57 protein-coding genes and 3 tRNA genes (1 of these 60 running past the window's edge) are annotated in these 57,671 nt (G+C 38.1%); 39 read left to right on the top strand and 21 right to left on the bottom strand.

The window, feature by feature from the left end; translation table 11 throughout:
- Both N9Y32_04945 and N9Y32_04940 read left to right on the top strand, forming a co-directional pair.
- Positions 1-785, top strand: partial view of an aminotransferase class I/II-fold pyridoxal phosphate-dependent enzyme gene (locus N9Y32_04945; protein MDB2590359.1) — the 3' portion only. 487 nt of this gene lie to the left of the window's left edge; 785 of the gene's 1,272 nt are visible here — the last part of the coding sequence; its start codon lies off the left edge, out of view; its stop codon occupies positions 783-785.
- A gap of 13 nt (positions 786-798) precedes the next feature.
- Positions 799-1,092, top strand: a complete 294-nt coding sequence (locus N9Y32_04940) for a DUF1330 domain-containing protein (protein ID MDB2590358.1) — start codon at positions 799-801, stop codon at positions 1,090-1,092.
- A gap of 40 nt (positions 1,093-1,132) precedes the next feature.
- Here N9Y32_04940 and purL read toward each other — a convergent pair whose 3' ends face one another.
- From purL to N9Y32_04900, 8 genes are all read right to left on the bottom strand, one after another.
- Positions 1,133-4,963 (bottom strand): phosphoribosylformylglycinamidine synthase, encoded by a 3,831-nt coding sequence (purL, locus tag N9Y32_04935; GenBank protein ID MDB2590357.1) that lies wholly within the window; start codon positions 4,961-4,963, stop codon positions 1,133-1,135.
- Positions 4,960-5,703 (bottom strand): YebC/PmpR family DNA-binding transcriptional regulator, encoded by a 744-nt coding sequence (locus N9Y32_04930; protein MDB2590356.1) that lies wholly within the window; start codon positions 5,701-5,703, stop codon positions 4,960-4,962. The genes purL and N9Y32_04930 overlap by 4 nt, the downstream gene beginning before the upstream one ends.
- A gap of 53 nt (positions 5,704-5,756) precedes the next feature.
- Positions 5,757-6,707, bottom strand: coding sequence for a quinolinate synthase NadA (gene nadA, locus N9Y32_04925; protein ID MDB2590355.1), 951 nt, complete (start codon positions 6,705-6,707; stop codon positions 5,757-5,759).
- A gap of 4 nt (positions 6,708-6,711) precedes the next feature.
- Positions 6,712-8,463, bottom strand: coding sequence for an aspartate--tRNA ligase (gene aspS, locus N9Y32_04920; protein MDB2590354.1), 1,752 nt, complete (start codon positions 8,461-8,463; stop codon positions 6,712-6,714).
- Between the two features lie 18 nt (positions 8,464-8,481).
- On the bottom strand, positions 8,482-9,087 hold the full coding sequence (locus tag N9Y32_04915; protein MDB2590353.1) for a DUF502 domain-containing protein: 606 nt from the start codon (positions 9,085-9,087) through the stop codon (positions 8,482-8,484).
- Between the two features lie 55 nt (positions 9,088-9,142).
- A complete protein-coding gene (gene map, locus N9Y32_04910; protein MDB2590352.1) occupies positions 9,143-9,919 on the bottom strand; it encodes a type I methionyl aminopeptidase in 777 nt (258 codons plus the stop codon).
- A 2-nt stretch (positions 9,920-9,921) separates the two neighbouring features.
- On the bottom strand, positions 9,922-10,809 hold the full coding sequence (gene htpX / locus N9Y32_04905; GenBank protein ID MDB2590351.1) for a protease HtpX: 888 nt from the start codon (positions 10,807-10,809) through the stop codon (positions 9,922-9,924).
- Positions 10,810-10,894: 85 nt separating this feature from the next.
- Entirely contained in the window at positions 10,895-11,710 is an 816-nt protein-coding gene (locus N9Y32_04900) for an RluA family pseudouridine synthase (protein ID MDB2590350.1), read from the bottom strand.
- A 41-nt stretch (positions 11,711-11,751) separates the two neighbouring features.
- Here N9Y32_04900 and N9Y32_04895 point away from each other — a divergent pair, with 41 nt between their 5' ends.
- Both N9Y32_04895 and N9Y32_04890 read left to right on the top strand, forming a co-directional pair.
- Positions 11,752-12,594: an Hsp33 family molecular chaperone HslO gene (locus tag N9Y32_04895; protein ID MDB2590349.1), complete on the top strand. Its 843-nt coding sequence runs from the start codon at positions 11,752-11,754 to the stop codon at positions 12,592-12,594.
- Positions 12,595-12,604: 10 nt separating this feature from the next.
- The gene (locus N9Y32_04890) at positions 12,605-12,853 is read left to right on the top strand and encodes a glutaredoxin 3 (protein ID MDB2590348.1); all 249 of its coding nucleotides are present in this window, start codon (positions 12,605-12,607) and stop codon (positions 12,851-12,853) included.
- Between the two features lie 24 nt (positions 12,854-12,877).
- Here N9Y32_04890 and N9Y32_04885 read toward each other — a convergent pair whose 3' ends face one another.
- From N9Y32_04885 to N9Y32_04875, 3 genes are all read right to left on the bottom strand, one after another.
- Entirely contained in the window at positions 12,878-13,036 is a 159-nt protein-coding gene (locus N9Y32_04885; GenBank protein ID MDB2590347.1) for a hypothetical protein, read from the bottom strand.
- A 173-nt stretch (positions 13,037-13,209) separates the two neighbouring features.
- A complete protein-coding gene (locus tag N9Y32_04880) occupies positions 13,210-13,587 on the bottom strand; it encodes a DoxX family protein (GenBank protein MDB2590346.1) in 378 nt (125 codons plus the stop codon).
- Positions 13,588-13,621: 34 nt separating this feature from the next.
- A complete protein-coding gene (locus N9Y32_04875) occupies positions 13,622-13,861 on the bottom strand; it encodes a CDGSH iron-sulfur domain-containing protein (protein ID MDB2590345.1) in 240 nt (79 codons plus the stop codon).
- 108 nt (positions 13,862-13,969) lie between these two features.
- On the opposite strand from N9Y32_04875, the gene N9Y32_04870 reads away from it, so the two are divergent.
- Positions 13,970-14,866, top strand: coding sequence for a LysR family transcriptional regulator (locus N9Y32_04870; GenBank protein ID MDB2590344.1), 897 nt, complete (start codon positions 13,970-13,972; stop codon positions 14,864-14,866).
- 82 nt (positions 14,867-14,948) lie between these two features.
- Here N9Y32_04870 and N9Y32_04865 read toward each other — a convergent pair whose 3' ends face one another.
- The 6 genes from N9Y32_04865 to dnaQ all read right to left on the bottom strand — a co-directional run bounded on the left by N9Y32_04865 (position 14,949) and on the right by dnaQ (position 18,143).
- Positions 14,949-15,263, bottom strand: a complete 315-nt coding sequence (locus N9Y32_04865) for a sel1 repeat family protein (GenBank protein MDB2590343.1) — start codon at positions 15,261-15,263, stop codon at positions 14,949-14,951.
- A gap of 390 nt (positions 15,264-15,653) precedes the next feature.
- A tRNA-His gene (locus N9Y32_04860) sits at positions 15,654-15,729 on the bottom strand.
- Positions 15,730-15,736: 7 nt separating this feature from the next.
- Positions 15,737-15,813: transfer RNA gene (locus N9Y32_04855), tRNA-Arg, on the bottom strand.
- Positions 15,814-15,848: 35 nt separating this feature from the next.
- A tRNA-Pro gene (locus tag N9Y32_04850) sits at positions 15,849-15,925 on the bottom strand.
- Between the two features lie 63 nt (positions 15,926-15,988).
- Positions 15,989-17,455 carry a 4-hydroxy-3-polyprenylbenzoate decarboxylase gene (gene ubiD, locus N9Y32_04845; protein ID MDB2590342.1) on the bottom strand — a complete coding sequence of 489 codons (1,467 nt, stop codon included), beginning with the start codon at positions 17,453-17,455 and terminating at the stop codon, positions 15,989-15,991.
- Between the two features lie 16 nt (positions 17,456-17,471).
- Entirely contained in the window at positions 17,472-18,143 is a 672-nt protein-coding gene (gene dnaQ, locus N9Y32_04840) for a DNA polymerase III subunit epsilon (GenBank protein ID MDB2590341.1), read from the bottom strand.
- Positions 18,144-18,213: 70 nt separating this feature from the next.
- On the opposite strand from dnaQ, the gene rpoZ reads away from it, so the two are divergent.
- The 19 genes from rpoZ to acs all read left to right on the top strand — a co-directional run bounded on the left by rpoZ (position 18,214) and on the right by acs (position 40,704).
- On the top strand, positions 18,214-18,546 hold the full coding sequence (rpoZ, locus tag N9Y32_04835; GenBank protein ID MDB2590340.1) for a DNA-directed RNA polymerase subunit omega: 333 nt from the start codon (positions 18,214-18,216) through the stop codon (positions 18,544-18,546).
- A gap of 164 nt (positions 18,547-18,710) precedes the next feature.
- On the top strand, positions 18,711-19,385 hold the full coding sequence (locus N9Y32_04830; protein MDB2590339.1) for a GntR family transcriptional regulator: 675 nt from the start codon (positions 18,711-18,713) through the stop codon (positions 19,383-19,385).
- A 16-nt stretch (positions 19,386-19,401) separates the two neighbouring features.
- On the top strand, positions 19,402-20,286 hold the full coding sequence (prpB, locus tag N9Y32_04825) for a methylisocitrate lyase (GenBank protein MDB2590338.1): 885 nt from the start codon (positions 19,402-19,404) through the stop codon (positions 20,284-20,286).
- Positions 20,286-21,446: a 2-methylcitrate synthase gene (gene prpC, locus N9Y32_04820; protein MDB2590337.1), complete on the top strand. Its 1,161-nt coding sequence runs from the start codon at positions 20,286-20,288 to the stop codon at positions 21,444-21,446. The genes prpB and prpC overlap by 1 nt, the downstream gene beginning before the upstream one ends.
- A gap of 31 nt (positions 21,447-21,477) precedes the next feature.
- The gene (acnD, locus tag N9Y32_04815; protein MDB2590336.1) at positions 21,478-24,093 is read left to right on the top strand and encodes a Fe/S-dependent 2-methylisocitrate dehydratase AcnD; all 2,616 of its coding nucleotides are present in this window, start codon (positions 21,478-21,480) and stop codon (positions 24,091-24,093) included.
- On the top strand, positions 24,093-25,280 hold the full coding sequence (gene prpF / locus N9Y32_04810; GenBank protein ID MDB2590335.1) for a 2-methylaconitate cis-trans isomerase PrpF: 1,188 nt from the start codon (positions 24,093-24,095) through the stop codon (positions 25,278-25,280). Before acnD ends, prpF begins: the two co-directional genes overlap by 1 nt.
- Positions 25,281-25,336: 56 nt before the next feature.
- On the top strand, positions 25,337-27,208 hold the full coding sequence (locus N9Y32_04805) for a propionyl-CoA synthetase (protein MDB2590334.1): 1,872 nt from the start codon (positions 25,337-25,339) through the stop codon (positions 27,206-27,208).
- A gap of 38 nt (positions 27,209-27,246) precedes the next feature.
- On the top strand, positions 27,247-27,909 hold the full coding sequence (locus N9Y32_04800) for a nitroreductase family protein (protein MDB2590333.1): 663 nt from the start codon (positions 27,247-27,249) through the stop codon (positions 27,907-27,909).
- A 294-nt stretch (positions 27,910-28,203) separates the two neighbouring features.
- Positions 28,204-29,559 carry an ABC transporter substrate-binding protein gene (locus N9Y32_04795; GenBank protein ID MDB2590332.1) on the top strand — a complete coding sequence of 452 codons (1,356 nt, stop codon included), beginning with the start codon at positions 28,204-28,206 and terminating at the stop codon, positions 29,557-29,559.
- Positions 29,560-29,648: 89 nt separating this feature from the next.
- Positions 29,649-30,665 carry a branched-chain amino acid ABC transporter permease gene (locus N9Y32_04790; GenBank protein MDB2590331.1) on the top strand — a complete coding sequence of 339 codons (1,017 nt, stop codon included), beginning with the start codon at positions 29,649-29,651 and terminating at the stop codon, positions 30,663-30,665.
- Positions 30,666-30,668: 3 nt separating this feature from the next.
- Positions 30,669-31,805, top strand: coding sequence for a branched-chain amino acid ABC transporter permease (locus tag N9Y32_04785; protein MDB2590330.1), 1,137 nt, complete (start codon positions 30,669-30,671; stop codon positions 31,803-31,805).
- 1 nt (position 31,806) lies between these two features.
- On the top strand, positions 31,807-32,571 hold the full coding sequence (locus N9Y32_04780) for an ABC transporter ATP-binding protein (protein MDB2590329.1): 765 nt from the start codon (positions 31,807-31,809) through the stop codon (positions 32,569-32,571).
- Positions 32,564-33,313: an ABC transporter ATP-binding protein gene (locus tag N9Y32_04775; GenBank protein ID MDB2590328.1), complete on the top strand. Its 750-nt coding sequence runs from the start codon at positions 32,564-32,566 to the stop codon at positions 33,311-33,313. The genes N9Y32_04780 and N9Y32_04775 overlap by 8 nt, the downstream gene beginning before the upstream one ends.
- Positions 33,314-33,666: 353 nt before the next feature.
- A complete protein-coding gene (locus tag N9Y32_04770) occupies positions 33,667-33,921 on the top strand; it encodes a DUF4212 domain-containing protein (protein MDB2590327.1) in 255 nt (84 codons plus the stop codon).
- Between the two features lie 12 nt (positions 33,922-33,933).
- Positions 33,934-35,646, top strand: a complete 1,713-nt coding sequence (locus N9Y32_04765) for a cation acetate symporter (protein ID MDB2590326.1) — start codon at positions 33,934-33,936, stop codon at positions 35,644-35,646.
- 71 nt (positions 35,647-35,717) lie between these two features.
- A complete protein-coding gene (locus N9Y32_04760; GenBank protein ID MDB2590325.1) occupies positions 35,718-36,194 on the top strand; it encodes a hypothetical protein in 477 nt (158 codons plus the stop codon).
- A 3-nt stretch (positions 36,195-36,197) separates the two neighbouring features.
- Positions 36,198-38,030: a DUF294 nucleotidyltransferase-like domain-containing protein gene (locus N9Y32_04755; GenBank protein ID MDB2590324.1), complete on the top strand. Its 1,833-nt coding sequence runs from the start codon at positions 36,198-36,200 to the stop codon at positions 38,028-38,030.
- The gene (locus N9Y32_04750) at positions 38,027-38,722 is read left to right on the top strand and encodes an exonuclease domain-containing protein (protein MDB2590323.1); all 696 of its coding nucleotides are present in this window, start codon (positions 38,027-38,029) and stop codon (positions 38,720-38,722) included. Before N9Y32_04755 ends, N9Y32_04750 begins: the two co-directional genes overlap by 4 nt.
- 68 nt (positions 38,723-38,790) lie before the next feature.
- On the top strand, positions 38,791-40,704 hold the full coding sequence (gene acs, locus N9Y32_04745) for an acetate--CoA ligase (protein MDB2590322.1): 1,914 nt from the start codon (positions 38,791-38,793) through the stop codon (positions 40,702-40,704).
- 8 nt (positions 40,705-40,712) lie between these two features.
- Here the strand turns inward: acs and N9Y32_04740 are convergent, their stop codons facing one another.
- Both N9Y32_04740 and hemB read right to left on the bottom strand, forming a co-directional pair.
- Positions 40,713-41,429: a hypothetical protein gene (locus N9Y32_04740; GenBank protein MDB2590321.1), complete on the bottom strand. Its 717-nt coding sequence runs from the start codon at positions 41,427-41,429 to the stop codon at positions 40,713-40,715.
- A 101-nt stretch (positions 41,430-41,530) separates the two neighbouring features.
- Positions 41,531-42,517 carry a porphobilinogen synthase gene (gene hemB / locus N9Y32_04735; GenBank protein MDB2590320.1) on the bottom strand — a complete coding sequence of 329 codons (987 nt, stop codon included), beginning with the start codon at positions 42,515-42,517 and terminating at the stop codon, positions 41,531-41,533.
- 41 nt (positions 42,518-42,558) lie between these two features.
- Here hemB and thiC point away from each other — a divergent pair, with 41 nt between their 5' ends.
- The 3 genes from thiC to N9Y32_04720 all read left to right on the top strand — a co-directional run bounded on the left by thiC (position 42,559) and on the right by N9Y32_04720 (position 46,045).
- A complete protein-coding gene (gene thiC / locus N9Y32_04730) occupies positions 42,559-44,427 on the top strand; it encodes a phosphomethylpyrimidine synthase ThiC (protein ID MDB2590319.1) in 1,869 nt (622 codons plus the stop codon).
- A gap of 294 nt (positions 44,428-44,721) precedes the next feature.
- A complete protein-coding gene (locus tag N9Y32_04725; GenBank protein ID MDB2590318.1) occupies positions 44,722-45,153 on the top strand; it encodes a potassium channel family protein in 432 nt (143 codons plus the stop codon).
- Positions 45,146-46,045: a dienelactone hydrolase family protein gene (locus tag N9Y32_04720; GenBank protein ID MDB2590317.1), complete on the top strand. Its 900-nt coding sequence runs from the start codon at positions 45,146-45,148 to the stop codon at positions 46,043-46,045. The genes N9Y32_04725 and N9Y32_04720 overlap by 8 nt, the downstream gene beginning before the upstream one ends.
- Before the next feature lie 3 nt (positions 46,046-46,048).
- On the opposite strand, the gene waaA is transcribed toward N9Y32_04720, so the two are convergent.
- Complete coding sequence (waaA, locus tag N9Y32_04715; protein MDB2590316.1) at positions 46,049-47,311, bottom strand: lipid IV(A) 3-deoxy-D-manno-octulosonic acid transferase; 1,263 nt, start codon at positions 47,309-47,311, stop codon at positions 46,049-46,051.
- A 43-nt stretch (positions 47,312-47,354) separates the two neighbouring features.
- Between waaA and cgtA the strand changes: the two genes are divergently transcribed.
- From cgtA to thiL, 8 genes are read left to right on the top strand one after another with little or no spacing between them, the layout of a single operon-like run.
- Entirely contained in the window at positions 47,355-48,368 is a 1,014-nt protein-coding gene (gene cgtA / locus N9Y32_04710) for an Obg family GTPase CgtA (GenBank protein MDB2590315.1), read from the top strand.
- Positions 48,361-49,131, top strand: coding sequence for a glutamate 5-kinase (gene proB / locus N9Y32_04705; protein MDB2590314.1), 771 nt, complete (start codon positions 48,361-48,363; stop codon positions 49,129-49,131). Before cgtA ends, proB begins: the two co-directional genes overlap by 8 nt.
- Complete coding sequence (folK, locus tag N9Y32_04700) at positions 49,125-49,598, top strand: 2-amino-4-hydroxy-6-hydroxymethyldihydropteridine diphosphokinase (GenBank protein ID MDB2590313.1); 474 nt, start codon at positions 49,125-49,127, stop codon at positions 49,596-49,598. Before proB ends, folK begins: the two co-directional genes overlap by 7 nt.
- Entirely contained in the window at positions 49,595-50,377 is a 783-nt protein-coding gene (panB, locus tag N9Y32_04695) for a 3-methyl-2-oxobutanoate hydroxymethyltransferase (GenBank protein MDB2590312.1), read from the top strand. The genes folK and panB overlap by 4 nt, the downstream gene beginning before the upstream one ends.
- A complete protein-coding gene (panC, locus tag N9Y32_04690; protein MDB2590311.1) occupies positions 50,377-51,216 on the top strand; it encodes a pantoate--beta-alanine ligase in 840 nt (279 codons plus the stop codon). The genes panB and panC overlap by 1 nt, the downstream gene beginning before the upstream one ends.
- 2 nt (positions 51,217-51,218) lie before the next feature.
- Positions 51,219-51,797, top strand: a complete 579-nt coding sequence (locus N9Y32_04685; GenBank protein ID MDB2590310.1) for an NfuA family Fe-S biogenesis protein — start codon at positions 51,219-51,221, stop codon at positions 51,795-51,797.
- Positions 51,798-51,847: 50 nt separating this feature from the next.
- A complete protein-coding gene (locus tag N9Y32_04680) occupies positions 51,848-52,354 on the top strand; it encodes a hypothetical protein (protein ID MDB2590309.1) in 507 nt (168 codons plus the stop codon).
- The gene (gene thiL, locus N9Y32_04675) at positions 52,351-53,280 is read left to right on the top strand and encodes a thiamine-phosphate kinase (protein MDB2590308.1); all 930 of its coding nucleotides are present in this window, start codon (positions 52,351-52,353) and stop codon (positions 53,278-53,280) included. The genes N9Y32_04680 and thiL overlap by 4 nt, the downstream gene beginning before the upstream one ends.
- 11 nt (positions 53,281-53,291) lie before the next feature.
- On the opposite strand, the gene dksA is transcribed toward thiL, so the two are convergent.
- On the bottom strand, positions 53,292-53,702 hold the full coding sequence (dksA, locus tag N9Y32_04670) for an RNA polymerase-binding protein DksA (GenBank protein ID MDB2590307.1): 411 nt from the start codon (positions 53,700-53,702) through the stop codon (positions 53,292-53,294).
- A gap of 91 nt (positions 53,703-53,793) precedes the next feature.
- On the opposite strand from dksA, the gene N9Y32_04665 reads away from it, so the two are divergent.
- The 4 genes from N9Y32_04665 to icd form a co-directional block, all read left to right on the top strand.
- Positions 53,794-54,555 carry an HAD-IA family hydrolase gene (locus N9Y32_04665; protein MDB2590306.1) on the top strand — a complete coding sequence of 254 codons (762 nt, stop codon included), beginning with the start codon at positions 53,794-53,796 and terminating at the stop codon, positions 54,553-54,555.
- Entirely contained in the window at positions 54,539-56,032 is a 1,494-nt protein-coding gene (gene ilvA, locus N9Y32_04660) for a threonine ammonia-lyase, biosynthetic (protein MDB2590305.1), read from the top strand. Before N9Y32_04665 ends, ilvA begins: the two co-directional genes overlap by 17 nt.
- 28 nt (positions 56,033-56,060) lie before the next feature.
- Positions 56,061-56,453, top strand: a complete 393-nt coding sequence (gene rimI / locus N9Y32_04655) for a ribosomal protein S18-alanine N-acetyltransferase (GenBank protein MDB2590304.1) — start codon at positions 56,061-56,063, stop codon at positions 56,451-56,453.
- Between the two features lie 20 nt (positions 56,454-56,473).
- Positions 56,474-57,671 (top strand): NADP-dependent isocitrate dehydrogenase (icd, locus tag N9Y32_04650; GenBank protein ID MDB2590303.1); only part of this gene is annotated, 1,198 nt, incomplete at its 3' end.

Genomic DNA, 57,671 nt, shown 5'->3' with positions numbered 1-57,671 from the left:
CTCGCTTAGCGGATATTGCACATAAGCATGGTATTCCTTTAATTGTTGATAACACTGTTGCCACACCTTATTTATGTCGTCCTTTTGAGCTAGGTGCAGATATCGTGGTGCATTCATTGACTAAGTATATTGGCGGCCATGGCACATCGATTGGTGGTGCTATAGTTGACTCTGGTAAGTTTGATTGGGCAGCCAATAAGGAACGTTTCCCTATATTAAATGAGCCAGATCCTGCGTATCATGGTGTTGTATATACAGAAGCTTTAGGTGCGGCGGCTTACATAGGTCGTTGTCGTGTTGGACCCCTAAGGAATACTGGCGCAGCAATATCACCCATGAATTCTTTTCAAATTTTACAAGGCCTTGAAACACTTGGATTGCGTATGGATCGTCATTGCGAAAATGCACAAAAACTTGCCGAATATCTTCAGCAGCATAAGAAAGTTGAATGGGTTAATTACGCGACATTGGCTGACAGTCCTTATAAAGAAAACTGCGAAAAAATTACCTCTGGTAAAGCTTCCGGTATTTTAAGCTTTGGAATTACTGGTGGAGTTGAATCCGCAACTAAATTTATTGATTCTCTTGAAATGATTTTGCGTTTAGTTAATATAGGTGATGCAAAATCGCTTGCTTGTCACCCAGCCTCTACCACTCACAGACAGCTTAACGATGAAGAGCTCGCAGCAGCAGGAGTCGGTGCTGATTTGATCAGAATTTCTGTTGGTATTGAGCACATTGATGACATTATTGCTGATGTTAGTCAGGCACTAGATAAAGCATAAAAAAGGATGAAATATGCAAGAGGCTTATGTCATTGGCAATATCACTGTTAAAGATAAAGTTAAATGGGCTGAATATCGTAGTAAAGTACTTGAGACTATCAGTCCTTGGGGTGGTGAGATTACTTTTCGAGGTCAAAAATTAAAAACCTTATCTGGAGAGTGTAATCATTCAGATAATGTAATTATTCGATTTCCCAATCATCAAGCTTTAGATAATTGGTTTTTATCTGATGCTTATCAAGCATTAATACCGATTCGAGAACTCGCAGCAGATATAGACTTAACGAGTTATCAATCAAGTGTTTAGCATTTAGCTACAACCTCTATGATATATTTCTTTTTAGTGTTTAATCAACCCAAGCTCTAGCATTTTCAAACATTCTCATCCACGGGCTTCGCTCGTTCCAATCTTTTGGATGATGTGAATGTTGTACAGTCCTAAATACACGCTCAGGATGCGGCATCATAATAGTGACTCGTCCAGAATCATTAGTGACACCTGCTGTTGCAAAGTCTGAACCATTTGGATTATGAGGATAAGACTGAGTAATATCACCTTGATGATCAACATATTGCAAAGCAATGTTGTTTGAATTGCCAGTAAAGATTGCTTTTCCTTCGCCATGTGCAATAGCGATCGGCATGATAGAATCTTGCATGTCATTTAGAAAAATTGAGTTGGTTTTGCCAATCTTAATACTGGAGAAGCGCGCTTCAAACTGCTCAGAAACATTGCGATTAAAGCTTGGCCAGTTTTGCGCGCCAGGGATAATTTCGCTTAAATTAGAAATCATCTGGCAACCATTACAAACGCCTAAAGCAAAGCTATCTTCACGATTAAAGAAGGCTTCAAACTCATCTTTTGCACGAGCATTATAAAGAATCGAGCTAGCCCAACCTCTACCAGCACCAAGTACATCACCATATGAGAATCCGCCACATGCGACTAAACCTTTAAAGTCTGTCAATGAGATGCGACCCGACAATACATCACTCATATGGACGTCAATTGCTTCAAACTCTGCTTGGTTAAATGCAGCACCCATTTCCACTTGTCCGTTAACTCCTTGCTCACGCAAAATAGCAATTTTAGGTTTAACGTTGGTTTTAATATAAGGGCTAATGATAGACTGATTAAGGTCAAAACTCAGGTCTGTTTTAATGCCGTCTGTTGATTTGCTAATAGCGTCAAATTCTTGCTGGGCACACTCAGGATTGTCTCTAAGTTTGGCGACCTGATAAGAAGTAGATGACCAAAGTGTGTGTAGCTCAGCTCTAGGTTTTTGATAAATATTTTTACCATTTGAGCTAATTTGGATGCTATCTGAAGAATTAATAGTGGCAATCATGCGAACGTAATCAGATAATCCTGCTGCATTAAGTGCACTCATCACAGCGGGTTTTTTATTAGCCATAACTTGAATGACACAACCCAGTTCTTCGTTAAATAAATCACTAATTTCATTATCAGTAGTTTCAATATCTAAACCACAATGTGAAGTGAATGCCATTTCTAGTAAAGTAGTGATTACACCACCATCAGAGCGATCATGATAAGCGCTAATTAAATCATCTTTGTTAAGCTGGTTAATGACGGTAAAGAAGCGCTTAAATAAAGCTGAATCGTCAAGATTTGGTGCAATATTACCAATCTGGTTGAATACCTGTGCCAGACACGAGCCACCCATGCGATTTTGACCAAAACCAAGGTCAATGAGTAATAATTCAGAATCTGAATCCGTTTCTAGTAACGGGGTTTTTTGTAATCTAACATCGCTGGTTTTTGAAAAAGCGGTAATAATTAGTGATAAAGGAGAGGTAACGGATTTATCTTCGCCATTTTCACTCCAAGAACTTTTCATACTCATTGAGTCTTTGCCTACTGGCACGGTAAGACCAAGTTCAGGGCATAAGTCCATGCCTACCGCTTTAACAGCTTCAAACAGTTTGGCATCTTCACCTTTGTGGCCAGAAGCGCTCATCCAGTTGGCACTTAGACTGATGTCATGAATATCAGCAACATAGCCACCCAGCATATTGGTAAGCGCCTCTCCAATGGTCATGCGTGCTGCAGCGTTAGCATCACACAAAGCTAAAGGTGTGCGCTCACCGAGCGACATGATTTCACCCTTGTAACCAACATAATCAGCAACACTAATCGCACAATCTGAGACAGGTACTTGCCATGGACCAACAAATTGGTCACGTGCTACCATACCAGTGACGCTTCGATCGCCAATGGTGATTAGGAAATTTTTACTAGCAACAGTAGGAAGTTGTAAGACTCTATTGATTGCTTCATCTAGATGAATATTGCTGGTATCTAGCGGATTAAGATTGATGTCTTGAGTAATGGCTTCAATGCTGGTTTTTGGGGGATTTCCAAGCAAAACTGACATCGGCATATCGATAGGGGTATCGCTAAAAAGCTCATCGCTTAGTACTAATTCTTGCTCTTTAGTTGACTCACCTAAAACAGCAAAAGGTGCTCGCTCACGCAGACAAATATCACTAAAAATATCCAAACTAGAAGGTGCGATGGCTAGTACATAGCGCTCTTGAGATTCATTGCACCAAATTTCAAGGGGTGACATTTGATTGTCATCATTAGGAATATTGCGTAATTCAAAACGACCACCACGACCTGAATCATTGACCAGTTCAGGCAGACCATTTGATAAACCACCTGCACCGATATCGTGAATAGAGATAATAGGGTTTTCATTGCCAAGATTTGTACAGCGATCAATGACTTCTTGAGCGCGTCTTTCCATCTCAGGATTAGCACGTTGAACTGAGGCAAAGTCTAAGTCCTCACTTTGATCGCCACTCTTGATGCTCGAAGCAGCGCCACCACCAAGGCCGATCAGCATAGCAGGGCCACCTAAAACAATAATTTTACTACCAACAGGAATTTCACCTTTTTTAATATGTTGTTCTTGAATATGACCTAAGCCACCAGCTAGCATAATAGGCTTGTGATAGCCGCGAATGTCACCTTCTGGTGTGGCTTGCTCGTAGGTTCTAAAATAGCCTAAAGTATTAGGGCGACCAAATTCGTTGTTAAAAGCGGCAGCGCCAATTGGGCCTTCAAGCATAATATCAAGAGCTGAAACGATTTGCGAGGGTTTGCCGTTGTCTTCTTCCCAGGGTTGGGTGGCATCATCAATTTTTAAATTAGAAACACTAAAGCCACATAGGCCAACTTTAGGCTTAGAGCCTTGTCCTGTTGCGCCTTCGTCACGAATTTCACCACCAGAACCAGTCGCTGCACCTGGGTGTGGAGCAATAGCGGTAGGGTGGTTATGAGTTTCAACTTTCATTAAGATGGCTCTATGCTCTTTAGTGGCGACGTACTTTCCATTTTTATTCGCATAAAAACGCTCACCTTCAGAGCCTGCCATTACTGCAGAGTTGTCTGAATAGACGCTAAGCAAGCCTTCTGGATGCTTATGATAAGTATTACGAATCATACTAAACAAACTTTTTGCTTGTTCGACACCGTCAACTTTCCAATCTGCATTGAAAATTTTATGACGACAATGCTCTGAATTTGCTTGGGCAAACATCATGAGTTCAATATCTGTAGGATTGCGTTCTAGCTTAATGAAGCTTTGAGTCAAATAATCAATCTCACCGCTAGATAGTGCCAAACCAAGTTCAATATTAGTCTTCTCTAGCGCTGTTTTTCCTTGATTAAGGATGTCAACATTAGAAAAAAGTCGAGGCTCAAAATTATCAAAAATTGTATGTGCTTCATCCATTGAGCTTAATTCTGATTCAGTCATTTTGTCCATGACACAAGCTAAAACAGCTGATTGATTTTGAATTTTAGCGTCAAAGTGATAAACAATTGCACGCTCTATACGCTTGATTTGTGTCATATCACACAAATGCATAATGTCGGTTGCTTTTGAAGACCAAGGAGAGATGGTACCTAATCTTGGGATCACAACAATACTAGATACTGCGTTCTTAACGTTTAGAGATTCGCTGTAGCTTAATAGTTGTGTTAATTGCTTTTTTTTGTTGTCATCAAGGTTGTCATTAAGATCTGCAAAGTGAACAAACTCTGCGCCAAGAAGTTTTAATCCTACTTGGGCTTGAGTAATTTTTAACTGTAAAGATTGAGTTTTAAAAGCGCCTAATGCGCTAATACCTTGATGAATGTGAATCATAATTGTGCCATAACCTCGTCTGAAATATCAGCGTTGTGATAAACCTCTTGTGTATCATCTAAATCTTCTAGGCGCTCAATGAGTTTCATAAATTTTTCTGCATCTTGAAGATTTAACTCTACACGTAGAGAGGGCTCCATAGTTACTTGTGAATGGGCAGATTCTAAACCGGCATCCGCCAATGCATCTTTAATGATAAAAAACTCTTCAGGAGAAGTTATAACGTCAATAGATCCATCATCATTGGTAATCACGTCTTGTGCACCTGTGTCGAGTGCGATCTCCATAATTTGATCTTCATCATCACCAGTGGCGAAGCTTATAAATCCTTGTTTGGTAAACAGATAAGAGACCGAACCATCAGTGCCAAGATTGCCTCCATGTTTGGTAAACGCATGACGCACATCAGCAACAGTACGATTTCGATTATCCGTTAAGGTATCCACCATAATTGCAGTGCCCGCAAGGCCATAACCTTCATAACGCACCTCATCATAGTTTTCGCCTTCTAAGTCGCCACTACCTCGTTTAACTGCGTTTTCAATAGTATCGCGCTTCATATTTGAAGCCAATGCTTTATCGATTACCATTCTAAGGCCTGGATTATTTTCAATTACACCACCACCCGCTTTAGCAGCGATGACAATTTCTTTAATTAATTTAGTAAATACTTTACCACGCTTGGCATCTTGTGCGCCTTTACGATGTTGAATATTGTGCCATTTACTATGTCCTGCCATGGTGTTCTCTCCAATGAATATGAGTGTTAAATTTTACTTTTTAAAGGTCAACTTTATGCAGTAAAGTCGAGTAATTTTTGTATGGAATTTTTTGCTTTTTGGTTCACAGATGGATCGATTAGTATTTCGTTGTTACCGGTATTGAGCGAACTTAAGCAATTATCTAATGTATTCATCGCCATCCACTCACAATGTGCACAAGACTCGCAATGTGCTCCTTGGCCAGCAGTTGGGGCTTCAATGAGTATTTTATGAGGCGCTACTTCACGCATCTTATGGAAAATTCCATTATCTGTTGCGACAATAAATGTTTGCTCATCTCGATCTCGCACCGCATTAATAAGAGCTGTTGTTGAGCCAACCACATCAGCTAAGTCAACTACTGATTGTGGCGATTCTGGGTGCACTAAAACGCAAGCTCGAGGGTGGTGTTTTTTTAAATTAGCCAATGCGTCTGCTTTAAAGCGCTCATGCACCACACAAGATCCATTCCATAATAGCATGTCTGCACCAGTTTCACTCTGAACATAGTTACCAAGGTGTTTATCTGGCGCCCAAAGAATTTTTTTACCTTGTTCTTTGAGGTGTTTAACTACTTTTAAGGCGCTACCAGAGGTAACTACCCAGTCAGCTCTGGCTTTAACTTCGGCAGAAGTATTAGCGTAAACTACGACAGTTCTGTCAGGGTGCTGATCACAAAATTTTGAAAATTCTTCAATCGGGCAATCAAGATCTAAAGAGCAAGTGGCATTTTCATCAAGCATTAATACAGTTTTTTCTGGAGAAAGGATTTTAGCCGTTTCCCCCATGAATTTAACACCTGCAACCACAATAATATCCGCATCGCAGTTTTTACCAAAACGTGCCATCTCTAAAGAATCAGAAACAATACCACCGGTTTCTTCAGCTAAAGTTTGCAATTCAGCACTGACATAATAATGCGCAACTAAGACGGCATTATTAGCCGTTAGTGCTGACTTGATTTGTTCGGTAATACTATGCACAGGATTAATCTTTTTTAGCTAAACTCACTTGTACGCTTAATTCTCTAAGCACTTTTCTTGAAACACTGGCAGGTGCATTTGTTAACAAACAAGCAGCTGTTTGTGTCTTAGGGAATGCGATTACATCGCGAATTGAATTGCAACCAGTCATGATCATTACCAAACGATCTAAACCAAATGCCATACCACCATGAGGAGGGCAGCCATACTCGAGCGCATCTAACAAGAAACCAAATTTATCTTGCGCTTCTTCATCAGAAATACCTAAAAGTTTTAACACAGTATGTTGCATTTCAACCTGATGGATTCGAATAGATCCGCCACCCACTTCAGAGCCGTTAATAACTAAATCATAAGCTCTAGATAGTGCAGTTGTCGCTGTTTTTTCTAAAGTATTTGCATCAACAGTTGGCGCTGTAAATGGGTGATGAATAGCACTAAGTGAGCCGTCATCATTTTGATCAAACATTGGAAAGTCAACCACCCAAATTGGTGCCCATTTTTTATCATATAGATCTAAATCTTTAGCTAACTGTTCACGCAAGTTGCCGAGTGCTTCATTTACAACTTTAGTTTTATCAGCGCCAAAGAAAATAATATCGCCCGTCTTAGCGCCTGTCAATTCAATAATTTTAGCGGTAACTTCATCACCTAAGAATTTTAAAATAGGGGAGGCAGGACCATCTTCATTAAGTTTGATATAAGCCAAACCTTTAGCGCCATAAATACTCACATATTTAGTGTATTTGTCAATTTGTTTACGACTGATAGAAGATCCACCTGGTACACGCAAAGCTGCAACACGAGAGCTTTCACTAGCAGCAGGTCCAGAGAATACTTTAAAGTCTACACCTTGCATTAGTTCGTCCATATCCGTCATTTGCATTGGAATACGCATATCAGGACGATCAACACCATAAGTATGCATTGCATCAGCATAAGTAATGCTTGGGAAATTGTCACCCAAGTCAACATCAATCACATTTTTAAACATTCCACGAGTCATTTCTTCCATCATCGCCATGATCTCATTTTCATTCATAAATGAAACTTCAATATCAAGCTGAGTAAATTCAGGCTGGCGGTCTGCGCGTAAATCTTCATCTCTAAAACATTTAACGATTTGATAGTAACGCTCAAAGCCAGACATCATTAATAACTGTTTAAATAATTGTGGTGATTGAGGTAGGGCAAAAAACTCACCTGGATGGGTACGTGAAGGCACCAAGTAATCACGCGCACCTTCTGGTGTCGCTTTAGTTAGAAAAGGGGTTTCAATATCTAAAAAATCATTGTTATCCATAAACTCACGCATGAAATGCGTTACTTTAGAGCGAAGACGCATACGTTTTTGCATGGCATCGTTACGAAGATCTAAATAGCGATACTTTAAGCGCACTTCTTCAGAAGTATCAGTTGCATCAATCTGAAAAGGAACGGGTTTAGAGGTGTTAAGGATTTCAATATGATCAGCAACAATTTCAATATCGCCTGATGTAAGTTTTGGATTAGCCAAGCCAACAGCACGAGCAATAACCTTACCGGTAATTTTAAGTACAAACTCATTACGAATACTTTCAGCGATAGAAAAATCAGCATTATCTGGATTGATAACAACTTGAGCGATACCTCGCTTGTCACGCATATCCAAGAAGATAACACCACCATGGTCACGACGACGATTGACCCAGCCGCAAATTTCGACAGTTTGATCAATATTTTCTTTATTTAATTCGCCGCAATAGTTCGTTCTCATAGTTTTATCCTTTGTAAATCAGTTTGATGGTTTGCTAGGTTCTACCACGCCGGTAGAAATAATCAATTTAAATGCTTCATCCACACTCATGTCTAGTTCAATAATATCGCTTTTAGGTAACATGATGAAAAATCCAGAGGTTGGATTGGGAGTAGTTGGTACGTAAATGTTGACCAACTCCTGACCAATTTTCTTTGCAATTTCACCTTGATAATCACCTGTTTGAAAAGCAATAGTCCACATGCCTTTGCGTGGATATTCAACTAATAATGCTTTTTTAAAGCTATTGCCAGAAGGGCTAAGTACTGTGTCAGAGAGCTGTTTTAAGGCTTTATATATACCCCTAAAACCAGGAATTTTATTAAGTATTTTTTCCCAAATTTCAACTAGCTTGCGACCAATAAAATTACTAACTAGAGCGCCAGTAATAATGATAATTAAGACAACCCAAACTATACCAGAGCCAGGAATAACACTATCAAGATGAAATAAAGCTTCAGGTAAGTATTCGGGCGGAACAATATCGTTTACAAGCTCTAAAAAGAATTTAATAACAACGACACTAAGGCCTAATGGAATCCAAAAAAGTAGGCCGGAAATAAAATAGTTTCTTAGGTTTTTCAATGCTTAGATTGAGATGACAATAAAAACACTTATTTTAGCATAATCAACTACGAGATTAGATGTCCTCTTCGACTCTAAGTGTAAGGATTTCATAGCCATCTTTAGTGACTAGAATTGTATGCTCCCATTGGGCCGATAATGAACGATCTTTGGTGGTAACTGTCCAGCCGTCAACATTGGAAGTGGCTACCTCAAAATTACCAATATTAACCATAGGCTCAATGGTGAATGTCATACCCTCTTCTAGAATAGGACTATCCTCGACATGACCATCGTCATAATGCATAACCTGAGGCTCTGTATGAAACTTAAGGCCAATTCCATGGCCACAGTAATCGCGCACAATTGAATAGTTATTACTTTGAGCATGTGCGTCGATAGCTTTACCAATCTCACCCAGCTTAAGACCTGGCTTAACCAGTTTAATACCAATATACAAGCACTCTTGAGCAACACGACAAATACGTTGAGCTTTAACGCTGGCTTTGCCAATGACAAACATCTTGGATGTATCACCATGATATTCGTCTTTAATAACGGTGATATCAATATTAACAATATCACCTTTTTTAAGTAACTTATCTGATGGAATACCGTGACAAACTACGTTGTTAATGCTGGTACAGATAGACTTTGGAAACCCATGATAGTCAAGTGGAGCGGGGATAGCATCTTGTTCGTTAATGATGTAATCATGGCAAATTTTATCAAGCTCGTCAGTACTTATTCCAGCTTTTACATGGGGAGCAATCATATCTAAAACATCGGCAGCTAAACGTCCAGCGACACGCATTTTTGCAATTTCATCAACAGATTTAATATCAATAGCCATAATTATGCTTGTGCCTTTGAGCGCGCTTCAAGCGCTGCAATACGATCTTCAATAGGCGGGTGAGATGAAAACCATGAGGCAAAACCTTTTTTATCATTAATACCAAAGGCCGCCATTTGCTCAGGAAGTGCTTCTGGTTCAACCTGCCCAAGGCGTTTTAATGCACCAATCATGTTTTGATGGCCAGCCAAGTCTGCACCACCAGTATCAGCGACAAATTCACGTTTTCTAGAAACGTACATAACAATAGTCGAAGCTAAAATCGAAAGTATAATTTGAGCAAAAAGTGTGGTTATAAAATAACCAATACCATGTCCGCGTTGGTTTTTTAAAATAACACGATCAACAAAGTGTCCAATGACTCTTGAGAAGAAAATAACAAAAGTATTTACTACTCCTTGAATGAGCGTTAACGTTACCATATCGCCATTGGCAACGTGACTCATTTCATGACCAACAACAGCCTCTATCTCACCCTTACTCATAGTATCAAGCAAACCTTGAGAAACAGCTACTAAAGCTTTATTTCTACTTGCGCCGGTAGCAAAAGCGTTCAACGAAGCAGTAGGGAAAATAGCCACTTCAGGCATACGAATACCTACTATTTTTGCTTGTTTTTCAACAGTTTCAATGAGCCATTTTTCAAGGTTATTGGCAGGTGATTTAATAACAACTGCACCTGTCATGCGTTTAGCCATCCACTTGGAAATTAATAACGAAATAAAAGCACCACCAAAGCCAAATACTGCAGAGAAAATAAGTAGAGCTTGTAAGTCAAGATCTGAACCATTCTCCTTTAGAATTCCCTCAACACCAAGTAAGCTTAAAGTGATGCTTAGCAAGACAAGAATGGCAATGTTAGTCATTAAAAATAAAAAGATTCTTTTCATAGGTACTCCTAGTTCGATGATAATTGAATATTAGATATGGGTATTATCTAATAGATTCAAGTCTGTTGGCTTGCAATGCTCTTTGCTAGAGTTTTAACTGCTCTTTTTCAGATACCTTAATGTTAATTGATTGTTGATCGATTGGACAGTTAAAAACCAAATTAACCGCCTGTAATTGTAAGTCTTCTAGGTGATCTTTTTTTGTATCACTATAAAGTCGATCGCCAATAATTGGGAAATTAAAATCACTAAGATGTTTTCTAATTTGATGTTTTCTACCTGTTTCAATGTGAACACTAAGCAGTGTTTTTTTTTGGTTTTCTGCCAGTTTGGTGATATGACTTAATGCATGTTTGTCATCGATATCATCATTCAGGCTAATTTTATCAACTGGAAAGCTACCCGAAACTATCGCCAGATAGGTTTTTTTAATTAGCCTATCAGCAAATAGTTTTGAAAAATCTCGAGCCATAGCCTTTGAATGAGCAACTATCATCAGCCCGCTAGTTGCACGATCAAGTCTATGCACTAAAAAGCTAGGGCGATCTAGTTTCTTTTCAACCAATCGAGTTATTGAACAATGATCTCCCCACTTTGATCCCTGAGAAAAAACACCAGCAGGCTTAAACCAAATGCTATAACTTTTCTTATCTAGTATTAATGTTGGCTGAGTAGGGACTGAGGATAAAATTTCTTCATTCCAATAAATAAAGACTTCATCACCTTTGTTCAATAATTTCTTAATACGCCTGATTCGACTAATTTGTTTGTCTGTTTTTAGCCAAATACAGCCTTTATCCAGCGCACTTTTAAGAGTTTTCTTAGATAATTCAGTTGCCTCGACCAAGGCATCAATTAAGAGCTGATTATCGGCTTTAATGGTCATTTTTCTTTCTATCACTTTTTTACTTGCATCCCTAGGTATAAATTAAAATCATACCTATGAATACAATTAACAGATTTTTATTTAAAGACTTAGATATCCGCGGCCAACATTTATCACTCATTGATACATGGCAAGATATGATCCAAAATCGTCGCTATAGCCTACCTATAAGGCAATTATTTGGAGAACTTAGCGCTTTGGCTATCTTTTTGGCTAATGGCATTAAACACGAGGGTAAGCTTACTTTGCAAGTTCAAGGTAGTGGTATTGTCAGTTTATTATTAGTTGAGGTAACCAGTGATCTTAAAATCCGCGGTATGGTTAGATCAGATGGTGCTATTGAAGAGGAAGACGCTTTGGATAAAATTTTAGGCAAAGGCCAGATTGTTGCCACTTTGTACAATTCTCAAACCGACCATAGCTTTCAATCGTTAGTACCTATAAACCAAAAAGGTTTAATAGCAACTTTTGAAGATTACTTTTTTCAATCAGAGCAATTAGAGTCTAGATTGTGGGTTAGTTCAACCCAGGAAAATCTTTGCGCTATGTTGTTACAAAAAATGCCAGAGGCAGATCAGCATGATTCTGAGGGCTGGCATAGGGTTGGAGCTTTATCTGACACCATTACAGAAAACGAATTAAATAATTTAGATGCAGAGTCCTTGCTACATCGTTTATTTCATGAAGAGACTTTACAGTTATTTAATGCTGATTGGGTTGACTATGAATGTGAGCAAAACAAAGAGCGGTTTGAAAAAATCATCTATGATTTAGGTGAACAAGATGCGCGTGACTTACTCAAAGAACGCGGAGAAATAGCCATACATAATGAGATTTGCAACGAGCATTTATTTTTTGATGAGCAAGATGTTAATCGAATTTTTGCGACTAATTCTTAAAGGATTAACAATGAAAAATATTATCTGGACTAAACCTAATTGCTCATATTGTAGCCGAGCAAAAAAGATGCTAGATGAGCAGGGTATTAAATATGAGGTTCGTTTAGTTGATGAAATCAAATGGAAAAATGACGATATGCTTAGTATGGCACCTGACGAACTTACTTACCCACAAGTATTCATAGCGGATAGGCATGTGGGTGGATGTGATGATCTTGAAGCGTATTTAATGTTGCGCGAGATGGGTATAGAAACTTAAAAATTGCTAAGCTTAAGGTGTTTGTTAATAACGAGAAAAGCCACCCATTAAACCACCAAACAACATAAACAAAAACCACAAGATTATAATCGCCGGAATTGATGCTACCGCCCATTTAACCATGAACCATACCATTGAGAAAAATGGCATTTTAATATCTGTTACTTCTACTCTTGAATCCATAGCTTACTCCCGCTTGCGTTAGTTTATTTTTCCAATCATTATATTCACAAATCAACTTATTATGGGCGTTAAAAAAGGCGCCTAAGCACCTTTTTTAATATTCTTAATAAAGATTAAAAAGTCGATAGTTGCTATATTATTAACAATATCATGACCACTTACTCTTTTAAATATTAGTCAGCTTTTAGTGCAAACTTTCCACTACCTAGCAAAGCAATTACTACAGCTGCTGATAGATACAAAACTTGTAATTCAATAGCCCAAGCGCCTTGTTCTGTTAATGTGAATATTTGTTGAGAGTGCATCAAGCCAATTGCAAAAAGCATATTGATAGCCATCAACCATCCACCAATTCGAGTATAAAATCCAACAATAACCATTAATGGTGCGAGCACTTCACCAATATACACGCCATTTGCGATAATCTCTGGCAGTCCAATTCCAGCTAGTGTTCCACTAATAAAACCAATACCATTAAATTTAGCGATACCATGAAATAACATGGTAAATCCAACAGTTATTCTTAGTAATAATTTTGCCTGGTCATCCATATAATTCTCCTTTTTTTATTTTTTATAAAATATTTTAAATCGTCTGATGAGAGCCATCACAAAAAGGCTTTCCAGCAGACTTTCCACAGCCACAAATATATAGCTGCTCATCTACATTAGCTGTATATGCTAATGGCTCAATATCACTGCCTTGATGAGTGCCATCGCAGTATGGTGGGGTGCTAGTCTTACCGCACTGACAAATATATTTCGTTTCGTTTGCAGATATATCAACAACATAAGGCTGATCATTAGAATTCATTACATTTTTCATTATATTTCCTTTTTAAGTAAGAGCAAACATTATATATTGTATAAAATTGACTATTAATACTATATTTATCATTTACTATTTCCATATGACTTTTAATAAAACCATCTTATGAACGCCAAAATATTAGATGGAATGGTGATATTTACAATGGTTGTTGATAGCAACGGATTTTCTAGCGCTGCAAGACTCTCAGGACATAGTACTTCTCACTTAAGTAAAGTAATTAACAGGCTTGAATCCAGGCTCGGTGTATTGTTATTAAATAGAACGACTCGAACAATAAGTCTCACCCCAGAAGGTGAATTATATTACCGCCAATGTGTAAATATTATTAATGAGGCGAAAACAGTAGAGCAACAACTTGAAGGGCAACGGCTGGAGCCGCAAGGTAATTTAAAAATAAGCTGTCCAGTAAGTTTTGGGATATATAAGCTACAGCCATTAATATTAGAATACATGGATAAATACCCTAAAGTAAATATAGAGTTAGATTTAGAAGGTAGATATGTTGATGTCGTTGGCGAAGGCTTTAATTTGGTATTTCGAGGTGCAATTAAACTAGAAGACTCAAATCTTATCAGTCGAAAAATTTATTCTTCCAAACTAGCAACACTTGCCTCTCCAAAATATTTAGAAAAATACGGCTCCCCAGTTCACCCAAAAGATCTTAGTAAGCATAAAACAATTGGCCTTAACCATATTCCACAATACAATATTTGGCGCTATATAAGTTCCAAAACAAAGATAGAGACCAGGGCGACAATTAAAAGCCATACATTGACTAACAATGAGCAAATGGCATTAGAATTATGCATAGCAGGCCAAGGTATCACTAGATTACCACTGTTCAACCTAAGAGAAGAAATTAAAAAAGGTGAATTGATAGAATTATTTGGTGATTATCAGCCTATTGTAATCGACGTATTTATCGTGTATCCAAGTAGACAATATATGCCTGCTAAAGTGAAAAGTTTTATTGACTTTGTTTCAGATAGACTTAAGTAGATCGCAAGTAAATTCTAATCAATCTACACACAAATATATATCTAGTATAGATATTCGTAACAAAATACTTAAAGATTATCTATCATGATGCACTACATACTACAATTTCATAAATTGCATCTAAATTATTTTGCGCATCAATATCACCTTGGTCGGCAGCTTTACGATACCATTTAATTGCTTGTTGATTATCTTTAGTTACACCTTTTCCATCGTCATACATAACACCTAAAATATATTGTGCATCAATATCACCACGATTAGCTAAAGGTTTAAATTCTTTAAGTGCGACCTTATATTCACCTTTATCAAAAGCATTCATTCCATTTTGAAAGTCAGCATAAGAAACCCCAATAGAACTAAATGATAGAAATAGAGTTAGTAATAATATCTTCATAATTATTCCTCTTCTTTGGCTTGCTTCTTGGCATTCCTAGCTGCCAAAATCATTGGATAAGAAATCACTGCAAATGCCACCATTAAAATTAAAAATATTCCCGCTAGAATTTCCATTATTTATTATGCGCTAAGTGATATGTTAAAGGGTAGTAGTATTTGCTATACATTTTTTTAGCCCAGTCGATCTTATTTTTATAACTATAAATATACCTATACCAAGTAAATCTTTCTTGCCATTACTTTACTCGTAAATCAATTCAATATCAAGACCTATATTTGCACAGTTAAGCTTTTGTGTAAACGGCAAAATTCTCTCCCATGTGGTTATACATAGGTTACTTAAATAGTAATCAGAAAATTGAAAAAGGGTGAAAACCCTTAAGAGTAGTGGGGCGAGAAACGGGGCTCGAACCCGCGACCACCGGAATCACAATCCAGGGCTCTACCAACTGAGCTATTCCCGCCATAATATGGTGCGCCCTTCAGGATTCGAACCTGAGGCCTACGGCTTAGAAGGCCGTTGCTCTATCCAGCTGAGCTAAGGGCGCAAAAAATAGTACTAACATAGTGCTATTTATAATTTTGGTCGGAGTAGAGGGATTTGAACCCCCGACCACCTGGTCCCAAACCAGGTACGCTACCAAACTGCGCTATACTCCGAAAAAAAAGAATTATACTTTGTTAAACTGAATTGTAAATGGCTAAATTTAGGATTTTTTGTAATTAGTCAATTTCCAACGCTTGCCAAATGTCATCAACTCTTTGAATGACATCATTATTCATCACAATAGGTGTACCCCATTCTCGATCAGTCTCACCAGGAAGTTTGTTGGTGGCATCAATGCCCATTTTGGAACCTAGGCCAGAAACAGGGGAGGCGAAATCAAGATAATCGATTGGTGTGTTGTCAATGAGCGTGGTATCGCGTATTGGATCAACGCGTGTTGTCATTGCCCAGATGACTTCTTTCCAATCTTTTACATCAATATCATCATCTACAATAATAACAAACTTGGTATACATAAATTGGCGTAAGAATGACCAAACTCCCATCATTACTCGCTTAGCATGACCAGGATATTGCTTCTTGATACTAACAACAGCCATACGATATGAACAAGCCTCTGGTGGTAGATAAAAATCTGTAATTTCTGGATATTGCTGTTGCAATAGTGGCACAAAAACTTCATTAAGTGCCACACCTAAAATGGCAGGCTCATCTATCGGCTTACCAGTGTAAGTCGAATGATAAATTGGATTTTTGCGATGAGTGATACGCTCAACAGTAAAAACCGGGAATCTTTCAACCTCATTGTAATATCCAGTGTGATCACCATAAGGGCCTTCATCAGCCATTTCATCTGGATAAATTACGCCTTCAAGAATAATTTCAGCGTTTTCTGGTACTTGTAAATCATTACCAATACAGGTGCATACTTTGGTTTTTTTGCCACGCAATAAGCCGGCAAAGCCATATTCACTTAGACTGTCAGGAATGGGTGTCACTGCTGCCAATGTGGTGGCAGGATCAGCGCCAATGGCCACAGCAACTGGATATGGCTGACCTGGATTTTTATCACACCAATCTTTAAAATCTAGTGCGCCACCACGATGCGATAGCCAGCGCATAATTAGCTTGTTTTTGCCAATCACTTGCTGGCGATATATGCCTAAATTTTGGCGTTTTTTTAAGGGGCCTCTGGTAATGGTTAATCCCCAGGTTATAAGAGGGGCAACATCCCCTGGCCAACATGTTTGAATTGGTAAGGTGGATAAATCTACATCATTCCCTTCAATAATAACCTCTTGACACTGTCCTTTTTTAACCAGCTTAACCGGCATATTTAAAACTTTTTTGAGAGTGGGTAGCTTCTCAAAAGCATCTTTTAAACCTTTAGGTGGCTCAGGTTGTTTTAGCTCGGCTAATAATTTACCCAACTCTCTAAGGGCTGCTAAATCTTCTTGACCCATTGCTGAGGCAACCCGACCTGTGGTGCCAAATAAGTTAGCCAAGACAGGAATATTTGAACCTTTGACATTTTCAAATAATAAGGCAGGGCCTTTTTTGTCAAGCGTACGTCGACAAATCTCAGTAATTTCTAAATTCGCATCTACTTGGGTAGTGATGCGTTTTAGTTCACCTCGCTTTTCAAGCTCAGTAATAAACTCTCTTAAATCTTGATATATCATGAATAACCCTTAATGACTAAGCTTGTGAAAAGTAATTAATATGTGCTTGGAGCTCTTGTTCATTAGCTTGTACAACTTTAATTTTACCAATGTCAGTATTTACTCGAATAATTTTTTGATTTTTCTGAACTTTTTCATTAGATGAGCCATCATTGCTAAACAAAGTAGATTGGCCACCTGTCATGGCTAGGTAAACCTGTGCAAGAATTTGAGCATCCAATAATGCACCATGAACAGTTCGTGCGCTGGCATCAATTTCAAAACGACGACATAAGGAATCTAGGTTGTGAAGCGTGCCTGGGCGTTGTTGCCTAGAAAGCTCTAGTGTGTCGATTATTGAGCAGTGGTCTTCAATACGATCTTCAGATCCAAATATTTTTAACTCATGATTTAGAAAGCCTAAGTCAAATGGTGCATTATGGATAATCAATGTGGCACCTTTAATGTATTCCATAAATTCGTTAACAACTTTTTCAAACTTAGGCTTTCCAGTTAGAAATTTATCTGTGATACCATGAATTCGTACCGAATCCCCCACATTACGATCTGGTTGGATGTATTGATGGTATTCATTATTCTCAGTAATTTCTCTGTCAATGATCTCGGTACAGCCAATTTCAATAATGCGATGCCCTTCAGAGGGTTCGATGCCAGTGGTTTCAGTATCTAAAACAATTAGTCTTTCCATAAAATATTGTGCCTGTTATTTTTCGTGTAAAATTGATTGATTTTATCATAACTAAAAGTTAGAGAGTATTATGGCAAGAGTAACTGTTGAAGAGTGTTTGGATTTTGTAGATAATCGTTTTGAATTGGTATTAGTTGCTGCAAAACGTGCCCACCAATTGAGCTCAGGCGGCTATAGATCAACTTTAGATGTCGGTAAAGATAAGCCAAGTGTAGTTGCACTTAGAGAAATTGAAGCGGGCCTTGTTAACGCTTCAATCTTAACTGAAGAATATGCTATGGAACAAGAGTTAACTGCGCAGCAAAAAGTTCATGATGCTGAAACTGAAGAAGAGGTTAAGGCAGAATTATCAGTATCGTCTGTTGACGAAGGTGTTGACGAAGTGAGTGAAGTTCAAGAATAATACTTAACTAAAATTATTTTTAATAAAAATGACGCTTAGGGCGTCATTTTTTTTTCCTGAATTATTCAAGTAGTGATTTTTTATTTTATTATTGTTGACAATATTTAATTAATTTAGTAGAATTTGGCTTAATTTGATTTATTATTTTAATTATTGTTGACAATATGAGTATTAATGCTTTACATGCTATAAAACAAGACACTCTATCTGAGCATGTATTCCAGCAGATTAAAGAAGATATCATTACGGGTGTTATTCCACAAGGACAAAAAATAGGTGAAGCAGAGCTTGCTAAAGCGTATGACATTAGTCGTGGCCCATTACGCGAAGCCTTGCACAAATTAGAATCTATTAATTTGGTAGATCGTCGTCCACACTCTGGCTCTCGAGTGATCACTCTGGACTTTACTATGATGCAAAATGTGTATCAAATGCGTGAAGCAATGGAAGGGTTTGCAACAAGATTGGCTTGTGTTGCTATGTCGCAGTCTGACATCGATAATTTGTATCGTTTATTGGAAAAACATGAATCATCTATTAAGCAATCAGAAGGTAAGCGCTATTTACAAGAAGAAGGTAGTTTAGATTTTCATTATTATATTTTTTCCAAATGTCAAAATCAATGGTTAATTGATTATTTAAACAACAAGTTGTATCAAGTATTAAGAATGTGTCGTCATCGTAGTAGTCAAATGCCATTTCGAGTAGAACCGGCATTGCATGATCATTATGCTATTGTTAATGCTATTAATAATAGAGACCCTGAGTTAGCAGAAATATTAATGCGTAGACATATTAGTGGCGCATGGAAAATTGTAAAAAATTTATTAGACAAATAAAAAATCGAGGAATAATATGAGTATAAGTGCAGGTAAAGCGTTTCGTAAAGCTGTAGAGGATAATAACCCGTTACAAGTCGTAGGTGCAGTAAACGCCTACTCAGCCATCATGGCAGAAAAAGTTGGCCATAAGGCTATATACCTTTCAGGTGGTGGTGTGGCTGCTTGCTCAATGGGCATTCCTGATCTTGGTATTACAACCATGAAAGATGTATTGGAAGATACTTACCGTATTACTGATGCAACTGAGTTGCCATTATTGGTTGATATTGATACAGGTTGGGGTGGCGCTTTTAATATCGCCAGATGTGTTCGTGAGTTTACTCGTGCGGGTGCTGGCGCTGTCCATATTGAAGATCAAGTTATGCAAAAACGATGTGGTCATCGTCCTAATAAAGCAATCATCAGTCAACAAGAAATGGTGGATCGTGTTAAATCGGCTGTCGATGCGAAGACTGATTCAGATTTTGTGATTATGGCGCGAACAGACGCACTAGCAGTTGAAGGTATTGATGCTGCTATTGAGCGTGCAATAGCCTGTGTAGAAGCTGGCGCTGATATGATATTTCCAGAAGCTATTATTACATTAGAACAGTATGATCAATTTGTTAAAGCGGTCGATGTGCCTGTATTAGCCAACATCACAGAATTTGGAGAAACACCTTTATTTACATCTGAAGAGCTTTCTTCTGTTGGCGTTCAATTACAACTTTATGCATTGAGCGCATTTCGTGCGATGAGTAAAGCAGCACTTAATGTTTATGAACATATTAAAGCAGATGGTCATCAGAAAAATGTTGTAGATGCTATGCAGACTCGTATGGAGTTATATGATTTTCTCGAATACCATGAGTATGAAAAAAAATTAGACCAACTATTTGCAAATGAGGATAAATCATAATGAGTGATATAAAACAAACAACGCCAGGTTTTAAGCCAAAAAAATCAGTAGCTCTTTCAGGGACAGCAGCAGGAAATACTGCCGTATGTACAGTTGGACGCACAGGTAATGACTTACATTATCGTGGTTATGATATTCTTGATTTTGCAGAAAATGCTGAATTTGAAGAGATTGCATATCTTATTATTCATGGCGCCTTACCAACAATTTCACAGCTGAAATCTTATAAAGCTAAATTAAAAGGTATGCGTGGATTACCATCTGCTGTGAAAACGATTTTAGAAAATATTCCAAAATCAGCACACCCGATGGATGTGATGCGTACAGGTTGTTCCGCTATGGGTACTTGTATGACAGAAAAAGATGATCATCCTGAGGAAGAAACCCGCGCTGCTTTAGATCGTATTATGGCAAGCTTTGGTTCAATGCTAGTCTATTGGTACCACTTTAGCCATAATAATAAACGCATTGAAACAGAAACAGATGACGATTCAATTGGTGGCCATTTCTTACACATGCTTCATGGTGAGTCACCTTCTGAGGAATGGGTAAAAGCCATGCATGTTTCTTTGATACTTTATGCAGAGCATGAGTTTAATGCTTCTACATTTGCAGGTCGTGTCATCGCAGGCACTGGATCAGATATTCACTCTTGTATTACAGGTGCTATTGGTGCATTACGTGGGCCAAAGCATGGTGGAGCAAACGAAGTTGCCTCTGAAATCCAAAAGCGCTATAAAGATGCTGATCAAGCTGAGGCTGATATTCGTGAACGCATGGCTCGTAAGGAGATTATCATTGGTTTCGGACATCCTGTTTACACGGTTTCTGACCCACGCAATGAAGTGATCAAGCGTGTTGCAAAACAACTTTCTGAGTCTAATAAAAATATGACCATGTTTGATGTTGCTGAGCGTATTGAAACAGTCATGATGGATGAAAAGAAAATGTTTCCAAATCTAGATTGGTTCTCGGCAGTTTCTTATGAGCAAATGGGTGTTCCAACAGCGATGTTTACGCCGCTATTTGTTATTGCACGAACCACAGGTTGGGGTGCTCACGTAATTGAACAACGTCAAGATGGAAAGATCATTCGTCCATCGGCCAACTATATTGGTCCTGAGAATCTTGAATTTGTCGCTTTAGCTGATCGTGGCTAGTTATTAATTAGGAATACTAAAGAAAATAATCATGAATACCAATTACCGAAAAAAACTTGAAGGCACAGATTTAGATTACTTCGACACATGTCAAGCAATTGAAGATATAGCACCTGGCGCTTATGTCAAACTCCCTTACACTGCTCGTATTCTAGCTGAACAGCTTGTTCGTCGCTGTCAACCAGAAAATCTTACAGAGTCACTTAAACAACTGATCGAGAATAAGCAAGATTCAGATTTTCCTTGGTATCCAGCTCGTGTGGTTTGTCATGATATTTTAGGTCAAACAGCTTTAGTTGATTTAGCTGGCCTGCGCGATGCAATTGCAGATCAAGGTGGCGACCCCTCTAAGGTTAACCCGGTAGTTCCAACTCAGTTAATTGTTGATCATTCACTGGCAGTAGAGGCACCTGGTTTTGACCCAGATGCATTTGAGAAAAACCGCGCTATTGAAGATCGCCGAAATAAAGACCGTTTTGATTTTATTGAATGGTGTAAAACTTCTTTTCAAAATGTTGACGTAATTCCTGCGGGTAACGGCATTATGCACCAGATTAATTTGGAAAAAATGTCGCCAGTTATTCAAGCTCGTGAAGGTATTGCATTTCCTGATACTTGCGTCGGTACTGATTCACACACACCACACATTGATGCATTAGGCGTTATGGCAATAGGTGTGGGCGGATTAGAAGCTGAAACTGTTATGCTGGGTCTGCCATCGATGATGCGTGTACCCGATATCATTGGTGTTGAGCTTACTGGTAGACGCCAGGAAGGTATTACTGCAACAGACGTAGTTCTAGCGATCACTGAGTTCTTGCGTAACCAAAAAGTAGTCTCAGCTTACCTTGAGTTTTTTGGTGAGGGAACTAAGGGTTTAACCATTGGAGATCGCGCAACAATCTCTAATATGACACCTGAATATGGTGCTTCAGCAGGTTTGTTCTATATTGATGAACAAACCATTGACTACTTAAAGCTCACAGGTCGTGAGCCTAAACAAGTGGCTTTAGTTGAGCACTATGCTAAAGAAACAGGTCTTTGGGCGGATGATCTAATTGATGCGAACTATGAGCGAGTTCTTAGCTTTAATTTGTCATTAGTTGAGCGTAATATGGCTGGTCCGTCAAACCCTCATCGCCGTCTAGCAACTGCTGATCTTGTATCAAGCGGCATCGCAAAGGACTTGGATAAAGCAAAAGCTGAAGAAGCTGAAGGCAAAATGCCTGATGGTGCGGTTATTATCGCCGCAATTACATCCTGTACAAATACTTCCAATCCACGCAATGTTGTTGCTGCTGGATTAGTGGCACGTAAAGCAAATGAGCTTGGCTTGATTCGTAAGCCTTGGGTTAAGACATCTTTTGCACCGGGCTCAAAGGTTGCAGAACTTTACTTAAAAGAAGCTGGTCTACTGAGTGAACTTGAAACGCTTGGTTTTGGTATTGTAGGTTTTGCATGTACTACTTGTAATGGTATGTCTGGAGCACTTGATCCTGTTATTCGAGATGAAATTATTGAGCGTGATTTATATGCGACAGCAGTTCTATCTGGGAATCGAAACTTCGATGGTCGAATTCACCCTTATGCAAAACAGGCATTCCTAGCATCGCCGCCATTAGTGGTTGCTTATGCTATTGCAGGAACCATTCGTTTTGATATTGAGCAAGATAGCTTAGGTAATGATAAAGACGGTAATCCTATTACCTTAAAAGACATTTGGCCTACGGATGAAGAAATTGATGTCATTGTAAAAGCAAGTGTTAAACCTGAAATGTTTCATCAAATTTACAATCCAATGTTTGATCTTGGAGTTATACAAGGAGCAAAGAGTCCTTTATATGATTGGGATGATAAAAGTACTTATATTACACGACCTCCCTATTGGGAAGGTGCACTAGCTGGTGAGCGAACCATGAAAGGTATGCGTCCTCTTGCAGTGCTTGGTGACAATATCACAACAGACCATTTATCTCCTTCAAATGCAATTATGTTAGAAAGTGCTGCTGGTGCTTATTTGCATAAAATGGGCTTACCAGAAGAAGACTTTAATTCCTATGCAACTCACCGTGGTGATCACTTAACAGCACAACGCGCAACTTTTGCAAATCCTAAGTTGTTAAATGAAATGTGTCGTGATGGTGCTGATGGAAAAACCGGAGAGATTAGACAAGGCTCTCTTGCGCGTGTTGAGCCAGAAGGTGAACAAATGCGCATGTGGGAAGCAATCGAAACTTACATGGATCGTGCACAGCCATTAATTATTATTGCAGGTGCTGACTATGGGCAGGGATCATCACGTGACTGGGCCGCTAAAGGCGTTCGTCTAGCAGGTGTTGAAACGATTATCGCGGAAGGGTTTGAACGCATTCACCGTACAAACTTAGTCGGCATGGGTGTTCTTCCACTTGAATTTATTAATGGTGAAACACGATCCACTTACAGCATCGATGGCACTGAAACATTTGATGTTGAAGGTGATATAGCGCCAGGATCTTCATTAATAGTGAAGATGACACGCACTAATGGCGAGACGAAAAACATCCCTGTTAAATGTCGCTTAGATACAGCGCAAGAAGCACATGTTTATTCTGCTGGTGGCGTACTACAAAGATTTGCTCAAGACTTTTTAGAGGAAAATGCATAATGTCTTTTGCACCTCAAATCAAGATTCCTGCAACCTATATGCGCGGTGGCACCAGCAAAGGGGTTTTCTTTAATCTTGAAGATCTGCCTGAAATATGTAAAGTTGCTGGCCCTGCTCGCGATGCAATGTTACTTCGTGTGATTGGTAGTCCTGATCCATATGCTAAGCAAACTGATGGCATGGGTGGTGCAACTTCAAGTACCAGTAAAACTGTTATTTTATCGAAAAGTCTAAAAAGCGATCATGATGTTGATTATCTCTTTGGCCAAGTTTCAATTGATAAGCCGTTTGTTGATTGGAGTGGTAATTGTGGTAATTTGACAGCTGCAGTTGGCTCTTTTGCAATCAGCAATGGATTGGTTGATGCTGATCGTGTTATACAAAATGGCATTGCGACTGTTCGTATTTGGCAGGCAAATATTAATAAAACCATCATTGCTAAAGTCCCAATGACTAATGGCATGGTTCAAGAAACTGGTGATTTTGAATTAGATGGAGTGACGTTTCCAGCCGCAGAGGTTCAAGTTGAGTTTATAAGCCCTGTGGATGCTAGCGACGCTATGTTCCCGACTGGAAATTTGGTAGATGATTTAGAAGTCCCAGGTGTTGGCACATTTAAGGCAACTATGATTAATGCAGGTATTCCAACAATCTTCTTGAATGCTGATTCAATTAATTACACAGGCACAGAATTACAGGTTGATATTAATAGTAACGAAAAAGCACTCACAATGTTTGAAAGTATTCGCGCCTATGGCGCTATAAAAATGGGCTTGATAAATAGCATTGAACAAGCTGCGGGTCGCCAACATACGCCTAAAGTTGCTTTTGTCAGTAAAGCCAAAAGTTACATTTGCTCAAGTGGCAAAGAGATCAGTGCAAGTGATATTGATCTTAATGTTCGAGCTTTATCAATGGGATTATTGCATCATGCTATGATGGGCACTGCTGCAGTAGCTATTGGAACTGCAGCAACCATTCCTGGAACGTTAGTTAACCTTGCTGCAGGTGGTGGCGAACGTGAAAATGTTACTTTTGGGCATCCATCTGGATCGCTAAAAGTGGGCGCAGAGGCAATGCAAGAAAATGGTGACTGGACTGTAAATAAGGTGGTTATGAGCCGTAGTGCAAGAGTTTTAATGGAAGGAACAGTTCATGTTCCTGGAAATATTTTTGATCATATATAACTAACAATTAATAGATTTTAAATAGAATTGAGGTATTAAATAATGGGAGATTTAAAATGAAATACCAACAAGAATTAGCTTTATCAAAAGACGATCCAGAGGGTTTCTGGAGAAAAAAATCTGAAGCCCTTGAATGGTTTAAAAAGCCAGAGAAAATATTAACACAAGATAAAGATGGTATTCATCATTGGTTTGCAGATGGTGAGATGAACACAGCTTATATGGCACTCGATTATCATGTTGAAAATGGCCGTGCTGATCAAGCAGCCTTGATCTACGACTCTCCAGTGACAAATACAAAAAAAACATACACTTATCGCGAAATGCGTGATGAGGTTGCCCTAATTGCTGGAATGCTAGTAGACTTGGGCGTTGAAAAAGGCGACCGTGTTATTGTATATATGCCAATGATTCCACAAGCTGCAATGGCTATGCTAGCTTGTGCTCGGATTGGTGCTATTCATTCAGTAGTATTTGGTGGTTTTGCCGCACCTGAATTAGCATTACGTATTGATGATGCTAAGCCAAAGGTAATCTTAAGCGCTTCTTGTGGCATTGAAATAAATCGAGTTATTGAATATAAGCCATTAATTGATAATGCTGTCGAAATTGCTAAACACACTCCTAATAATGTCGTTGTATTCCAACGCCCAGAAGCAACAGCTGAACTTTCACGAGATGGAGATCTAGATTGGGTGGAGACTGTCAGTAAGGCTCAACCTGCAGGATGTACGCCTGTTAAAGGATCTGATTTGCTTTACATATTGTACACATCAGGCACAACAGGAAAACCTAAGGGTGTGGTGCGTGAAAACGGCGGCCATGCGGTTGCGATGAAATATAGTATGAGTGCCATTTATGACATGAAACCAGGCGAAGTTTTTTGGTCTGCTTCTGATGTGGGCTGGGTAGTTGGGCATTCTTATATAGTGTATGCGCCTTTATTGCAAGGTTGCACTACAATATTTTTTGAAGGAAAGCCAATTATGACGCCTGATGCTGGTGCTTTTTGGAGAGTTATTTCTGAACATAAAGTTAAAGCATTATTTACTGCACCTACGGCTTTTAGAGCTATTAAAAAAGAGGATCCGAATGGCGACTTCATAAAGAAATATGATTTATCTTCTTTTAAGACTTTATTTGCTGCAGGTGAGCGATTAGACCCGCCAACTTATGAATGGCTAGATGAACAGTTTAAACTGCCAATTATTGATAATTGGTGGCAAACGGAAACAGGGTGGCCAATTTCTTCTAATATGAGAGGTATTGAAAAAATGCCAATCAAACCAGGATCTTCAACTGTTCCTGTGCCGGGTTATGATATACATATTTTGGATGATAATGGACAAGAGGTTGCGGTTAATAAACAAGGTAATATTGCTATCAAGTTACCTTTGCCACCCAGTTGTTTAACAACTATTTGGGGTGATATTAATCGTTTTAAAGCGAGTTATTTAGAAACTTTTCCAGGCTACTATACGAGTGGTGATGGTGGCTATATTGACGAAGATGGCTATTTATTTGTGATGGGACGGACTGATGACGTTATTAACGTTTCAGGACATCGACTATCTACTGGTGAAATGGAAGAGATCATTGCCACACATCCAGCTGTTGCTGAATGTGCAGTTATTGGAAGAAGTGATGATCTTAAAGGGCAGATGCCATTAGGGTTTACTATTTTAAAATCAGGTGTTGATACAGATCACTCAGATATCAAAAAAGCATTAGTTCAATTAATGAGAGAGAAGATTGGAGCGGTGGCTTGTTATAAGGACACCATTATTGTTGAGCGTTTACCTAAAACACGTTCTGGAAAAATTTTAAGAAAAACCTTAAGACAATTAGTGGATGGTGAAGATTATGTCATACCATCAACCATTGATGATCCAGCTATTTTGGATGAAATTCAACAAGAATTAAAATAACATTAAATGCGAATTATTAATATAAATTAGCGAGACCAATGGATGTAAAGACTGCATTAGCCCAACGAAAATCAACAAGAGCTTTCTTAAACAAAGAAGTACCCATTGCAACAATAAATGCTATTTTGGAGCAAGCTAAAACAGCACCTTCTGGTGTTAATACACAGCCTTGGAAGGTAGCTGTATTGTCAGGACAAAGCAAAAAAGACCTTGAGCAGAAGATGGAGTCTGAATTTAGAGCTGGTAATAAAGGCGTAATGGATTATCAGTATTATCCAGAACAATGGGAAGCACAATACAAAGACAGACGCAAGGCTTGTGGCTTATTAATGTACTCTACACTGCAAATTAAGCGTGAAGATAAGCAAAGACAGCTTGATCAGTGGGCGGCAAATTATCGCGCTTTTGATGCACCTGTGATGCTGCTTTTCTTTATCGATAAGGTAATGGAAAAAGGCTCATATTTAGATTATGGTATGTTCTTACAATCTATTATGTTATCTGCAGTTGAACATGGATTGGCAACTTGCCCTCAAGCAGCTTTAGCTGAGTATCCCGAGATTGTTAAAAAGGCATTGGGTTATGAAGATCAAGTGTTGATTTGCGGCATGGCATTAGGCTATGAGGATACTACTGAAGATGTTAATAGCTATAGAACTGAACGTGAAGATCTAGATAAGTTAGTTCGCTATTTCTCTTAAATATTCTATTTTACGATTTGTTTTTTACCCGCCACTCAATAAAAAATATTAAAGGTAAAAAGTATAGAAATTCGTTTTGATTAGAATTGGAACTTATTAAACATTATTAGCAAAACTAATTATATATTATTTCATATTATGAATTTTTAATTAATAGCCTTAACGCAAGTCTTGCTCAAATACCTTTCTAGATAGCTTTTTAGAAGAGTATATTAGAGAGTACTGATAGTTGTAGTGAAGTAGCTATTCTATGTATTATGTCCTCTGAAAACAAATAAATAGGGGAACAAAAAAATGAGTAAAACTAAAAAAGATCAAAACACAATTAGTCGTAGAGATATGCTAAAAACAAGTGCAGCTCTAGCAGCAGCACCGATGTTTTTTACAAAGGGAGCTTATGCAGGCGGCCATTCTAAGAACTTTACTAACAATCCAGGCAGTTCGTCTACTGTAACACTAGGCTTTAATGTGCCACAAACTGGTGCATATGCTGATGAAGGTGCTGATGAATTACGCGCATTTAAGCTAGCTGTTAAGCACTTAAACGGTGAAGGCGATAGTGGCATGATGAATACTATGAAACCTATGAACTTAAAGGGTAATGGTATTTTAGGAAAGAAAGTTACTTATGTAACAGGTGATACTCAAACTAAATCAGATGCAGCACGTGCTTCTGCTAAACGTATGATTGAGAAAGATGGTGTTGTGATGATTTCTGGTGGTTCATCATCAGGTGTAGCAATTGCTGTTCAAAGTTTGGCACAAGAAGCTGGTGTTATTTTCATGGCTGGCCTAACTCACTCAAATGATACAACTGGTAAAGACAAGCGTCGTTACGGTTTCCGTCATTTCTTTAACGCTAAAATGACAGGTTCTGCATTAGGACCAGTGTTGAAAGAAGAAATGGGTACTGAAAGAAATGCATACCATTTAACTTCTGACTACACTTGGGGTTGGACACAGGAAGAGTCAATTAAAGAAACAACTGAAGGTTTAGGTTGGAATACTGCTGCAACGATTAGAACACCAGTAGGTGCAGGCGACTTTTCTCAATTTATTACGCCAATTTTAAACTCAGGTGCAGATACATTGATTCTTAACCATTATGGTAAAGATATGATTAACTCACTAACTCAATCTGTACAGTTTGGTTTACGTGACAAAATGGTTAATGGTAAGCAGTTTGAAATTATCGTACCTTTATACTCACGTCTAATGGCACAGGGTGCTGGTAAGAACCTTCAAGGTATCTTAGGAACAACAAACTGGGATTGGCAGTTACAAGATGCTGGTTCTAAAGCATTTGTTAAGTCGTTTGGTACTGAATATGGTTTCCCACCTTCAATGGCGGCTCATACTTGTTACGTGCAAACGTTGCTTTATGCAAATGCATGTGAAAGTGCTGGTACATTCTACCCACCTGAGGTTATTAAGCAGCTAGAAGGCTTTAAATTTGATGGTATGGGTAATGGTGAAACTGAATATCGCGCTGAAGATCATCAGTGTTTCAAAGATGTATTGGTTGTTCGTGGTAAGCAAAATCCAAATACTCAGTTTGACTTACTTGACATTGTTAAAGAAGTTCCACGTGCTGATGTTGAGTACGATGCTTCAATTTTCGGTGGTGAATTAGGTCCTTACGTAGTTTAAATCTCTAGATTTAAAAACTTAAATGCCAATTACATTACTGTAGTTGGCATTTTTTTTAAATTTAGTTCAATTAATAAGAGAAAAATATTATGGATGCTGTTTTAATACAATTACTTAATGGTCTAGACAAGGGTGCTGCTTATGCTTTAATTGCACTTGGCTTGACATTGGTGTTTGGTACACTTGGTGTGGTTAATTTTGCACATGGTGCGTTATTTATGCTGGGTGCGTTTTGTGCGGTAACATTTCAAAAGATTTTAACCATCTCGGTTAAAGTCATTGATCCAAGCATTACCTTTTTTACTGCCTATAAGGAGCAACCATATTTAGAAATATGGTTTGGAGAAACCGGGCTCGCCATTATAGATTATGCGGTGCCATTGTCTATTATTATGGCAATACCCGTTATGTTGTTAATTGGTTTGGCTATGGAAAGAGGCTTAATTAGGCACTTTTATAAGCGTTCACATGCAGAGCAAATATTAGTTACATTTGGTTTGGCTATTGTGATTCAAGAAGTGATTCGTCATTTCTTTGGTGCGAATCCAATTCCAATGCCGCCGCCTGATGTTGTCTCTAGTAGTGCAGCAATCGGTACTTGGCTTGGACTGAGTGATAATCTTATTTATCCTTGGTGGCGTCTAATTTATCTTGCTTTTTCAGCTTTAATAATTGTCTCAGTTTTTGCTTTTTTACAGCTAACAACTTTTGGTATGGTTGTGAGAGCGGGAATGTTTGATCGACAAATGGTTGGATTTTTGGGTATCAATGTGCAGCGAAAATTTACCATTGTATTTGGTATTGCAGCAGTTGTTGCTGGGCTTGCGGGTGTTATGTATGCGCCTATATTGCCGCCTGATTATCATATGGGAATGGACTTCTTAGTTCTTTCCTTTGTTGTGGTTGTAGTTGGTGGCATGGGCTCTTTAGGCGGTGCGGTAGCTGCTGGCTTCTTATTAGGAGTTTTGCAATCATTTGCATCTATGACTGTAGTGAGTAATTTAATACCAGGTATAGATCAAGTGATTATTTATTTAGTTGCTGTGATTATTTTATTAACACGTCCTCGAGGGTTGATGGGACGTAAAGGTGTAATGGAGGATTAAATCATGGAATATTTAAAAAAACGTAGCGTTTTATTTACTATGACAGTGTTCTCTATTGCTGTATTTAGTATGCCTATATGGCTTGAACCTCTTGGTGCAAGCTATCCAGATCTTCTGCAAAAATTTGCTATATTTGGTATTTTTGCTATTGGTTATAACATTCTATTTGGATTAACAGGATATTTATCATTTGGCCATGCTATCTTCTTAGGTGTAGGGTCTTATACAGCTGTGTGGTCGTTTAAGTTGTTAAGTATGAATGCTATACCTGCTGTCATATTTGGTACGCTATTTGCAGGCTTGATTGCTGCTTTGGTGGGTTATGTTAGTTTACGTAGGTCAGGTATTTACTTTTCGATACTGACATTGGCTTTTGCGCAAATGTTTTATAACCTTGCTTATTCGGTATTGTCACCAATTACTAATGGTGAAACTGGTCTAACAATCGCCGCTGAGGATCCTAGAGTACTTGATCGTTTGTTTGGTGATGTGGCTTCAGGAGGGGGGTTGCCTTCTACTGAGGTATTTGGTGTCTCGATGAGTGGATATTCAGGGTTTTATTTCACTGCCGTGATACTGATACTGGCATTTTATATTTCTCTGAAAATATTCAACTCTCCTTTTGGCTTAAAGCTTAAAGCAATTAAATCTAATCAGCATAGAATGAAATATACTGGATACAATACGCGCCCATATTTACTCACTGCTTTTATTATTTCAGGCATGTTTGCAGGATTGGCTGGCTCATTAATGGCGGTAACAGATCCATTAGCAGGCGCTGAAAGAATGCAGTGGACGGCTTCTGGCGAAGTGGTCTTGATGACTATTTTAGGTGGAGTAGGTACTTTATACGGACCTTTACTTGGTGTTGGAATTATTAAATATTTAGAAAATATTTTTTCAGCTATCAATGAATCTGTACTACAAAGTTTTTTTGCCTTTATGCCACAATGGTTAAATGATACGATGGTAGTGATTATTACTCCATTTGTCGGCGAAGGTTGGCACTTAACACTAGGACTAATGTTTATGATAGTTGTTATTTTCTTACCTGGTGGGGTAACAGAAGGTTTTCAAAAAATTAGGAACAGGTTTACTAAAAGTAAAGAGCAAGAAAAATTAAAACAAGGGGACGAATAAAATGAGCAGTTCTGTTTTAAAAATTAGCAATGTCAATAAAACTTTTGGCGGATTAAAAGCATTAACTGACGTCAATTTAGATATTGAAAAAGGTAAAGTTCATGCAATCATTGGTCCAAATGGTGCAGGTAAATCAACTTTATTAAATGTATGTATTGGATTACTAGCACCCGATACTGGTGAAGTACTGTTTGACAATCAAGATATTGTTGGTAAGCTACCTCATGAGATTAATCAAATGGGTCTAGCGAGAGTTTTCCAAACACCGGAAATATTTACAGACCTATCTTTGCTAGAAAATGTCATGATTCCAGCATTGTCAAAACGTGACGGCGCCTTTAAATTTAAAATTTTTAAAGATCTAGCTGATGAAAAAGATATTATGCAAGAATCTATTGAAGTTCTATCTAGTATTGGTATGCAAGATAAAATGCACGGCATCTCTGGAAGTTTATCACGTGGTGATAAGCGTAGACTAGAGTTAGCAATGAGCTTAATACAGCATCCAAAACTACTCCTGCTGGATGAACCAACTGCAGGTATGGCTAGACATGACACCAATCAAACAATCGAGCTATTAAAGCAGATGAAAGAAGGTGGCATGACTAAGGTTATTATTGAGCATGACATGCATGTTGTGTTCAGTGTTGCAGACACCATTTCTGTATTAGCAAGAGGTAAAATTATCGCAACAGGAACACCTGAAGAAATCAAAGCAAGTCCAATCGTAAAAGAAGCTTATTTAGGCGGAGGTAATCATGAGTGATAATAAATATAAAGCCGTTGTTTCACAAGGGTCTGATAGTGCATTTTTCTCTTGTTATGATCTTCACTCATACTATGGTGAGAGTTACATTGTGCAAGGTGTTAGTTTCGATATTCGCGAGGGGGAAATTTTAGCCTTATTAGGTAGAAATGGTGCTGGAAAGACTTCAACTCTTAGATCTATTGCTCGCGCAACCGATCCTCAGGTGAATCATGGAGAGATGTGGCTTGATCACCAGCCTTTACATAATATGGAAGATTATCAAGTGGCACAATTAGGTGTTGCATTAGTGCCAGAAGATCGCTGTATTATTGGCGGATTGACTGTAGAGGAAAACTTGCAATTAGCGCAAATAGAGGGCCCAATTGGTTGGTCTATAGAGCGTATCTATGAGCATTTTCCAAGATTAGGCGAGAGAAAAGACCAAGATGGCGTTACTTTGTCAGGCGGTGAACAACAGATGTTAGCAGTTGCCAGGGCGTTAGCACGCGATGTTAAATTGCTATTGTTAGATGAGCCATTTGAAGGTCTTGCGCCAGTTATTGTTCATGAAATTGAAGACATCTTGATTAGTATTAAGAAACTAGGTATTACGACTATTATTGTAGAGCAAAATGCAGTAGCTGCGTTGCGTTTAGCCGATAGGGCGCTTATATTAGACACTGGTAAGATTGTGTTTGATGGCACTGCTCAAGAGGTTCTAGATGATGAAGCATTAAGACATCAATATTTAGCTATCTAGGTACAGATATTTGTCAATTAGAGTAGGGTAACAAAAATCTCAAATCTTCTTAACCGAAGGATTTATTAAAAATAACGCTTAGGCGTTATTTTTTTTTTGGATTTTTTTAAATCCTCTATGCGAGAAACGTAAATCTACAATTTTCATAATTTGGTGTGCATTATTCAATCATTGTATTTTCTAATGCCGTAATTAGCTCAATTTATTAAGAGCTAACTCATTCTTTTTAAATGATTTTTTAAAGCGGTTATATGGCTTTCCAAAAAGTCATATAAGGGAATGGTGATAGTTGACCTTCACTAGATTAGGTGTGTATCATGTATTTTGATTTATTAATAAAGAGGGGAGTCTAAATGAGTGATAACAACAACAACTACTGGAAAGCTAATATTGCACTGATCGTTAAGTGTTTAGCAATCTGGTTTGTGGTTTCGTATCTATTTGGCATTGTGCTAGTAGATGTGCTAAACACTGTCAGAATGGGCGGTTATAAACTAGGATTTTGGTTTGCACAACAAGGTTCAATTTATACGTTCGTAATTTTGGTATTTTACTATGCGAGAAGCATGGGCAAAATCGACAAAGAATTTGGCGTTGACGAAAAATAAGGGGAGAAATACATGGATTTACAAACATTAACATTTTTATTTGTAGGCGCAACATTTGCGCTCTATATTGGTATTGCTTTCTGGGCAAGAGCCTCCACAACTGAGGAGTTTTATGTTGCTGGTGGTGGTATTCACCCTGTAGCAAATGGTATGGCTACAGCAGCAGACTGGATGAGTGCAGCGTCATTTATCTCAATGGCTGGTTTAATTGCATTTTATGGATACGGTGGTTCAGTATTCTTAATGGGTTGGACAGGTGGTTATGTATTGCTAGCAATGTTACTTGCACCTTACTTAAGGAAGCATGGAGCATTTACAGTGCCAGAGTTTATCTCTGACAGATACTATTCAAAGACTGCGCGTGTTGTTGCGGTTATTTGTCTAATCATTGCGTCAGTTACTTACGTAATTGGTCAGATGAAAGGTATCGGCGTGGCATTCTCAAGATTCCTAGAAGTGGATTATGAGACTGGATTAGTGTCAGGTATGGTGATTGTTGCTTTTTACGCTACCATGGGTGGTATGAAAGGTATTACATATACTCAAATTGCACAATACGTGATCATGATTATTGCTTATACAATTCCAGCAATCTTTATTTCATTTATGCTGACAGGTAACCCGATTCCTCAGTTAGGTTTAGGTAGTGAAATGGCAGACGGTACATACCTATTAGATAAGCTTGATCAAGTGGTTACTCAACTAGGTTTTGCTGAGTATACAACTCAAGCTAGATTAAGCACAACTAACATGTTTGTTTACACACTGTCTCTAATGATTGGTACAGCGGGTCTTCCTCACGTTATCATGAGATTCTTCACAGTATCTTCAGTGAAAGCTGCACGTGAATCTGCAGGTTGGGCTTTGGTATTTATTGCGCTACTTTATACAACTGCTCCTGCAGTTGCAGCAATGGCAAGATTAAACTTAATGCAAACGATTGATCAGCCAAATGCTGAGCAAAACTTGGCATATGCTGACCGTCCATCTTGGTTTAAAAACTGGGAAACAACTGGTTTGTTGAAGTTTGAAGATAAGAACAACGATGGCTTGATTCAATATACAGGCGATAAAAAGACTAATGAAATGGTTAAAGTTGATAGAGATATCATGGTTCTAGCGAACCCTGAGATCGCTGGCTTGCCGAACTGGGTGATTGCAATTGTTGCAGCCGGTGGTTTAGCAGCAGCATTATCCACAGCAGCTGGTCTTTTGTTAGCCATTGCGTCTTCTATTTCACATGACTTATTAAAAGGTGTGTGGAAGCCAAACATCACAGAGAAGGAAGAGCTTAAATACTCTAGAATCTCTATGATTGGTGCCATCTTAATTGCGGGTTACTACGGCTTTAATCCTCCGGATTTTGCTGCAGGTACAGTTGCGCTTGCCTTTGGTCTAGCAGCTTCTAGTATCTTCCCTGCACTAATGATGGGTATCTTCTCCAAGAAGATGAACAAAGAAGGTGCGATTGCAGGTATGTTGTCAGGTATTGGTATTACATTGTTATATGTATTCCAACACAAAGGCATTATGTTTGTACAATCAACATCTTTCTTAGGTGACATGGATCCAAACTGGTTCTTAGGTATTGAGCCTAATGCATTTGGTGCTATTGGTGCGGTAGTTAACTTCGCAGTAGCATTCATTGTAATGAGTCGAACAGCTAAAGTACCTGCAGAGGTTGTACAGATGGTTGAGAACATTCGTGTTCCATCATCTAACTAAAAAAACTTTTTAAGTTTTTTACTTTGACACCCGGCAATGCCGGGTGTTTTTTTATTTAAAATAAAGGAATTATGTTTTTTAAGAATAAACACGTTATTACTTCAATGATCGTTGCACCTATATTGGCAATTATCAGTTATTTTGCTGTCGACTATTATGTGGCTGAGGTGCCTCATAAAGCCATAGATGGCCAATTGTACAAAATGCTTGCTAAGCCTAATTGTCGCTGGGAAAGTGGCCATTGTGATCTGGTGAATGGCGACTTGGAGTTGTTAATTACTTCTGATAGTCAACTATATGGAGATAATCACTTTCGCTTAAAAACAGAAACGCCACTAGAAGGGGTTATCTTTGCAGTTGCGAGTGAAAAAGGAGGGTATTCTCAGCCAGAATCTATGAGATTAGTGCAAATAGGTAACAAGATCTGGGAAAGCTCTTTGGTCAATGTCAAAAGATCTGACTACTTGCAACTTGCTGTTTCTGTTAATGGTATTATCTTTAGAGCTGAAGTGCCAGCTATTTTTACTTATCAGGATAAAGATTATTAGATAATGGATATTGAAGATTTAGAAATTATTGATTTTCTTAAATCAACACTACCTCTCGATAGTGCTACTACTTCACAGCTTGAATCTTTAGTTAACGAAATACAAATAGGCTATAGAAAAAGAAAATATATCTTAACCCTTAAACCAGATTTTTTATATCTGGTGCGTAAGGGTGCTATTCTGATCGAGGATGAGAATGAGCAATTATTCTCTATCTTGGGTGAAAGACAATGGCTTGGTTATAACTCTCAATTGGTGTTGTATTCACATAGTTGTCAAGAAGACACTTTGTATTACAAAATCCCAAAAAAGTTATTTTTCGAGCTATTTTCAGATCAGAGTAGCGTGCATCATTTTTTCATTGATGCCGGATTAGAGTCTAGTATCAAGGTTCAAAATATCACTAAGCAAAATAGCCTACTAAATAATTCTGTACTTTCCATGTCGAGAGCGAACGATGCTTATCTGATTGATCCTAGTACGAGTATTCGTGATGTTGCTAAGTTAATGAGTAGCAAGAATGTGACATCTGTGGTGGTGACAGAGAACAATATGTTGAGTGGTATCGTGACTGACAGAGCTTTTTGTACCAAAGTAGCCGCTTCCGGGTTAGATGTATCCTCGCCAGTTAGTGATATTATGACAATCAACCCAATCTCAATTGCACATTACAAAAGTGGTGTTGAGGCTATGTTGTTAATGGCTAATTCTCATATCAGGCATCTACCAATTCTTAAAAATAACCAGGTGGTCGGCATGATTACCGCAGCAGATCTTTTGAGAAAACAAAGTCATAATGTCGTTTTTTTGATCAATGAAGTGCTAGTGTCTAAGACAGTTGAAGATTTGAAAAAGATATCGGAGCAGGTGCCACTCTTATTACAGCATAGTTTTGAATCTAATATGGATGAGCATGACATCACTTATTCCATTAGCTCAGTCGGTCGATCCATTAATCAGCAGCTATTAAAACAGGCTGAAGATTTATTAGGGTCCCCGCCAGTTCCTTATGCATGGGTAGTTGCAGGCTCTCAAGCAAGATCTGAGCAAATCGCACATACTGACCAAGATAATTTATTGATTTTATCTGATGATTATGATGATAAATTACATGGAGAATATTTTTCAAAATTAACTCACTATGTATGTGATGGTTTAAACGAGTGTGGCTATATTTATTGCCCTGGTGATGTTATGGCGACCAATCCAAAATGGAGGCAACGTGTTTCTGTTTGGCGTTCTTATTTTAACAGCTGGATTTTGAGTCCAGATCCAAAGGCGCTGATGTATTCCAGTATTTTCTTTGACCTAAAATGTATTTATGGCACTTCTGAACTGTTAGATGAGTTATTACCAGATGTTTTAAATAAGACACGAAAAAACACCATCTTTCAATCTCACATGGCTCACAATGCTGAGCATTACGTACCACCTTTAGGATTTTTTAGAAATTTTATTGTAGATCATCATGGTGCTGACAAAAAAACACTGGATTTAAAAAAGAAAGGCGTTGTTCCGATTGTTGATTTTGCTCGTGTTTATGCTTTATCAAAGGGAATTAGAGTAGTTAATACGCAAGATAGGCTAAGAGAGTTGATGGATATTAAAGCCTTAAGTCGTTCAGGCTCTAGTGATTTAATTGAGGCTTATAAGTTTATCAATTTGGTTAGAATCGAGCATCAGTCAAGACAAATAAAGAGTGGTAATACTGCCAATAATTTCGTTCCAACAAAAAAAATATCTTCTTTAGATCAAAAGCATTTAAAAGATGCATTTGGTATTGTTTCTAATATGCAGTCAGCCATGAGTTCTCAGTATCAAACATCCATATTATGAATAAATTGGTCTCTTACTTTTTGCCTAAGTATTACCAAAAATTCTTATTATTGAAGCCTAATTTATCACCAGCGCTTACTCAATATTTACGCAAACCCTTGATTCACAAAAAAACACGCATTCAAGATATTGAGTTTTTAGTGCTTGATTTTGAAACAACAGGATTAAACCCTTCTAAAGAAAAAATTATTAGCATGGGTTATACAGTTATTAAAAATTTACATTTATTAGCCGCCTCCAGTAGACATTTGTTAATTAATCCTAAGCAATCTTTAACGGAAGAAAATGTCAGTATTCATCAATTAACAGATGATGATTTAAGCCAAGGTGTTGGCCTAAAATATGCAATGGAGCAGCTTTTTATTGAGATGCGCAATAGAGTCTTGATTGTTCATTTTGATAAAATTGAAAAAAGATTTATTAATTGTGCCTGCCAAAAGTTATACCAAATAAATCATCTGCCAATAATAATGATAGACACACTGAAAATTGAAAATATTAAAATGATGAATACTCAGGGTTATGTTCGACCTAACAGTTTAAGATTATTTTCTTTGAGAGAGCGGTATAACTTACCAAGATATAAAGCGCATAATGCTATGCAAGATGCCATTTCAACTGCTGAGTTATTTTTAGCCCAAGTTAGCCACATGGGAGACTCTAATTCAATTAAATTAGATGACTTAATTTAAAAAAATACTTTTTTTGAAAATTAATTATTAGGTATTATTAATTCATATTTCTTAAATAACCTATTACTATGTATCCAGTTATCCAGCCAGTAAAAACGCCTATTTGTGATGAAAAAAAGTATGAGTCAATGTATGATGATTCTATTAATAATTCAGATGAATTTTGGGCTACTCAAGCCAAAGAATTCCTAAATTGGGATAAAGATTGGAATGAAGTATCCAATGTAGATTACACGCAAGGAAAAATCGAATGGTTTAAGGGCGGTGAATTAAATGTTGCTTATAACTGTATAGATAGACATCTTCCAAAAAGAGCTAAGCAAACAGCAATCATCTGGGAGGGTGACGACCCTAGTGTTAGTCAAAAGGTAACTTACCAGCAGCTACATGATGAAGTTGCAAAGCTTTCTAATGGTTTAAAGAATTTAGGCGTTAAAAAGGGTGATCGAGTTTGCATCTATATGCCAATGATTTTGGAGTCTGCTTATGCTATGCTGGCATGTGCTCGAATTGGCGCTATTCATTCAGTCGTATTTGGTGGATTTTCACCTGAAGCATTGAAAGATAGAATTCTTGATTCTGAATGTAAGGTTATTATTACCGCTGATGAGGGTTTACGTGGTGGAAGATCTACGGCACTTAAGGCTAATGTTGATCTTGCAATCGAAGGGTGTGATTGTGTTACTAAAGTCGTTGTTGTCCAAAATACTAAAGGCGAGGTTACATGGGGTGATAAAGATGTTTGGTACCATGATTTAGTAGCAGATGTTGCAAGTGAATGTCCTTGCGAATCATTTGATGCTGAAACGCCATTATTTATTCTTTATACATCTGGCTCTACTGGTAAGCCAAAGGGTGTTGTACATACTTCAGGCGGCTATTTATTGTATGCAGCCATGACGCATAAATACGCATTTGATTATCAAGAGGGCGATATTTACTGGTGTACAGCGGATGTTGGTTGGGTAACAGGTCACTCATATATTGTTTATGGGCCATTGGCTAACGGTGGTACAACACTAATGTTTGAAGGTATACCAACTTATCCAGATGCTTCGCGCTTTTGGCAAGTCATTGACAAGCATCAAGTTAATACTTTTTATACAGCACCGACAGCAATTCGCTCATTAATGGGTGCTGGTAATGAATTTGTTGAAAAAACTGATCGTTCTAGTTTGCGTATTTTAGGTACCGTTGGTGAGCCAATCAACCCAGAAGCTTGGGAGTGGTATTACCGCACTGTTGGTCAGTCTAGATGTCCAGTAGTTGACACTTGGTGGCAAACAGAAACAGGTGGTCATATGATTTTACCATTACCTTATGCAACCGCTTTAAAGCCAGGATCAGCAAGTAAGCCTTTCTTTGGTATTGAGCCGCAAGTAGTTAATGAAAAAGGCGATATCCTTGACGGTGAAGCGGAAGGCATTTTGGTGCTAGCTAGATCGTGGCCAGGGCAAATGCGCACACTTTACAATAATCATGAGCGTTTTATGGAAGCTTACTTCTCAACTTTCAAAGGTAAGTATTTTGCTGGTGATGGCGTTAAGCGTGACAGTGACGGCTACTACTGGATCACTGGACGAGTAGATGATGTATTGAATATTTCAGGCCATCGTTTAGGCACAGCAGAGATCGAGTCAGCACTTGTCTTGCATGAAAGTGTTTCAGAAGCTGCAGTTGTAGGTTATCCGCATGATATCAAAGGACAAGGTGTTTATGCTTATGTTTCTATGATGAATGGCATAGAACCAACAGATGAACTAAAAACAGAGCTGGTTAAGTTAGTGCGTCGTGAAATTGGGCCAATTGCAAGTGTAGACAAGATTCAATTTGCACCAGGACTGCCGAAAACAAGAAGTGGTAAGATTATGAGACGAATCTTAAGAAAAATTGCGGAAAATGATTACGATAATTTAGGTGATACTTCCACTTTGGCAGAACCAGAAGTGGTGGTAGATCTAATTAATAATCGAGTGGTTTAAGGCTTAAATTACTGGGCTTGAAGTTTTTTCAAGCCTTTTTTAATTTTATCTTTTAAGCTAACTTCACACTGATTATGATAGCTTTTTTGCATGCCTTTATCTAAAGAAACGATCTTTCCAAATACCTGATTTTCAAGCTCAATTGTGTTTTTAATATTTGCACAATAGTTGTTAATCTCTTCAGTTGTATAAGAAACTAATGTTGCCACACCGATTACAGGTACGATTAATCCAGTGATAGCAATACCACTAGAAGTTTCTTTTAGCTCTTCAATTCTGGCAATATTTTTCTCAACTGTTGTTTTGTTTTGAGTTTCGAAAACACCTTGAAGGAAGCTAAGCTTTTCAGTAGATATGCCTAGCTTTTTCTCAACTGATTTCAAAGAGCCTTTAAGCGTTTTAACTTGTATTCTTGCGTCACTTATTTGAGAGATTTCATTACCTAAAACACTGGTTTTACTTGTCACTAATGAAAGTTTTTCTTGAGAAATCTTAAGTGCTGATTGTGCTTTTATTAATTGATTATTAAGCGATTCAAGAACTGCATTGTCAGAGGTATCAGTGTCAGTTTTAGTTGGCTGCAAAGCGTTTAGTTTTTGATTGTACTCTTTTGTTATTTCAGCCGTCTCTTGCTCTAAAGTCTCTAGTTTTTCACTATAAAAAAAGTAGCCTGCAATTAATGCAAAAGCTAGAACAATGGCGCTAAAAAGTGATTTGTTTTCCATGATAAGTTCTCGTATGTAAATGGTGTAATTAAGACACTATTATACATGATTTTAGAAATTATATAAGAATATTATTATATTTTAATATAAAAAAATAAAGACTATTTAAGCCATTGAGCAGCTTGTTTAGCATAATAGGTTAAGATTGCATCACTACCAGCACGCTTAAAAGACAGTAAGGTTTCTAATACAACCTTTTTTTCATCAATCCAACCATTTTGGCTGGCTGCTTTAATTTGTGCATATTCTCCGCTGACATGATAGGCAAAAGTTGGCATACCAAATGTTTGTTTCACTCGATAGACGATATCAAGGTAAGGTAGTCCAGGCTTAATCATGACCATGTCAGCACCCTCATCAATATCCAAGCCTACTTCACGAATGGCTTCATCAGAATTAGCTGGATCCATTTGATAAGTTTCCTTACTAGAACTCCCCAGATTGCCAGCAGAGCCGACTGCATCTCTAAAAGGCCCATAGTAGCTAGAAGCATATTTAGCTGAATAAGCCAGAATATTAGTATGAATAAAGCCATTTTCTTCTAAGGCATCACGAATTGCGCCTATACGCCCATCCATCATATCTGAAGGGGCGACAATGTCACTTCCAGCTTGCGCATGAGACAGAGCTTGTTTAACGAGTACTTCAACGGTCTCATCATTAAGAACATAACCTGATTCATCAATAAGTCCATCTTGACCATGAGTAGTGAAAGGATCAAGAGCAACATCAGTAATCACAGCAAGCTCAGAAAATTTTTGTTTTAATGCGCGTACAGCTCTTTGTGCAAGGGCATCAGGATTAAATGCCTCTTGAGCATCTAGGGTTTTTTTGTCATTAGCCACGACTGGAAACAAAGCTACTGCACGAATGCCTAAATCAACTAATTCTTGAGCTTCAATTAGTAATTGATCAATACTCATGCGCTCGATATCAGGCAAAGAATCAATGCTTTCACGCTTGTTTTCACCTTCAATGACAAAGATTGGGAAGATTAAATCGTCCGTTGTTAATGTGTTTTCACGTATTAATTCACGGGTATGCGTGTGTTTTCTCAAACGACGCGGTCTATGGGTTAAAATTGGCATTCTTATTTAACATTTCTAATAATTTAACCGATTATACAACAATGAATCAATCAAGCGAAACCTTAACCAGTATGTCAAGCGTCAAAGAGGCGTTTATTAAACCTTTTCCTAATTCAAATAAGATTTATGTACAAGGCTCACGAAAAGATATTCAAGTGCCAATGCGTGAAATCACACTCACAGAAACTATTGGCGAGTTAGCTGAAAAGAATGATCCTATCCATGTCTATGACACCTCAGGTGTTTATACAGATAGCAATGTGAAAATCGATTTACGTAAGGGTTTAGATAGTATTCGTGATAACTGGATCGATGAAAGAGAAGATGTGCAAATGCTTGAAGGTATGAGTTCAGTTTTCTCAAATGAACGTTTAGATAATGCTGAACTAGATACACTACGATTTGAATTTTTAAAAACACCTAAATGCGCGAAAGACGGAAAGAACGTTACTCAAATGCATTATGCGAGACAAGGTATTATCACACCAGAAATGGAATATATTGCCATTCGTGAAAATTGTAAATGGCAAGATTATAAAGATCAAATTGGTCAGCAGAAAGGTGAAAGCTTTGGTGCTGAAATTCCTGAGCTGATCACTGCAGAATTTGTTCGTAGTGAAGTGGCACGTGGACGCGCCGTTATTCCTGCAAATATTAACCACCCTGAGACTGAGCCGATGATTATTGGCCGTAATTTTATGGTGAAAATTAATGGCAACATTGGTAATTCAGCATTGGGCTCAAGCATTGAAGAAGAAGTAGACAAAATGGTTTGGGGAATTCGTTGGGGGGCAGATACAATTATGGATCTTTCAACGGGTAAAAATATTCATGAAACTCGCGAATGGATTATTAGAAACTCTCCAGTTCCAATCGGTACAGTGCCTATTTATCAAGCTTTAGAAAAAGTTAATGGTGTGGTTGAAGATCTAACTTGGGAGGTATTTAGAGATACGCTAATTGAGCAAGCTGAGCAGGGTGTTGATTATTTCACGATTCACGCAGGTGTTCGTTTAAAGCATGTTCCTTTGACGATTGATCGTATTACAGGCATTGTGTCTCGTGGTGGCTCTATTATGGCCAAATGGTGCTTAGCGCATCATACAGAAAGCTTTATTTATACTCATTTTGAAGATATTTGTAAAATTATGAAAAAGTACGATGTTACTTTTTCATTGGGTGATGGTCTGCGCCCAGGTTGTATTGCTGATGCAAATGATGCAGCACAATTTGGTGAGCTTGAAACCCTAGGCGAGTTGACAAAAGTTGCCTGGAAGCATGATGTTCAAACTTTTATCGAGGGCCCTGGACACGTTCCAATGCAAATGATTAAAGAAAACATGGAAAAGCAGCTTGACGAATGTGGTGAAGCGCCGTTTTATACATTAGGCCCATTAACGACGGATATTGCTCCAGGTTATGATCATATTACTTCAGCCATTGGTGCTGCACAAATCGGCTGGTATGGCTGTGCTATGCTTTGTTACGTGACACCTAAGGAGCATTTAGGCTTACCAAATCAAGATGATGTAAAAGAAGGCATTATTGCTTACAAAATTGCAGCACACGCTGCTGATTTGGCCAAAGGCCATCCAGGTGCTCAAATTCGCGACAACGCTTTATCTAAGGCACGTTTTGAATTTAGATGGGAAGATCAGTTTAATCTAGGTTTAGACCCAGATACAGCTCGTAAATATCACGATGAAACCATGCCTAAGCAAGCAGCTAAGACGTCACACTTTTGCTCAATGTGTGGCCCGAAGTTTTGCTCTATGAAAATTACTCAAGAAATTAAAACCATGGATGCAGCAGAAATTGCTAAGATTAATGCCATTCAAGTGGAAATGGATCTCAAATCGGCTGAGTTTTTGGCGAATGACAGTGAAATTTATATGAAAGAGGACGCTTAAGCGTTCGTTTTCATTTTTTGCGAAATTTCTATTTGTTTAAAGGCTTTTAGGCAGCATTGCTTAGAAGGATTAAGGTTTTCACAGTTGCAGTAGTTGTTTTTGGTCTGAAATATCACAAAATCCTTTAAAACACTGCCTTTTCCAACTTTTAGTGCCTCTAGATAGGCATTTTCACTGATATTAAAGCAGTAGCATAAAGGCTTTTCATTGATTTTTTTGTTGCAACAGCCCATTTCGATTATTTCCTAAATTTTTTAAGTAAAATTAGTTACTTTAATTATAAAGATTTTATCTATGTGGCTTGCAACATTAATTAACATCATTATCGTTACTCTGAGTGTCCTAATTCATTATGAATTTTTGTACCGTGCCACTAAGCTGGTGCCTAAAGCCCATATTAAACATCGATTTAGAATTGTATTCGTGGTGTTTATTGCGCTAATTGCTCATATGGTTGAGATATGGCTCTTTGCACTGGCTTATTTTTTAATGAGCAAAGATAAGATGTGGGGTGAAATACAAGGTAATTATGATGGTTCACTTATGGATAGCATCTATTTTTCATTGACCAATTTCTCCACGCTTGGCTTTGGTGATATTCAGCCTATAGGCTCTATTCGTTTATTAGTTGGCATGGAAGCTCTAGTTGGTTTTGTACTGATTACTTGGACTGCTTCTTTTTTGTTTTATGAGATGCAGCGTCATTGGGGTAATGAAAATGGATAGTTTAAAAAAAGTGGTATTAAGTTTAACGATCTTAGGTGTTATCTTTTCCAGTTGGGTTGTCGCTGCGCCGCATCCTTCCAAACCTTGGATTGATATTCAATATCCGCAAGATAAAGAAAAGCGTTGGTGGGACGATGCCTGGTGGAAAGAAGGTCAATTACCAGAGCCACAAAATCATAAAGTGTCTATGCAGAGCGTAACTTATATGGATGGCGATGTTGAGGTTGAAGCTTATATATTTAAACCAACAAAACCAGGTAAATATTTGCCTGTGTTATTTCAGCATGGACGTAGAGGTCTTGATAGTTGGACTTTGCCAAGTATTAAGCGTTTGGCAGCTAGAGGATTTATTGTACTAGCACCAGATATGTTTGGTACTTATATGACATCTAATTTTCCTGTTGAGCATAAATATATTTACGACGAACATGTGGCAAAAGGTATCGATACTTTACTACAGCGAACCGATATTTTGGGAGACAGAGCGTGCACTGTTTCTCATACTCGAGGTGGTTACATGGCATTAAGGGCGTTGGTTAAACATCAAAAGCAGGACCAGGTTGCTTGTTATGTATCATATTATCCGCACTGGCAAGATCCAAATGCACCAGAAGTTAAGCAGATATATCAATACGCACCAGAGCTCAACACGCTTAATGTGCCCACTTTGGTTTTTGTTGGTGAGCACGATCAATATCAAAGAATTCGCCCGATTATGGCCGGCATAGAAGAATTACAAGGTAGAGGGGTGGACGCGCAGTTGTTTATTTATCCAGGCGTTGGCCGTGGGTTTGAATTTAGACCGATACATGTGAGAACGTTTGCAGATGATTTGGCAGCAAAAGATGCCATCCAAAGAACTGCCGACTTCGTTAGAAAAAATTTAAATTAATAGTTATTTTTTTTGGTTTAGCAATAAGTTGATTTGATTGGCTAGATTGTTCACAGCTCCTTGTTTTGATTTAAAGTACTGATTTGCGTTTTTACCAAGCTGACTAGATTTTTGCTGATCGGATAATAGCTGGATGATTTCTGTCAATAGCTGATCAGAATTTTGCACCTGAATTGCACCCTGATTGTTGAGTAGCTCAGAAGATATTTCGGCAAAATTAAACACAGTTGGACCAAAAATAATAGGCTTTGAAAGTGCTGCTGGTTCAAGCATATTGTGCCCACCTGTAGCATTTAAACTGCCACCCATAAACACGATATCGCTAATTTCAAAATAGCTCATCATTTCACCCATAGAGTCACCTAATAGAAATTGTGTACTCGTGGTTGACTTTAATCTTGATCGACGAGCAATGGTTAAATTAGAGTGGGTTACTAATTTTTCCACCTCATTAAAACGCTCTGGGTGTCTTGGAACAATAATTAAAAGCGCATCAATGCTATCCTGATATTTTAGGAAGCTATCGATAATCTGGCGCTCTTCTCCTTCATGGGTGCTCGCAAACGTTACCACTGGCCTGTCATTTGTAATTTTATTAAGCGCATTAATGGTTAGTATGTCTGCTTGGGGGTTTAGGTCAAATTTGATATTACCAGCATTAACTACTTTTTCTTTTTGCGCGCCAAGAAGAATAAATCGATTGGCTGAGTTTTGGTTTTGTGTTGCAATAAGACTTAAGTTATTAAGTGTTTCGTTAACCAGTTTGGGAGCAAATTTTTGATATTTTTTAAGTGAGCGTTCAGACATTCTGGCATTGATTAAAATGCTTGGTATCTGTTTTTGTTTTAAGGCGTTAATTAAATTAGGCCATATTTCAGTCTCCATCAAAATACATAAATCAGGTTTTATTTTATTAATATAGCGTTTAACAATAAAGCCTAAGTCAAATGGGAAATACAAGTGCAGCACTTTGTTGCCATAGTGTTGTTTTAGTGCATCTGAGCCTGTTGGTGTCGTGGTGCTTACCAATATTCGATGAGCCGTATGTTGTTTAATCAGTGCATCAATTAGGGAGATTGAAGCTCTAAATTCACCAACTGATACGCAATGGATCCAGATATTAGGTGTGGATATTTTTGGGATATATCCGAGTCTTTCCAATACTCTTTTTCTGTAGTTTGGTGCCTTGATGGATTTCACAAATAATCGAATAATTAAAATGGGTAATAATAAATATCCAACTAGGCTGTATAGGGTTCGATTCATTTGTCGGTGGTATAATAGCTTTATTGTATTTTAGCGGTTTTTTATGAAGTTTGTTGATTCTGCCAGTATTCGTATTGAAGCTGGAAAAGGTGGTGGCGGTTGTTTGAGTTTTCGTCGAGAGAAATATATCCCAGATGGCGGACCAGATGGCGGTGATGGAGGTGATGGCGGGCACATATATTTCCGTGGCCAGGAGAGTTTAAACACGCTGAGCGAGTTTCGCTTTAATCGTTTATTTAGAGCAAAAAATGGCCAACCTGGAGCGGGCCAAAATAAACGTGGAAAATCTGCGGACCATCTAACAGTTGAAATTCCATTAGGCACCAAAATTTACGATTTAGAAACAGATGAGCTGATTGGTGAAATGATTGAGCATGAGCAGATTGTTTTGGTTGCCAAGGGTGGTTTTCATGGCTTGGGTAATACACGTTTTAAATCTAGCATTAATCGTGCACCACGTAAAACCACAACAGGCTCACTGGGCGAAATACGTGAAATTGGCCTAGAAATGAATGTGATGGCTGATATTGGATTACTTGGAATGCCTAATGCAGGAAAATCAAGTTTGATTCGCCAGATATCCAGTGCACGTCCTAAAGTAGCCGACTATCCATTTACAACACTGCACCCATCATTAGGCGTGGTCTCTTATTATGATGAACATATTGTGATGGCTGATATCCCTGGCTTAATCGAAGATGCGAGTGAAGGTGTTGGCCTGGGCTTTGAATTTTTAAAGCATTTATCTCGCTCTAAAGCTTTACTGCATGTGGTTGATATTTTGCCAGCAGATGCATCAGATCCTGCTAAAAACTTTTTAACTATTGAAAAAGAGTTAAGAAAATATGATCCAGAATTAGCTGACAAGCCGAGAATGCTTGCAGTCAATAAAATGGATTTGTTACCTGAAGATGATCGTGATGAAGTAGTTAAGACTTTGTTAAAAGACATTGGCTACAAGGGTGAATTTTATAATATTTCAGCATTAAACGGCCTGGGCTGTAAAGACTTAGTCAAAGGCTTGTTCATGCTAGTTAAAAATAATAACAATGAATAAACAAAGGTGGGTAGTTAAGATTGGATCGGCACTCTTAACCAATGATGGACAAGGGTTAGACGTTAGCGCCATTAGCTCTTGGGTTGAGCAGATTGTACAATTAAGAAATCAAGGAATTGAAGTGATTTTAGTTTCTAGTGGCGCCATTGCAGAAGGTATGAAGCGCTTAGGTTGGTCGAGTCGACCAGAGAGTATTCATCAGCTTCAAGCTGCTGCTGCCGTTGGGCAAATGGGCTTAGTGCAAACCTATGAATCTTTATTTGCAAAGCACACAATCCATACAGCTCAAGTGCTGTTAACTCATGACAATCTAGCTGACACTCTGCAGAGTGACAATATTTCAGCAACCTTAAATGCACTACTTGAACTAAATACAGTACCAATTGTTAATGAGAATGATACGGTTGCCACTGAAGAAATTAAATTTGGTGATAATGATACCTTAGCAGCACTGGTGGCTAATTTAGTAGGTGCAACTCAATTGGTTATTTTGACAGACCAGGGCGGCCTTTATAGCGCCGACCCTAGGCAAAATTCTGATGCTGAACTGATTTCAAAAATTCAGGTTGATGATGAAAAATTAGAAAAAGTAGCAGGTAGAACGGGCGGTTCATTAGGTTCTGGCGGGATGTATACCAAAGTATTGGCTGCTAGAAAAGCTTCCCATTCAAATACCAATACGGTTATTGCTTCTGGCAGACACCCTGATGTCTTAATAAAATTAGGTGCTGGCGAACATGTCGGAACTTTAATCCATTGTTAGCTTATATTGGGCTAGGCTCGAACCTTAATGAGCCAAAGCAACAAATCAAAACCGCAGTTATGGCGTTGCATGCAACTAAAGATGTACAAGTAGTTAATCTTTCTAGCTTGTATCAATCACCACCAGTGGATGATTCAAAACAGCCTGATTATATTAACGCGATTGCTCAAGTTGACACACACCTCACGCCGTTAGAATTGCTCTATGTTTGTCAAGATATTGAAACCAAACAACACCGAGTGCGTGAAAAAAAATGGGGCGCTAGAACTATTGATTTAGATATTATTATTTATGGCGTTCAAGTGGTCGCCTCTAAACAATTAATTATCCCGCACCCTGAAATGATGAATAGAGCTTTTGTTCTTATTCCATTGGCTGAACTTGAAGATGATCTAAAAGTACCGGTATTAGGCCCTATTCAAGATCTTATTGAGGAATTAGGCGAGTTTAAATTAACAAAATTATGACACTTACTCAACTACAATCTTTTAAAGAAAGCGGTGAAAAGATTACTTGTTTAACCGCTTACGATTCCTCATTTTCCAAGCTATTTGACGAGTGTGGTGTGGATGTAATTTTGGTAGGTGATTCGTTAGGTAATGTGATTCAAGGGGCGCAAAATACATTAAATGTTACCATGCAAGATATGATTTACCATACTCAAGCAGCTGCAAAGGGGATTCAAAATGCCTTGTTGATTGGTGATATGCCGTATCAAAGCTATACCAATCCTGAGCAAACTCTAAAAAATGCTGAGCGCTTAATGAGTACTGGTGCACACATGATAAAATTTGAAGGTGGGTCAGAGCATGAGGCTTCTTTTAAGCTCTTGCAGGCTAATAACATTCCCATATGTGGTCATTTAGGATTACAACCGCAATCTGTAATTGAAATGGGTGGCTACAAGGTTCAAGGCAAAGATGAACAGAGTGCACAGCGTATTTTAAAAGATGCCAAATTGCTTGAATCTTGGGGGGTTAAAGCGATCGTAATTGAATGTGTGCCCGCAAAGCTTGCCAGTAAGATTAGTCAGTCGATTTCCATTCCAACGATCGGCATTGGTGCAGGAGTTGACTGCGATGGGCAGGTATTAGTTAGTTACGATATGCTTGGAATTAACACAGGGTATTTGCCTAAATTTGTCAAAAACTTTTTGACTGGTAATGACTCAATTGAATCTGCAGTAAAAGACTTTGTTGACTCAGTTAAAAATCAAACCTTCCCCAGCGATGAGTATAGCTATTAATGAAAGTTTGTTCAAATAATAAGCAAATAGCTGAGGTGGTTTCGATATGGAAATCTCAAGGAAAAACAATCGCTTTGGTGCCAACCATGGGAGGCTTGCATGCTGGCCACTTATCTTTAGTTCATCAGGCTAAAGAAAATGCCGACAAAGTTATTGTTAGTATTTTTGTCAATCCAACGCAATTTGGTGAGCATGAAGACTTTGAAAACTATCCAAAAACCTTGGATCAAGATCTATCCGAGTTAGAAGCTTGTGCAGTTGATGCGGTCTTTACGCCAGACAAAAAACAAATCTATCCAGACGGCTTTAAGAGTCCTTTAAAAGCTGGAAGTTTATCTCAAGGGTTGTGTGGCAATTCTCGCCCTGGTCATTTTGATGGAGTGGTTCAAGTAGTGAATTGCCTGTTTAAAATTACCAAACCTGACGTGGCTATTTTTGGCCAGAAAGATTACCAACAATTATTGGTTATTGAGCAAATGGTTAAAGCATTAGCACTCCCTATCAAGATTCTATCGGGTGATATTGTTCGTGAAAAAAATGGGCTTGCCATGAGTACTAGAAATCAATATTTATCAATGGATGAAAGAGATCTTGCAACCAATCTATATAAAGTTTTAAAAGATTTAAAAAAAGAAATTTTACAAGATAAAGAGATAGAACAAGCTAGGCTAAATTCAAATAGAGCCTTGGAACAGCATTTTAAAATAGAGTATTTATCAGTGCTTGATGCTAATACCCTTAAATCTATTGCAGACAATACCAACAAAATTGCGATATTATGTTCTGTATTTTTAGGATCAACTCGTTTGATCGATAATATAATTTTTAATAAAGGATAGCCATGTTTAGTATTTCGGATGAAGCCCAAGCGTATGTTGCGGATCTATTTTCTCAGCAAGATGACCAAGAATTAGGCCTTAAGGTCGATGTAACGCGTGCCGGAACACCAGCTGCAACTGTGTCATTTAATTTTTGCCATCCAAAAGATCTAACGCCAGGCTATGAAAAGTTTGAATATAAAGGATTTTTATCCTACATTGATAAAGCTAACTTTCCTTATTTAAAAGGATCAGAGGTAGCTTTAAAAGACGAAGGTACCGGAAAAAAACTGACTATTACTGCGCCTAATGCTAAAGGCGAAGAGCCAAAAGACGATGCACCCCTGGAAGAGAGAATTAAATATGTTTTGGCAGCTGAAATCAGCCCAGGACTTGCATCACATGGTGGTTTTGTTGATTTGGTTGAAATTACTAAAGACAAGGATGTGATTCTTAATTTCGGTGGAGGTTGCCAAGGTTGTTCGTCAGTAAAAGCAACTTTAGAACAGGGTGTTGAAACCCAACTTAGGAATCTTTTCCCAGAGATTAAATCCGTGCGCGATGTAACTGACCACACTCAAAAAGAAAACGCCTATATGTAATAACTTCTCGAGGCTTAGGCCTTGATTTTATATGGTGTAAAATAATCGCTATGATTATTAAAATTGATGCAACTGAACAAGACCGTAAGCGTGCTAAAGCTGCTCACGAACTCTTTACTATCAACACTATCCTAATTCACATTATTGGTACATTGGGGCTGATAAAGTTACTTAATACTAGTATGAATGTTGCCATTGGGATAACGATTGTTATCTCTATGAGTATCATTTTTTATACCTATCTACGAACCAAAAAAGCTAAGAAAAACGATGCTTATTTGGTGTACCTGCATTGGCAAATGTCGCTTAATCGCTATAAGATTCTGATCAGCGCTTATGTGTTTTATATTTTAATCACATTGCTTGGAATAACTATTGGCGATAACGGTGTCAGTAGTATGGATGGCACTAGTATTACTGGCTCAATTTTTACATTACTAGGCACTGTGCCATTATTTTTTGCTGTGCTTGTTTCTGCCGTGCTAGGGTCTGGCTCTATGTTTAATGCAGGTCGTGGTGAGGTAGAACAAAAATTTACTCAAAAACATCCGCAATGAATGAGTTTGATCTAATTGAAAAATATTTCAATTGGAACATTGAAGATACTAACCTATTAGGGGTTGGTGATGATTGCGCCCTAATTTTAATTGACAGTCAATATCAAATAGCAACTAGCGTCGATACATTAATCGAAGGCGTGCATTTTCCTAAGAATACTTCTGCCAGTGATATTGCTCATAAAGCTCTAGCAGTTAATTTAAGTGATTTGGCCGCCATGGGTGCAACCCCTCAATATTTTACGTTGGCGCTAACATTTCCTGAACTCGACGAAAACTGGCTCAATGATTTCTCTAGCTCGCTTAAAGCATTGGCCGATCTTCATCATATTACTTTGGTGGGTGGTGACACGACTAAAGGAGTGCTAAGTATTACTATTAATGTCACTGGCATAGTAAAAAAGGGTGAGGCTTTATTGAGGTCATCTGCTCAAGTAGGAGATACCATCTTTGTTTCTAATACATTAGGAGATGCTGCGCTTGCTTGGCAGCAAATTCAGCAAAATATTCGCCCGAGTGAATCACTTTTAAAAAGCTTTAACACACCCGATCCGCAAATAAAACTTGGTCATTCATTAGTTGGAGTTGCTAATGCCTGTATTGATATATCAGATGGTTTAGAGCAAGATCTTGGCCATATTCTTAAGCGATCAAACCTAGGTGCGCGTATTAATTTAGTTGATATACCACTAAGTAATGAGGTTCAGACCTATACTCAACAGAGCCAAGATTGGTGTTTAGTGCTTGCGGGAGGTGATGATTATCAGTTATGCTTTACAGTAGCGCAAAATAAAATCAAACAGGTTGAACAATTATCAAAAGATTTAAACGTAAAGCTAACACCTATCGGAATGATTACCCAAGAATTAGGACTTGAGCGCTTAGGTGGGTTTAATCAAAAGTGCAAATCTTACAAGCACTTTTGATTAACGTTTGATTAAACTTCTTTCTTCTCAGAGATTGTTTTGCAATCAATGCACTCATTTGCAGTAGGACGTGCCTCTAGACGAACCAGTGAAATTTCAGCACCACAAGTTTTACAATAGCCGTAATCACCCATCTCAATAATATGTAAAGTTTTATCGATTTTTCCGATTAATTTACGTTCACGGTCTCTTGTTCTGAGCTCCAATGCAAATTCTTCTTCAAGTGTTGCACGATCATTAATATCAGCTACTTGCGTTGAATCTTTTTGAATATGGCTAATAGTTGATTCCGCATCACTTACTAATTGGTTTCTCCAAATATTTAACTTGTTGATGAAATGATCAAGCTGAGCTTGACTCATAAATTCTTCACCTTTTTTAGATACGTAATGTGGGATATCTTGATAGTCTGTCTGCGACATAAATTTAAGATTAATTCAAAAAAAATATCTTTATACCTAAAGTGTCTTAAAATAGCAATTTATTTCTCATATATTTAACTACAAAAGCATCATGACTTTAGAAGCATTAATTTTTGACGTTGATGGAACCCTTGCTAACACTGAAAGAGATGGGCATTTGGTCGCTTTTAATTTAGCTTTCAAAGAATTGGACCTTGATTGGAATTGGTCCAATGAACTTTACCATGAATTGTTAAATGTGACCGGCGGTCAATTGCGAATTAAACACTATGTCAATAAATATTTACCTAATTTTGAAATAGAAGATTTAAATGCTTTTGCCTTAAAATTACATCAACTTAAAACAAAAAAATATGTTGATATTGTGGAGCAGGGCGATATGCCTCTTCGACCTGGTGTCGAGCGTTTGTTTAATGAGGCGCGAGCAGCAGGTTTGCGTCTAGCTATTGCAACAACAACAACACCAGCTAACGTTGATGCTTTGATTATTAGTACGCTAGGTAGAGAGGCATTAGATTGGTTTGAAGTTATCGGCGCAGGTGATGTGGTGCCAAATCTGAAGCCAGCTGGAGACATTTATCATTATGTTTTAGAGCAGATGAATCTTGAAGCATCTCAATGCTTGGCATTTGAAGATTCTCATAACGGTATTGTTTCCGCAGCTGATGCTCATCTCGAAACTATTATTACGGTTAACGATTATACTGATACACATGATTTTACAGGCGCTGCTGTTATTTTAAGTAATTTGGGTGAACCAGATCAGCCGTTTAATCTAATTCAAGGTAATCAAACAAAAGCCAGTTATGTTGATGTGGCTTACTTGCAGGAGCTCCATGCACAACATTGTTAAATTAGCAAATTCTACACGTGTTTATGATGTCGCAACAGTTACACCACTTTCTCATGCGCATCAGCTTTCTAAACGCCTAAAGAATAATATCTATTTAAAGCGTGAAGATGAGCAATCAATTCATGCTTTTAAGAATAGAGGTGCATACCAAAAAATTTCTTCTTTATCATCTGAACAAAAAGCCAAAGGTGTTGTAACAGCTAGCGCAGGTAACCATGCTCAAGGAGTAGCCTTGTCTGCTACAAAATTAGGCATCAATGCACTAATTGTAATGCCATTATCAACCCCCAAAATTAAAGTTAATGCGGTTAAGCAATTGGGCGGCAAGGTTGTGCTTCATGGCGATGTTTATGATGATGCCTTAAAGCATGCCAAACAACTTGAAAAACAACAAGATTTAGTCTTTATCCACCCATATGACGATATTGAAGTGATGGCAGGCCAAGCAACTATTGCTAAAGAGCTATTGGAGCAATTACCAGCGATTGATAAAGTATTTATTCCTGTAGGGGGTGGTGGTCTAATTGGTGGTATGGCAACCTATCTTAAGCATTACGCACCAAATATTCGCGTCATTGGTGTTGAGCCACAAGACTCTCCAACTTTATATGAAGCCCTAAAGCATAATGAGCGTGTAGTTTTGCCAGAAGTAGGTCGTTTTGCTGATGGCGTTGCGGTTAAGCAAATTGGTGAAAAAACCTTTGAAATGGCTAAGCAATTCGTCGATGAAGTTATTCTAGTGAGTAATGATGAGCTCTGTGCAGCCATTAAAGATATCTATGAAGATGTTCGTTCTATCTCAGAACCAGCTGGTGCGTTATCAACTGCGGGTATTAAAAAATATCTCCAAACACATGATTTAAAAAACGAAAATCTAGTTTCAATAGTATCTGGCGCAAATGTCAACTTTGATAGATTGCGCTATATTTCAGAGCGTGCTGACATTGGTGAGAACAATGAAGCAATTATTGCGGTCACCATTGATGAAAAACCAGGCAGCTTTTTAAAATTCTGCGAAATGTTGAAAGATCATTCAATTACTGAATTCAACTATCGGTATGGCTCTAATGAGCAAGCGCGAATCTTTGTGGGTATTTCACTCAATGAAGGTCTGAATGAAAAACAAGTACTATTAGATCGTTTATCAAACTCTTTTGATGTACTAGATATGAGTGATAATTCTATCGCCAAAACACATATTAGATATATGGTTGGTGGACGCAGTAACTGCGAGCATGAAGTGTTATACCGATTTGAATTTCCAGAGCGTCCAGGCGCCTTGCTAGATTTTTTAAAGAAAGTGGGTAGTCATTGGAATATTACTTTATTTCATTATCGCAATCATGGTGCTGATTTTGGCCGTGTATTAATTGGTCTGCAAGCCCAAGATGTTGCTCAATTAGAGCAAAGCTTTGACGATCTAGGATATTTCTACCAAAACGAAACTGATAATAAAGCTTATCAATACTTCCTTTAGAGAAGCAACAAAAAAAGATCTAGAGGCAATTTTAGCGATTGAAAATTGCGTATTTTCTTCGCCTTGGAGTCAGCAAAAATTTCTTGATTCATTTCAAAATTCAAGCGTTAGCATGCGATTAATTTCGTATGATGATCAAATTGCAGGTTATTTGATCACCTTAAACTCAATAGATTTTATAGATATTTTAACGATTGCCATTACTCCTCAGTTTCAGCGTAAAGGGTTGGGTAGGGAGCTATTAGATGACCTATTGCAACGTTTAGACAAAAACAAGGTTCGCTCTATCATGTTAGAAGTTAGAGTTTCTAATGTATCAGCCATTCACTTTTATCAAAAATATGGTTTTGAATTGATTGATACTCGCAAAAAATACTACTCGAACCTTGAGGATGCTAAAATACTACACTTACTTATTTAATAAAATATCCGGAAATACTAATGAGCTATCAACATATTCAAGTGCCAGAAAACGGCGAAAAAATTACTTTTGAAAATGGTACTATCAAAGTTCCTAATCATCCAATCATTACTTATATTGAGGGTGACGGTATTGGTAGTGATGTTTCCCCAGTGATGAAAAAAGTTATTGATAGCACTATTCAGAAAACCTACAATGGTGAAAGATCTATTAAATGGATGGATGTTTATGCTGGCGAAAAGGCGAGTGATATTTATGGTGAATACTTGCCTCAAGAAACAATTGATGCCATTCAAGAATTTGTTGTCTCTATTAAAGGGCCATTAACCACCCCAGTTGGCGGCGGCATGCGCTCTTTAAATGTTGCCATTCGTCAAGAGCTTGATCTATTTATTTGTCAGCGTCCTGTGCAATACTTTACAGGCACACCAACTCCCGTTAAAGCTCCTGAGAAAGTAGACATGATAATTTTTAGAGAAAACTCTGAAGATATTTATGCAGGTATTGAATATCAAGAAGGTACAAAAGAAGTCAAAAAACTAATCGACTTTTTGCAAAATGAAATGGGTACAACTAAAATTCGTTTCCCAGAAACTTCAGGCATTGGTATTAAGCCAGTTTCTAAAGAGGGCACAGATCGTTTAGTTCGCGCTGCTATTCAATACGCTATTGATAACGATAAAGATTCTGTCACGCTTGTACACAAAGGCAATATCATGAAATTCACCGAAGGTGGTTTTAGAGATTGGGGCTATCAGATGGCTCAAGAAGAGTTCGGTGCTAAAGTGATAGGCGATGGACCATGGTGTGAATTTACCAATCCAACAACAGGCACTATTATCACTGTTAAAGATGTTATTGCTGACGCCTTCTTGCAACAAATCTTATTGCGTCCTGAAGAATACTCAGTCATCGCAACACTAAATTTAAATGGTGATTACATATCTGATGCATTAGCAGCTCAAGTTGGAGGTATCGGTATTGCACCTGGTGCTAATTTATCAGATACAACCGCTGTATTTGAAGCAACCCACGGAACAGCACCAAAATATGCCGGTTTAAATAAAGTTAATCCAGGCTCTATTATTCTATCTGCAGAAATGATGCTTAGGCATATGGGCTGGGTTGAAGCTGCAGATAAAATTTTAGAAGCTATGTCTACCGTTATTCAAAACAAAACAGTTACTTACGATCTAGAGAGATTAATGTCTGGCGCTA

This window comes from Candidatus Thioglobus sp. (assembly GCA_028228555.1).
GTDB lineage: Bacteria > Pseudomonadota > Gammaproteobacteria > PS1 > Pseudothioglobaceae > Thioglobus_A.
Note: the sequence above shows the minus strand (reverse complement) of the source record. Positions and strands in the feature narration are given on the sequence as shown.

What these genes read in the sequence shown, in the direction of transcription:
- cgtA (MDB2590315.1), top strand. Translation starts at nt 47,355, where the DNA reads ATGAAGTTTGTTGATTCTGCCAGTATTCGTATTGAAGCTGGAAAAGGT.
- purL (MDB2590357.1), bottom strand. Translation starts at nt 4,963, where the DNA reads ATGATTCACATTCATCAAGGTATTAGCGCATTAGGCGCTTTTAAAACT.
- N9Y32_04795 (MDB2590332.1), top strand. Translation starts at nt 28,204, where the DNA reads ATGAGTAAAACTAAAAAAGATCAAAACACAATTAGTCGTAGAGATATG.
- N9Y32_04765 (MDB2590326.1), top strand. Translation starts at nt 33,934, where the DNA reads ATGGATTTACAAACATTAACATTTTTATTTGTAGGCGCAACATTTGCG.
- N9Y32_04805 (MDB2590334.1), top strand. Translation starts at nt 25,337, where the DNA reads ATGAAATACCAACAAGAATTAGCTTTATCAAAAGACGATCCAGAGGGT.
- N9Y32_04890 (MDB2590348.1), top strand. Translation starts at nt 12,605, where the DNA reads ATGAAAAATATTATCTGGACTAAACCTAATTGCTCATATTGTAGCCGA.
- htpX (MDB2590351.1), bottom strand. Translation starts at nt 10,809, where the DNA reads ATGAAAAGAATCTTTTTATTTTTAATGACTAACATTGCCATTCTTGTC.
- proB (MDB2590314.1), top strand. Translation starts at nt 48,361, where the DNA reads ATGAATAAACAAAGGTGGGTAGTTAAGATTGGATCGGCACTCTTAACC.
- N9Y32_04680 (MDB2590309.1), top strand. Translation starts at nt 51,848, where the DNA reads ATGATTATTAAAATTGATGCAACTGAACAAGACCGTAAGCGTGCTAAA.
- N9Y32_04755 (MDB2590324.1), top strand. Translation starts at nt 36,198, where the DNA reads ATGGATATTGAAGATTTAGAAATTATTGATTTTCTTAAATCAACACTA.
- N9Y32_04725 (MDB2590318.1), top strand. Translation starts at nt 44,722, where the DNA reads ATGTGGCTTGCAACATTAATTAACATCATTATCGTTACTCTGAGTGTC.
- ilvA (MDB2590305.1), top strand. Translation starts at nt 54,539, where the DNA reads ATGCACAACATTGTTAAATTAGCAAATTCTACACGTGTTTATGATGTC.
- N9Y32_04790 (MDB2590331.1), top strand. Translation starts at nt 29,649, where the DNA reads ATGGATGCTGTTTTAATACAATTACTTAATGGTCTAGACAAGGGTGCT.
- N9Y32_04930 (MDB2590356.1), bottom strand. Translation starts at nt 5,703, where the DNA reads ATGGCAGGACATAGTAAATGGCACAATATTCAACATCGTAAAGGCGCA.
- N9Y32_04870 (MDB2590344.1), top strand. Translation starts at nt 13,970, where the DNA reads ATGAACGCCAAAATATTAGATGGAATGGTGATATTTACAATGGTTGTT.
- dksA (MDB2590307.1), bottom strand. Translation starts at nt 53,702, where the DNA reads ATGTCGCAGACAGACTATCAAGATATCCCACATTACGTATCTAAAAAA.
- N9Y32_04875 (MDB2590345.1), bottom strand. Translation starts at nt 13,861, where the DNA reads ATGAAAAATGTAATGAATTCTAATGATCAGCCTTATGTTGTTGATATA.
- prpC (MDB2590337.1), top strand. Translation starts at nt 20,286, where the DNA reads ATGAGTGATATAAAACAAACAACGCCAGGTTTTAAGCCAAAAAAATCA.
- N9Y32_04940 (MDB2590358.1), top strand. Translation starts at nt 799, where the DNA reads ATGCAAGAGGCTTATGTCATTGGCAATATCACTGTTAAAGATAAAGTT.
- acs (MDB2590322.1), top strand. Translation starts at nt 38,791, where the DNA reads ATGTATCCAGTTATCCAGCCAGTAAAAACGCCTATTTGTGATGAAAAA.
- N9Y32_04665 (MDB2590306.1), top strand. Translation starts at nt 53,794, where the DNA reads ATGACTTTAGAAGCATTAATTTTTGACGTTGATGGAACCCTTGCTAAC.
- thiC (MDB2590319.1), top strand. Translation starts at nt 42,559, where the DNA reads ATGAATCAATCAAGCGAAACCTTAACCAGTATGTCAAGCGTCAAAGAG.
- prpB (MDB2590338.1), top strand. Translation starts at nt 19,402, where the DNA reads ATGAGTATAAGTGCAGGTAAAGCGTTTCGTAAAGCTGTAGAGGATAAT.
- N9Y32_04775 (MDB2590328.1), top strand. Translation starts at nt 32,564, where the DNA reads ATGAGTGATAATAAATATAAAGCCGTTGTTTCACAAGGGTCTGATAGT.
- prpF (MDB2590335.1), top strand. Translation starts at nt 24,093, where the DNA reads ATGTCTTTTGCACCTCAAATCAAGATTCCTGCAACCTATATGCGCGGT.
- N9Y32_04830 (MDB2590339.1), top strand. Translation starts at nt 18,711, where the DNA reads ATGAGTATTAATGCTTTACATGCTATAAAACAAGACACTCTATCTGAG.
- waaA (MDB2590316.1), bottom strand. Translation starts at nt 47,311, where the DNA reads ATGAATCGAACCCTATACAGCCTAGTTGGATATTTATTATTACCCATT.
- N9Y32_04770 (MDB2590327.1), top strand. Translation starts at nt 33,667, where the DNA reads ATGAGTGATAACAACAACAACTACTGGAAAGCTAATATTGCACTGATC.
- N9Y32_04720 (MDB2590317.1), top strand. Translation starts at nt 45,146, where the DNA reads ATGGATAGTTTAAAAAAAGTGGTATTAAGTTTAACGATCTTAGGTGTT.
- N9Y32_04895 (MDB2590349.1), top strand. Translation starts at nt 11,752, where the DNA reads ATGAATACAATTAACAGATTTTTATTTAAAGACTTAGATATCCGCGGC.
- aspS (MDB2590354.1), bottom strand. Translation starts at nt 8,463, where the DNA reads ATGAGAACGAACTATTGCGGCGAATTAAATAAAGAAAATATTGATCAA.
- N9Y32_04785 (MDB2590330.1), top strand. Translation starts at nt 30,669, where the DNA reads ATGGAATATTTAAAAAAACGTAGCGTTTTATTTACTATGACAGTGTTC.
- acnD (MDB2590336.1), top strand. Translation starts at nt 21,478, where the DNA reads ATGAATACCAATTACCGAAAAAAACTTGAAGGCACAGATTTAGATTAC.
- N9Y32_04865 (MDB2590343.1), bottom strand. Translation starts at nt 15,263, where the DNA reads ATGAAGATATTATTACTAACTCTATTTCTATCATTTAGTTCTATTGGG.
- N9Y32_04885 (MDB2590347.1), bottom strand. Translation starts at nt 13,036, where the DNA reads ATGGATTCAAGAGTAGAAGTAACAGATATTAAAATGCCATTTTTCTCA.
- N9Y32_04750 (MDB2590323.1), top strand. Translation starts at nt 38,027, where the DNA reads ATGAATAAATTGGTCTCTTACTTTTTGCCTAAGTATTACCAAAAATTC.
- map (MDB2590352.1), bottom strand. Translation starts at nt 9,919, where the DNA reads ATGGCTATTGATATTAAATCTGTTGATGAAATTGCAAAAATGCGTGTC.
- panB (MDB2590312.1), top strand. Translation starts at nt 49,595, where the DNA reads ATGACACTTACTCAACTACAATCTTTTAAAGAAAGCGGTGAAAAGATT.
- panC (MDB2590311.1), top strand. Translation starts at nt 50,377, where the DNA reads ATGAAAGTTTGTTCAAATAATAAGCAAATAGCTGAGGTGGTTTCGATA.
- N9Y32_04780 (MDB2590329.1), top strand. Translation starts at nt 31,807, where the DNA reads ATGAGCAGTTCTGTTTTAAAAATTAGCAATGTCAATAAAACTTTTGGC.
- thiL (MDB2590308.1), top strand. Translation starts at nt 52,351, where the DNA reads ATGAATGAGTTTGATCTAATTGAAAAATATTTCAATTGGAACATTGAA.
- N9Y32_04880 (MDB2590346.1), bottom strand. Translation starts at nt 13,587, where the DNA reads ATGGATGACCAGGCAAAATTATTACTAAGAATAACTGTTGGATTTACC.
- N9Y32_04760 (MDB2590325.1), top strand. Translation starts at nt 35,718, where the DNA reads ATGTTTTTTAAGAATAAACACGTTATTACTTCAATGATCGTTGCACCT.
- hemB (MDB2590320.1), bottom strand. Translation starts at nt 42,517, where the DNA reads ATGCCAATTTTAACCCATAGACCGCGTCGTTTGAGAAAACACACGCAT.
- N9Y32_04740 (MDB2590321.1), bottom strand. Translation starts at nt 41,429, where the DNA reads ATGGAAAACAAATCACTTTTTAGCGCCATTGTTCTAGCTTTTGCATTA.
- ubiD (MDB2590342.1), bottom strand. Translation starts at nt 17,455, where the DNA reads ATGATATATCAAGATTTAAGAGAGTTTATTACTGAGCTTGAAAAGCGA.
- N9Y32_04685 (MDB2590310.1), top strand. Translation starts at nt 51,219, where the DNA reads ATGTTTAGTATTTCGGATGAAGCCCAAGCGTATGTTGCGGATCTATTT.
- dnaQ (MDB2590341.1), bottom strand. Translation starts at nt 18,143, where the DNA reads ATGGAAAGACTAATTGTTTTAGATACTGAAACCACTGGCATCGAACCC.
- rpoZ (MDB2590340.1), top strand. Translation starts at nt 18,214, where the DNA reads ATGGCAAGAGTAACTGTTGAAGAGTGTTTGGATTTTGTAGATAATCGT.
- N9Y32_04800 (MDB2590333.1), top strand. Translation starts at nt 27,247, where the DNA reads ATGGATGTAAAGACTGCATTAGCCCAACGAAAATCAACAAGAGCTTTC.